We start from the raw sequence: 53,963 nt of genomic DNA on the forward strand, positions 1-53,963 counted from the left end.
CGTGCCAAGCTGCGCAACGCGCTCGCCAGCATCCGCAGCAGCGACCTGGGTGGCCTGTCCATCGACTACGCCAGCGGTGCACCCTATGTGGGCTCGCGCTTTCTGGACCTGGGGGTGATGGGCGCCAACGGGAAATTTGTGGGCTGAGGCTAGGAGCCTGTCGGACTTGGAGCGTCGATAGCGAGAATCGGCCCCAGCGAGGACAGTTTTTGCCGGATTTGCAGACCCATAGCCCGGCTATGGGGCAAAAAGACGGTAAAAAATGGACCGCTGCGGCCGATTTGCAGCCGACGACTTCCAAGTCCGACAGGCTCCTAGGCACCTGCGGCACAGGGCGGGGCCACGGGCATTGGCACAATCAGCGGCTTGCACTGACTTGGCCCAGCCGCCCCTTGAACACCATGCCCATCTGGAAAAAACCCATCGACCTGGCCCTGCTGAAGGCCGCCAACCGCAACACCGCCGTAGAGCACCTGGGCATTGAGTTTGTCGAGGTGGGTGACGATTTTCTGCGCGCCCGGGTGCCGGTAGACCATCGCACCACCCAGCCTTTCGGACTGCTGCACGGCGGGGTCAGCGTGGTGTTGGCCGAGTCGCTGGGCTCCACCGGCGCCTACTACACCCTGCCCGAGGGCTACCGCGCCGTGGGCCTGGACATCAACGCCAACCACCTGCGCTCTGCGACCAGCGGCTGGGTGACCGGGACCGCAAAGCCCGTGCACATTGGCCGCACCACGCATGTGTGGCACATCGATTTGCACAACGAAGCGGGTGAGCTGACCTGTGTGTCGCGGCTGACGATGGCGATCCTCGCACCCCGGTAGAGGACTTCCCCCTGAGGCACTTCGTGCCTTCCCCCTTCTCTCGAATCGCTGGCGCGATTCGGGAAGGGGGACGATGCCCTCGCTGCGGGGCGGCCCTTGCTCGGCATCCCTGGCCTGGGGCGCGCCGGTTTCAAAGGCGGTTGGAAATTCAAGGCAAATAGGCCGTTACCGCGCGACCATCATGCCTTGATAGCTATCTATTCAGTAGCATTCTGCTGCGCCAGTCGCTCGCTTTTCCAGTACACGTCATCCCCGCCATCCATGCGGTTTAGCACACGGGCCAGCACGAACATCAGGTCGGAGAGGCGGTTGAGGTACTGGCGCGGCGCGTCGTTCAAGGCCTCTTCGGTGCCCAGCGCCACCACGGCGCGTTCGGCACGGCGGGCCACGGTGCGGCACACGTGGGCCTGTGACGCGGCGCGCGTTCCTGCGGGCAGGATGAATTCCTGCAGGCGCGGCAGCGCGGCGTTGTGGTGGGCCAGGGCTTCGTCCAGTGCCAGCACGGCTTCGGCCTTGAGCAGCTCAAAACCCGGGATCGACAACTCGCCACCCAGGTTGAACAACTGATGCTGCACCTCGACCAGCAGGGTGCGCACTTCGGCGGGCAGCGGCTCGCACAGCAGCAGGCCGATGTGGGAGTTGAGTTCATCCACATCACCCATGGCGTGGATGCGCAGGCTGTTCTTGGAGACGCGCTGGTTGTTGCCCAGGCCGGTGGTGCCCGCGTCGCCGGTGCGCGTGGCGATTTCTGTGAGTCGGTTGCCCATGGTGCTGCCTTGTGGTGGGTGGGTCAGAGGAGAGTCGATGGCACATCGATCCATCGCGCAAGGCCAATGGGTCGAACTGCGGTGGTGTTGCCAGCGCCTTGGCACCGGCCAGCGCGCGATTGTCCGCCAGCGGCCTTGTGCGTGTCACCTTGTGCGTATTCGCCCCCGGCGCGTATGGAGGACGGTGCGGAGTGCGAAGAACGCACACGTCTTGCTACATCCAAGGTACATACCCATACAAACCAGCCCTGCAGCGTTACACCACGCTGGCAAATGTTGAGTGAGGCAACAGCAGGCAAGAGTGCTGGCGTTACCCGCCTTGCTGCGGTGCAATGAAAGTCTGTTCAACTTCAAAGGAGCCAGGCTCACCATGAAAGCACAGCAACGACGCAACTACTCGTTCGACACACGCAGCGTGATGCTCTTCGCCGCCCTCTCTCTGGGGGGTGTGGGTGCCTTGCAGGCACAAACCTCTTCACCAGGAAAAACCGCCTCCCCGTCAGAAGTCCCATACTCGTACGGCCCAGGCACTGGCAATCCCTCCAAGGCGGCGACCACCGCATTCCAGCGCGCAGACGCCGACAAGGACGGCAAGCTCAGCGAAAAGGAAGCCGCCCAATTGCCAGCCATCAGCCAACGATTCAAGGACCTGGACGCCGACCACAATGGCACCCTCTCGCCCACCGAGTTCGAGAAAGGTCTACTGTCCTGACACACAGTCCCCAGGTTGCGGCTTTGGTATTCAAACCCATCAGCCAAATGGTTTGACATAGCCGCCTATTGACCCCGCTCCCGCCTGTACTGGAACCCTCCAGACCACAGGCGGGATTTTTGTCCTGTCGGTCAGTCGTGCAGCGAGGACAAAAACTGCTGCAGCTCCGGCGTCTGCGGGCTGCCAAACAGCTGGGCAGGTGTGCCCTGCTCGTGCACCCGCCCCTGGTGCATGAAGATCACGCGGTCGCTCACCTTGCGGGCGAACGCCATCTCGTGCGTGACCATCATCAGCGTCATGCCTTCTTGCGCCAGCGACTCGACCACGCGCAGCACCTCGCCCACCAGTTCGGGGTCGAGCGCCGAGGTGATCTCGTCGCACAGCAGCACCTGCGGCTCCATGGCCAGCGCGCGCGCAATGGCCACGCGCTGCTGCTGTCCGCCCGAGAGCTGGTCGGGCATGGCGTCAAACTTTTCGCCCAACCCCACGCGCGCCAAAAGCTGGCGCGCCTGCGCCTCGGCGGTTTTGGCATCGCGCGCCTTCACCAGCGTGGGCGCCAGCATGATGTTGCGGCCCACAGAGAGGTGCGGAAACAGGTTGAAGCTCTGGAAGATCATGCCCACCTGCTGGCGCAGCGCGCGCATGGCGGCGGGGCTGTCGTGCAGCAGCTTCTGGCCGTTGACGCTGAGCGCGCCTTCCTGGAACTCCTCCAGCCCATTCACGCAGCGCAGCAACGTGCTCTTGCCCGAGCCGCTCTTGCCGATGATGGCGATGACCTCGCCGCGCTGCACTTTCAGGTCAATGCCCTTGAGCACTTCGTTGCTGCCGTAGGACTTGCGCAGCGCGGTGATGTCCACAATGGGCGGCTCGCCCACCACGATGCCGTCGTGCGCAGGGGCGGGTTTGGTTGCGGCGGCTTCAGCGGCGATTGCCATGGAGTTTCCTTTCAAGGGACTGCGCCACCAGGCTCACCGGGAAGCACAAAACAAAATACAGCAGCGCCACGCAGGCGTAGACGAGGAAGGGCTTGTAGGTGGCGTTGGAGATCATGCTGCCCGCCTTGGTCAGCTCCACAAAGCCGATGACCGAAGCCAGCGCCGTGCCCTTGATGACCTGCACCAGAAAGCCCACCGTGGGCGGCACCGCAATGCGCAGCGCCTGCGGCAGCACCACATGGCGCAGCTGCTCGCCAAAGTTGAGCGCCAGGCTCTGCGCCGCCTCCCACTGCCCCTTGGGGATGGAGGCCACACAGCCGCGCCAGATCTCTGTGAGGTAGGCACTGGTGTAGAGCGTGAGCGCCACCGCAGCAGCCGTCCACGGCGAGGTCTTGATACCGAACAGCGCAATGCCGAAGTAGGCCAGGAACAGCTGCATCAGCAGCGGTGTGCCCTGAAACACCTGCACATAGGTGCTCACCGCGCGGTCCACGCCACGCACTTTGGACAGGCGCAGCACCAGCAGCACCAGGCCCACCAGACCGCCTCCGACAAAGGCGATGAGGGACAGGGACACCGTCCAGCGCGCTGCCAACAGCAGGTTGCGCAGGATGTCCCACAGAGAGAACTCGACCATGGCGGCTTACCTCCCGACCAAGAAACGTGCGCCCACCCACATCAGCAGGCGGCGGGTGAGCATGGACAGCACCAGGTACACGGCAGTGGCCAGAATGAAGGCCTCGAACGCGCGGAAGGTGTTGCTGGAGATGAGGTTGGCGGCGTAGCTCAGCTCGGGCGTGGAGATCTGCCCGCACACGGCCGAGCCCAGCATCACGATGATGATCTGGCTGACCATGGCGGGCCACACCTTTTGCAGCGCAGGCGGCAGCACCACACGGCGGAAGGTCTGGCCCGGCGTGAGTGCCAGGCTGTGCGCCGCCTCGATCTGCCCACGCGGCGTGGCCTCAATGCCTGCACGGATGATCTCGGCCGAATACGCGCCCAGGTTGATCACCATGGCCAGCACCGATGCGAACTCGGGCGAGAGCTTGAGCCCCAGTGCGGGCAGGCCAAAGAACAGAAAGAACAACTGCACGATGAAGGGCGTGTTGCGCACCAGCTCCACATAGCTGGCCACGGCCCAGCGCAGCGCGGTGGGCCGGTGGCCCAGGTTGCGCGCACGCGCCCAGGCGCAGGCCGTGCCCAGCAGCAGGCCCAGCACGGTGCCCACGATGGTGAGGGCTATGGTCCAGGCCACGCCGCGCACCAGCAAAGGCCACGACGCGAAGACGGCAGAAAAATCGAGCGCAATCAGCATGCTTGTGCCCTGCGCCGCTTGTCGCGCCGCAGGCCCTTGGGTTTCAGCAGTTCATCCTGTGCGCAGCATCACAGGGGCAGGTCGCCCGCAGGGCGGCCCAGCCACTTGCTGGACAGCTTGTCGATGTCGCCCGACTTGCGGGCCTCGGCAATGATTTCGTTCACGCGCAGGCGCAGCTTGTCCTCGCCTTTGGCCACACCGATGAAGTTCGGGCTGTCCTTGAGGAGCAGCTTGTATTCGGTGGCCAGGTTGGGGTTCTTGACCATGATGGTGCCCGCCGTCGATGCGCTGGTCGCAATGGCCTGCGTCTGGCCCGACACAAAGGCCGCAATGCTGGCGGCGTGGTCTTCAAAGCGCTTCACGTCCACACCGGGGGGCGCGACTTTGGCCAGCTCCTGGTCTTCCATGGCGCCGCGCGTCACGGCCACGCTCTTGCCAGCCAGATCGGCAAAGCTCTTGATGTTCAGGCTCTTGCTCGCAAACACGGCCTGGAAGAACGGTGCGTAGGCGGCCGTGAAGTCGATCACTTTCTCGCGCTCGGGGTTCTTGCCCAAGGTGGAGATCACGAGGTCGGCCTTCTGCGTTTGCAGGTAGGGGATGCGGTTGGCGCTGGTCACGGGGATCAGCTCGACCTTCACGCCCAGCTTGGCGCCGATGTAGTTGGCCATCTCCACGTCCAGGCCCTGGGGCTTGAGGTCGGTGCCGACAAAACCGTAGGGCGGGTAGTCGGTGGGGATGGCGATCTTGATTTCCTTGGCCTTGAGGACGTTGTCCAGCGCGTTTTGCGCGTAGGCGGCAGGCGCCATCAGGGCCGCTGCGAGGCCTGTGGCGGCAAGCACGCCCAGGGTCAGGCGGCGGGTGGACGAAGTGACGGTGCGGACGGTGGTCATAGCAGGGCTCCTAGGTAGGTGGATGCGTCGGCGGGTGCGTCTGGGTCAGACGCTGGGGGGATGGAACTCTTGGTGGCAGCCCGGGGCTTGCGCGGGCGGGCCGGTGGTGTGGCTTGTGCAGGGCTCTTGCGCACGGGCGCCAGCGCATCGCGCAGCCCGGCCAGCGGGTCACTGCTGGCCTGCAGGCGCAGGGCCGACTGCACGGTGCCGATGTGCTCGGACATCAGCGCCTCGGCGCGGGCGATGTCGCCCGCCTCCAGCGCATCGACGATGCGCACGTGGTCGGCACAGCTCTGCGCTGCATCGTGCGACGACTGGTAGAGCATGGCGATCAGCGTGGTGCGCGCCGTGAAGTCGCGCAGTGTGTCGGCCAGCAAGCCGTTGCCCAGGCATTCGGCCAGGCACACATGGAAGTCACCGAGCAGAAAGCTGCGCATGCCCACATCGGAGCCCGCCAGCGCCGCCTTTTCGCGCTGCAGGTGGCTCTTGAGCTGGCGCAGCGCGGCCTTGTCCACCACCTTGAGCTGGTGCAGCAGGCCCAGTTCGATCACACGGCGCGCCTCAAAGGCCTCGCGCGCTTCGTCCTGCGACGGCTCGATCACATACCAGCCGCGCCGCGCACTGACGGTGACGATGCCGCGCGTGGCCAGCCGTGTGAGCGCCTCGCGCACGATGGTGCGGCTGCAGTCAAACAGCATGGCCAGCTGCTGCTCGCCCAGGCGGGAGCCGGGCGCAAGCTTTTGCGCCATCACGGCTTCGATGATGCGGTTGCTGATCTCGGTGGCGGTGGTCATTGCCTGCGGTATCGCAGGTTCCGTGCCAACTGGTATACAAGTTGAATGCACCAGCCTGGCGCACGGAGGCTGTGCACCAACGGGGTCGCTTGCCCCGCAACGATGCACGCCGTTGCGGGGCACCCGCCAAAGAGGCCGAGGTGCCTGCATGTGGTGCAGGCGTTGGCGGGCCGTCCGCTGTACAGGTCGCCCGGATAGCCGCAAAAGGCCGCCACCCAACAAAAGAGGGAAATACAAAAGCCCCACAGGGCCCGGCAAGCCGCTACACCAGCCCGGCCAGGCGCGAGAGCCAGGACACCACCAGACCGCCGCCCACGGCAGTCCAAACCGCTGGGTGCCACCACGGCCAGCGCGCCACGCGGCGGCGGCCCTGGGCGCCTTCGACCACAGCCTGGCCTGCCAGCAGCGCCAGCCACAGCAGCAGCACCAGCGCGCCCGGGTTGGCGGCCCAGGCGGTGGCCCAATCGCCCTGGACCAGGGCCGCACACGCATGGGTGCCACCACACAGCGGGCAGGGCACGCCCGTCAGCGCGCGAAACCCACAGCCCAGGCCGAGCCCGCCCTGCCCCAGCCACCACGGCGTGGCGGCCATGGCCAGCGGCCAGCCCAGGCCGAGCGCCAGCCGCAGCTGCCGCGCGTCTCGGTCCAGCGGCTGCCAGGCGGGCATGCGGCCCACAGGCGCCACCGTGGGGCCGGGCTCAGAGGGGAGGAAGGGCCACCGGCTCATCGCCCACCAACTGGCGTGCCATGTAGTAGGAGCCGATGGTGGACAGCGGCAGTGTCAGCAGCGCGCCCACCCAGCACAGCAGGAAACCCAGCGAGCCCACGATGCCCAGCACCAGCGAGCAGAAAAACGCCGCGCCCAGGTTCTTGGTCACGATGCTCCAGGCTTGGTTGAAAGCAGCCACGCCATCGCGCTCGCCGCGCGCCACGAGGAACAGTGCCACCGGGGGCAGCGCCATGACCAGCAGGCCGGGGATGAAACACAGCATGAAGCCCAGCGACACAACCAGCGAGCTGATGAGCCCGGCCACAAAGGCGGGCACAAAATCATCAAAGCCCCGGAAGACATCGCCGATCTGCACCGTCTCGCCGCGCGTCTCACGCTCGATCATGCGCATGTAGCCCACCATCATGGGCCCGGCCAGCAGGCCAGCGCTGATGCCAGCGACCACTATCACCAGCAAGGTGCACACCACGTGGGTGATGGCGTTTTTCTTGAAGGTGCCCCAGGCACCCGACAGGCAATCTCCCACATTGGCTGAAGCCATGGCAATCCCTCTCTCGGTAGTTGGTCAGTCGCGGACAAACGCCGGGTCAGTGTAGCGAGCCCTCGGCTGCTGCGGTACCCCGGGGCGCGGCTGCTGGGAGCAGAGCCCTAGAGGATGCCATTCCACAGCGCAAACCGCGCAGGCTGTTGGTGGGGTGCGCAATACGGCGACGCCCCGAAGTGCTGGACCGGCGGCTGCGCGCCCGCATACGGCGCCCATCCGGGGTCGCCACCCTGGGCAAACGCCACCCAGTGCTGCTGCAGGGCCTCGGCCAACGCAACGGGCGGCATCGGCCCCGCGAGTTCGTGCCCCGTCGGGGTGTGCAGATTGCCGAACACAAACGGCAGCTCCACCCCGTGCGCAGCGCCCAAGCGCCCCCACCACTGGGGCGAGGGCCAGGCAAATTCATAGCCATGGGCGCTGCGGGCCCACTGGCTGGCCAGCGTGGCAATGCGCAGGGCGGGCACCCGGTAGTAGAAGTCGGACTGCAGCGCACACAGCAGCTCTCCGGGCGTTTGCTGCGCGGGCGGCAGCATCATGCGCAAGGCCTCTACGGCACTTGCGTCCAGGCCCACATCCTGCGCAAAGGCATGCACTTGCGTCTCTGTCACCCGGTCAATGGCACCGCCGGGCACGTGGTACAGGCGCATCTCCTGCGAATTGCTGCCCACCAACACCTGCAGGTCTGGCGGCTGGTCTGCCCACTGCTGCGCGAGCGCCTGCAGCGGCGGCGCTGTCAGAACCTGACCATCCACCACGGGCCGCAAGGGAAAGAAGTTGCGCCCGCCCAGTCCGTACTGCTGCCGCAGGGCGGGCTCAGACGCCAGCCGGTGCACGGCGTGCAGCACAGCAGCCTGCGGCGCCGCGCCCAATGCAGCCAGGGTGGGCTCCACACCCGCCAGCACGGCCACGGCGCAGCGTGCGGCAGCAGCCTCCTGCAAGCTCTGACACGCCACGCTGGGGCTTTGCAGGATGGTGCGCTGAAACAGCCCGCGCGACGCGGGCATACCCAGCAGGCAAGCCAAGGCCCCAGCACCGGCCGACTGGCCGAACACCGTGGTGCGCGACACATCGCCGCCCCAGGCATGGACGTGGTCGCGCACCCACTGCAATGCCATCAGCAAGTCCAACAAGCCGCGATTGGCGGGCGCAGCCTGCTCCTCGCCCTCGAAGTGCAAAAACCCGTCAATGCCCAGCCGGTACTCCACCGACACCAGGACTACGCCCCGCCGCGCCAGCGCCGCCCCGTCGTACAGCGGCTCACTGGCCGCACCGCGAAAGAAGCCGCCGCCATGCACCCACACCATGACGGGCAGATGCGCGCCGGGTTCGGCGGGCGGTGCCCACACATTGACGGCCAGACAATCCTCGCCCCCCAGCATGGGCGCTTCGGCACGCGCGGTGCGGGCCAGCTGCGGCGCCATGGGCGCGAACGTAGTGGCATCGCGCACGCCGGACCATGGCGAGGCCGGCACCGGCGCCGCAAAGCGCAGCGCGCCGCGTGGCGCCTGCGCGTAATGCATGCCACGGAACACGCGCACGCCCTGGTCCCACAGGCCACGCAACTGGCCGCCGTGAGGCAGCGTGACTTGTGGTGCCGCTGTGCTCTTCGTCATTCCGTGGCCAGGCCCAGTTTGTCGATCAGCGGGCGCCACACAGCGGCATCACGCGCCGCCCAGGCGCGGGCATCGCCGGGTGCTGTGGCAGTGAGCGTGACGTTCATGGCTTCGAGGCGGGACTTGTACTGTGCATCGCCGCCCCGGCATTTCTCCGTGACAGCATTGAGCCGGTTCAGCAGCTCGGGCGGTGTACCGGCCTTGGCCACCACGGCAATCCATGCGGGCCGCGCCAGGTCGCTGGCGGCGGGCATGGCTTCGGCAATGGTGGGCACATCGGGCAGCAACGGCGAGCGCTGCGCACCAAACAGCGCCAGCGGCACCAGCTTGCCCGCCTTGACCTGCGCTGCAGCTGTGCCAATGACCAACGTCATCGCATGGATCTGCTGGCCCATGAGCGCGGTAAGGCCCGCGCCCTCACCCACAAAAGGCACATGGGTGCCGGGCACGCCCAGCTTGTCCACCAACGCCGACGTGAGCAGGTGCGCTGGGCTGCCCTTGCCCGGCGATCCGAAGTTGATACCTCCTGGCGTGGAACGGGCCAGCTTTTGCAACTCGGCCAGGGAGCCGATGCCCTGCCCCGCTGGCACCGCCAGCACCAGCGGCGATGTGCCCAGCACGGCCACGCCGTCAAAGTCGCGCAGCGGATCGTAGGGTGGCTGCTTGTAGACATACGGCGTGATGGTCATCTGCGACATGCCAATGCTCAGCAGGTTGTAGCCATCCGCAGGCTGGACCTTGAGGTAGTTGACGGCCAGGATGCCGTTAGCACCGGGCTTGTTCTGCACCACGACGGGCTGACCCAGCTCGCGCGCGGCGCAGTCGGCCCACACCCGGGTCATCGCGTCCGAGCCGCTGCCGGGCGGCTGCTGGGCGATGAGCTGGATGGGTTTGGCCGGGTAGGCTGCGGGCTGCTGTGCCAGGGCGCTGCCAGCAGCGCAGGCCAGTGCGGCGAGCGCGAGGAGGCGCGGAGCGCGCGTAGGGGCTGAGTTCATGGTGTGTCTCCTGTTGATGTTTTCTGCGGGGGGCGCCCGGGTTGAGTAACGTGCAGGCGGGAGATGCCGCACACCCCACGGGCAGACTAAGAGGGGCCTCAGCGCCGGCGTGTGCGCGCCTTTGGCGGCACAGCAGCGGCTTCGCACCGGGTGGCGATCCAGTCGGCCAGGCAGTCCAGTTGCGCCTGCTGGGCAGCATCGGGCACGGTGGGCGGTGCGGGGGCAAACAACTGCAGCAGCCCCAGCCCGCGCAGCGACGACAGCACTAGGCCCAGCAGGCCATCGCGGTCGGGCTCTGCCGCCAGTTCGGGGAAGGCGCCGAAGAAGCCTTCGTGCATGCGCGCCTGCACGCTCTGGCGCAGCTCCGCAATGTGGCCCAGCACTTCGGGCTGGTTGCGGCAACCCAGGTAGATGTTCCAGGCCACGATGAAGCGCGGCTGCGCATAGACCAGGCTCCACACCGCCTGCACAAACTTCGCGGCCCGCTCGCGCGCTGGCTGCGCAGGGCTGGGCCAGAGTTCGCCCGAGCGCACGGTGGACTCGATCAGCTCGCTGAGCACATTCATCATCAGCACCGCTTTCGACTCGAAGTGGTGCTGCACCGCGCCCGACGTCATGCCCGCCGACTTGGCCAGCTCGTGGATGGACATCTCCTCCAGACTGCGGTGCTGAATCACGTCGATGGCCGTGGCGATGAGGTGCTGGCGCGTGGCGGCACTGCGCTCGGCATGCGTGCGGCGCACTCCGGCCTTCGGGGAAACACGGTGGTTCATGGCACCTTCACAATATACATTTCAAACGTAATGTATTTATGCAAACACGGACCATCAAGCCCGTGAATACCCTCCCCCCAGGCGGGCCCGTTGCCAGTTGCCCAGCGCCCGGCAACAGGGCCGAATCTAGAATGCTTCTCACTGACCGCCCTCACCGGAGACACACACCATGAACGCACCCACCGCCGCCGCTCACCTGCTGCCTGAAATCCAACTGCGCGACGTGCCCCAGGCACTCATTGATGCGCTGCAGGCCCGCTTTGGTGCGCAGTGTTCGCTGGCCCAGGCCGTGCGCGAGCAGCACGGGCGCGACGAAGGCTCGCTGCAGGCCCCCCCGCCCAGCGCCGTGGTGTTTGCCGAAAGCACGCAGGACGTGGCAGACGCCGTCAAGCTCGCCAGCGATCACAACGTGCCTGTGATTGCCTACGGCGCAGGCTCGTCGCTCGAAGGCCATCTGCTGGCCGTGCAGGGCGGCATCAGCATCGACGTGAGCCGCATGAATCGCGTGCTGAGCATCAACGCTGAAGACCTCACGGTGACGGTGCAGCCGGGCATCACGCGCAAGCAACTGAACGAAGCCATCAAGGACACGGGCCTGTTCTTCCCCATCGACCCCGGTGCCGACGCCAGCATTGGCGGCATGAGCGCCACGCGCGCCAGCGGCACTAATGCCGTGCGCTACGGCACCATGCGCGAGAACGTGCTGGCGCTGGAGGTGGTGACCGCCAGCGGCGAAGTCATCCACACCGGCACCCGCGCCAAAAAGAGCAGCGCGGGCTACGACCTCACCCGCCTGATGGTGGGCAGCGAAGGCACCCTGGGCATCATGACCGAGATCACCGTGCGCCTGTACCCCCTGCCCGAGGCCGTGAGCGCCGCCATCTGCTCCTTCCCCAGCATCGAAGCGGCCGTGCGCACCACCATCCAGACCATCCAGATCGGCGTGCCGATTGCCCGCGTGGAACTGATCGACCACCACACCGTGCGCATGGTGAACGCGCACAGCAAGCTGACCCTGCGCGAAGAGCCCATGCTACTGATGGAGTTCCACGGCTCGCCCGCCAGCGTGAAGGAACAGGCCGAGATGGTGCAAGACATCGCCAGCGAGTTCGGCGGCCAGGCCTTTGAGTGGGCCAGCACGCCCGAAGAACGCACCCGCCTGTGGACCGCCCGGCACAACGCCTACTTTGCCGCCGTGCAAAGCCGCCCCGGCTGCCGCGCCATCAGCACCGACACCTGCGTGCCCATCAGCCGCCTGGCCGACTGCCTGCTCGAATCGGTAGACGAAGTGGAAGCCAGCGGCATCCCCTACTTCCTCGTCGGCCACGTGGGCGACGGCAACTTCCACTTCGGCTACCTCATCGACCCGAACAGCGCCGAAGAACGCACCAAGGCCGAAGCCATGAACCACACCCTGGTCGCCCGCGCCCTCTCCATGGGCGGCACCTGCACGGGCGAGCATGGCGTGGGCATCCACAAGATGGGCTTCTTGCTGGACGAAACCGGCACCGGCGCGGTGGACATGATGCGCGCCATCAAGCGGGCGCTGGACCCGAAGAACATCCTGAATCCGGGGAAGATCTTCGCCCTGTAATTGCTATTTTATTTATAGCAAAAAGCACAATACCGTCGGGCGCAAACGGCGAATTTTCTAAAATTCTGGTAGCACACTGGGGTCGCAGGGCGCTCAGGCTCACCTCGCCCGTTCCAGTGGCCGTGGGTTCGGCCCATGCAGGGACACACCATGACCACACCCGAAGCCGTCATTGCTTCGTACCTGGACCACATTCAGGACGAGGCCTATATCGAGGCAGCCCTGGTGCGCCACGGGGCTGCTGCGCTTGTCGCTACCGCCGTCCGCCTCGTGCGCAGCCTGGAGACAGAGAGCTTCGATGACGCCGTCCTGTTCATTCGTGACGTCTCCATCGGTCTCTTGCGGCAAGAGATCACGCGCGCATTCCGCGCACAGCTGCCGGGCTCAGGCCTGTTCGACGCACTCGACCTGTGCCTGCGTGCGCCGGTTTTTCATCTCCGCACCCAGGCGGCCTACACCTTCGGAAAACTGTGCTACCCCGACAGCGCGGATCGCCTCATCCGCGTCCTGGAGGAACGGCGCGACACAGACCCACTGCTGACACCCCACCTCCTGTTCGAGATCCGCTGGTTGAGGTGGGACGATGGTGCCCATTGGCGACGCATCCAGTGGCTCGCCGAAGCACCCGAGGGCGTCTGCCGATGGGCGGCGCTGCAAGCGATCGAGGACACGGCCCCCTGCCCACCCGGAACCCCCGTCGACGACCTGTTGAACACTCTGCAGCACGACCGTTTTGACTACATCCGGGCTGAGGCCACCTGCCTGCGAAACACGTTGAACCGGCAAACCCTTACACCCCAAGAACCAATGGCCGCTGAGCACCAGCAAACGCGGGTACCCGGCAATGGACAGGCGGTGCAAGCCGCTGCCAACAACACGCCTATGGCGTTCCGCGACCTCTCCATCCGCTTCTGGCACCACCACTCCGCCGCAGACTACACCCCCGCCGACCTGCTGGCCTTTTTGGCACGGTCGGCGCTATCGCGGGGCAGGAGCACGGCCTGACCACTGAAGCAACGATCCTGGAGAACAGCGCCCCCGATCCAAAAACGGCTTGTCTTCCCTGCTGCCACCCCGTTGTCAGCAACTTCGCCTACGCTGCGCCCTATCTGCAGCTCTCACACACGCCCTATGGCCAACCGTTCTGTTCCCGCGTTGCTTGAAGACATCCGCTTCCTCGGTGAAACCCAGTACGCCATGGTTCAAGCCGTGCGCGCCCTGGTGCTGCAGCCGCCTTTTGAGGCGCCCACGGAGGAGGTGAAGTACGGCGGCATCCTGTTTGCTTCGCAGGGGGTGTCGTTCTGCGGTGTGTTCGCGTACCAGGGGCATGTGTCGGTGGAGTTTGGGCAAGGCGCGCGCATCAACGACCCCTTTGGCCTTCTGGAAGGCGCGGGCAAGGGGCGCAGGCACCTGAAGTTGCGGTCCGTCGACGACCTGACGCACAAGCGGCTGGCGCAGTACCTGCTGCTGGCGCTGGAGGCCGCGCGGCAAAACACCTAGGACGACGCCGCTTCGCGCGTCATCCGTGCGCCGCGCGCGCATCCGGCGGCACCTGCGCGCGCTCGTGCAGGCCGTAGTCCCGCACAACGGCCGCCACGCGCAGGCGGTAGTCCGCAAAGATGCCTGCGCGTCCTTCATGCTGGGCCGCGCGGTGCGCCTCTTGCTGGCGCCAGAGGGCCACGGCGTCTTCATCACGCCAGAACGAGAGCGACAGCAGCTTGCCGGGCTCGCTCAGGCTTTGAAAGCGCTCGATGGAAATGAATCCGTCCATCTGTTCCAGCACAGGACGCAGCGCGGCGGCCGCGTCCAGGTAGGCGTCCTTCTGGCCGGGGGCGGGCACCACCTCGAAGATCACGGCCATCATGCGGCAGGCTCCAGGCGGTGGGCGGGCAGACCCAGCGTGCCTTCCACGCCCTGTGTGAAGGTGCGCTCCTCGCGCAGGATGAAGCGCTTGTCCTGCGCCATCGCAAAATTGGCACGGCCTTCGGGGTCTGTGCGCAGCCGTGCACGGTAGGCCTCGTAGGCGGCCAGAGATTCAAAGCCGATCAATCCCCAGGCCTCGTAGTTGCTGCCCTCGTGCGGCAAGAAGTACCCCAGCAAGTGGCCGCCGCAGCGCGGAATGATCTGGCCCCAACGACGCGCATAGTCGGCAAACAGGTCACGCTGGAAGGGGTCGATTTCGTAGCGGATGAAACAGGTGATCATGGTGAGTGACGCGGTTGCGTAGTGCGCAATGCATATGGGTTGAACAAGGCTTCAACGATAGGCGCTTGACGCTCGTTGATGGTTCGCCCAAGATCGAACCATGAAAGACGGACCTCACATCGCGCGCATTGCCGCGCTCATCGGTGACAGCGCGCGCGCCGAAGTGCTGACTGCACTGATGACCGACCGCGCCCTCACCGCCACCGAGCTCGCCGACATTGCGGGCGTGACCAAGCAGACCACCAGTGCCCACCTGGCCAAGTTGCTGGATGCAGGCCTGCTGACCGTCGAACACCAGGGCCGCCACCGTTACTTCCGGCTGGCGGACCGCGACGTGGCGCACTTGCTCGAATCGCTGATGAACGTGGCCTTCCGGGCGGGCGCCGTGCGCCTGCGCTCCAGCCCGCGCGAGCCGGCCCTGCGCCGCGCGCGCATGTGCTACGACCACCTGGCCGGCGAAGTGGGCGTGCAGTTCTACGAGGCACTGGTACGCCAGGGACTGCTACAGGCCACGCCCCAGGGTGCGGCCGTAACGCCCGCCGGTGCGCAGTGGTTTGCCCAGGTGGGGATCGACACCTCCACGCTGGCGCTGCAGCGGCGCATGCTGTGCCGCCCTTGCCTGGACTGGAGCGAACGCCGTCACCACTTGGGTGGCGCGCTGGGTGCTGCGCTGCTGCAGCGCCTGTTTGAGGGAGGCTGGGCACACCGCGCGCAAGGTTCGCGCGTGGTGCACTTCACGCCCAAGGGCGAGCTTGCGCTGCGCCAGTGGCTGGCCACCTACCCAGCCGCCCCGAGCGACACAGCCACACAGCCACACAGCCCCCCGCGCCATGCTGAACACGCTGCTGCTTTTTGTCGCCACGGCCCTCGCAGAAATCGTGGGTTGCTACCTTCCCTGGCTGTGGCTCAGACAAGGCAAGCCCATGTGGCTGCTGTTGCCTGCGGCGCTGAGCCTGGCGCTGTTCGCGTGGCTGTTGACGCTGCATGACACTGCCGGCGCAGGCCGCGTGTACGCCGCCTACGGCGGTGTCTACATCGGCGTGGCACTGGCCTGGCTGTGGGCGGTGGATGGCGTCCGTCCCACGCCCTGGGATGTGGCGGGCGTGCTGATGGCGCTTGCGGGCATGGCGATCATCATGCTGCAGCCCGCGCGCTGAGGAAGGAACAGCTCTGCCGTGCTGTGCAAGCACCGCCCTCGGCCTCCGCAGCTGGAGCAACCCAAGCGAGTGCCCCAAGCAAGGGCCGCCAAGCCGCGTACGCGGCGCTTCGCTTGCTGCGTGCGAGGGGGTGGCAGAAAGGTGCGCAGCGGCTCGGAGGGGCCGTCCAATTTTTATCAACCTCCGGGCAATCCGGTGGTCTGGCCGCGGGTGAGGACGGCTGCGCAATCGCTGCGCCTGCAATATGCGCCGCCATCTCGTCCCCGCGTGTCAGGGCTACTGTGGCACGACCAGCGGATACCGCGCCGCCGCCGCATCCGTGCCCACTTGCAACAAGTTGATCACCCCCATCACATCGTCCACCAGCCACACGGCCTTCTCCAGCGCGTCGGACTGCGCCTGCGACTGCACACAGCCCTTGAGCGTGACCAGGCGCCGCTCGCCCAGCACCCATACGCTGGTGTCGTCAAAGCGGCCGTCTTGCTGGATATAGCGCAACACGCGCGGAATGATTTCAGCGTCGTACAGGTACGAGTTGGGCAGGCGGCAACGCCCTACGCGGTGGCAGCTGCCGCCGTGCTGCGAGCGCACATGCGCCAGTTCGCGCACCTCGGCCTCGGTGTACAGCGGGCCTTCTGGCACGGGGCATTGCGGGATGGCAGAGGTGACCTGAACGAAGGGATCGTTGAAGGCGTTGGTGCGGTGGGAGCGCGGGGCCGGGCTGCCTGCAGCCTGGGCAAACGCCAGCGACGAAACCATGGCGGCGGCGGCCACCAGCGACGTCATGAAGCACAGACGGAACCGACGGAACACGCAAACACGGCACATGAACTGCTCCTTTCTAACTGCGGCGGGTGCGCGCAGGAGGATGGGATTGAGACGACGTGCAGTCGCGCTGCAGGGCGGCGATCAACGATTCGCTCACATTTTCATAGCTGCTAGCGCATTCAGGATAAGCGCCAGCGGCCATTTTTACTAAAAATTGAGGGCAACCCGCCCTCCCGCAATCCCCGGCCTGCTACCCGGCGTTGGCCTGCCGCCCACGAGGTCTGACCATGCCCAGCATGGCGCTTCATGGCGCTTTCGGAGTGACAGCACGCCAGCACCAACCCGGCCAAACCGCTCACGGCAGAGGGGTAATACCACCCTTTTTATGAAAAAAAGTGCCCTGAGCTTATGATAATTTTGCATTGTGAGATTCGATTGCAAAAACAGTGGGCGCAGACAGCCCCGAGCAAGGAGAATCAGAGAGCATCCGCGTTTGGCCCCGCTGCGACGCAGCCGGGGGCACCTACCTACTCTGTTTCGTGAGACAAGCCATGACGACCCAGCAACCTTCCATCATCTACACCCTGACCGACGAAGCACCCCGTCTGGCCACGGCTTCCTTCCTGCCCATCATTCGCACGTTTGCGGCACCGGTGGGCATCAACGTGCTGGAGAGCGACATCTCGGTGGCAGCACGCGTCCTGGGTGAGTTCTCTGACTACCTGACCGAAGAACAGCGCGTGCCCAACAACCTGGCCGAGCTGGGCAAGAAGACGCTGCAGCCCGATGCCAACATCATCAAGCTGCCCAACATCAGCGCCTCGGTGTCCCAGCTCAAGGCGGCCATTGCCGAGCTGCAGGCCAAGGGCTACGCCCTGCCCGACTACCCGGATCAGCCCAAGGACGACAAGGAAAAGGAAATCAAGGCCCGCTACAACAAGTGCACCGGCTCGGCAGTGAACCCCGTGCTGCGCGAAGGCAACTCCGACCGCCGCGCCCCCAAGGCCGTGAAGGAATACGCGCGCAAGAACCCGCACAGCATGGCCGAGTGGAGCCAGGCATCGCGTTCGCACGTGTCGCACATGCACGCGGGCGACTTCTACCACGGTGAAAAGTCCATGACGCTGGACCGCGCCCGTGATGTGAAGATGGAACTGATCACCAAGAGCGGCAAGGCCATCGTCCTCAAGCCCAAGGTCAGCCTGCTCGACCGCGAAGTGATCGACAGCATGTTCATGAGCAAGAAGGCGCTGCTGGAGTTCTACGAGAAGGAAATTGAAGACGCCCGCAAGACCGGCGTGATGTTCTCGCTGCACGTGAAGGCCACGATGATGAAGGTGTCGCACCCCATCGTGTTCGGGCACTGCGTGAAGATCTTCTACAAGGACGCGTTCGCCAAACACGCCAAGACCTTTGAAGAGCTGGGCGTGAACGTGAACAACGGCATGGTCGATCTGTACAGCAAGATCGAAACCCTGCCCCAAAGCCAGCGCGACGAGATCAAGCGCGACCTGCACGCCTGCCACGAGCACCGCCCCGAACTGGCCATGGTCGATTCGGCCAAGGGCATCACCAACTTCCACTCGCCCAACGACATCATCGTGGACGCGTCCATGCCCGCCATGATCCGCAACGGCGGCAAGATGTGGGACGCCAACGGCCGCCTGAAGGACGTGAAGGCCGTGATGCCCGAATCGACCTTTGCCCGCATTTACCAGGAGATCATCAACTTCTGCAAATGGCACGGCGCGTTCGACCCCAAGACCATGGGCACGGTGCCCAACGTGGGCCTGATGGCCCAGCAGGCCGAGGAATACGGCTCGCACGACAAGACCTTCGAGATCCCTGAAGACGGCGTGGCCAACATCACCGACCTGGCCACGGGCGAAGTGCTGCTGTCCCAGGACGTGGAAGCCGGCGACATCTGGCGCATGTGCCAGGTCAAAGACGCCGCGATCCGCGACTGGGTGAAGCTGGCCGTCAACCGCGCCCGCAACTCCGGCATGCCCGTGGTGTTCTGGCTCGACTCGTACCGCCCGCACGAAAAGGAACTCATCACCAAGGTGAAGATGTACCTGCACGAGCACAACACCGTCGGCCTCGATATCCAGATCATGAGCCAGGTGCGTGCGATGCGCTACACGCTGGAGCGCGTGATCCGTGGCCTGGACACCATCAGCGCCACCGGCAACATCCTGCGCGACTACCTGACTGACCTGTTCCCCATCATGGAACTGGGCACCTCGGCCAAGATGCTGTCCATCGTGCCGCTGATGGCCGGTGGCGGCATGTACGAAACGGGCGCGGGCGGCTCTGCGCCCAAGCATGTGCAGCAGCTGGTGGAAGAAAACCACCTGCGCTGGGATTCGCTGGGCGAGTTCCTGGCGCTGGCCGTGTCGCTGGAAGACCTGGGCCTGAAAACCGGCAACACCAAGGCCAAAGTGCTGGCCCAGACGCTGGACGCCGCCACGGGCACGCTGCTGGGCAATAACAAGAACCCCTCGCCCAAGACCGGCCAGCTCGACAACCGTGGCAGCCAGTTCTACCTGGCCCTGTACTGGGCGCAAGAGCTGGTCGCGCAGACGGACGACGCCGAACTGGCCCAACTGTTCGCCCCGCTGGCCAAGCAACTGGCCGACAACGAGCAGACCATCGTGGCCGAGCTGGCGGCCGTGCAGGGCGCACCCGCTGACATCGGCGGCTACTACCTGCCCGACACCGCCAAGCTGGACGCCGTGATGCGCCCCAGCAAGACGCTGAACGAAGCCCTCAAGGCTGTGGCCGCCTGAATCAGACCCCAGCCGCTGCGGCCCTGAGTCGCAGTAGCACAAAAAAAGGCCCCGCTCTGCGGGGCCTTTTTTCATGGCGGGGCGGAAACTCCCGTACAAGCCAAACTACGGCCGCTCGCGGTCGGCTACACGGGTGTTCAGCGCAGCCGGCACATAGCCCGGCATGAAGGCGCAGCCCTTGCCAAACGGTGCCTCCATGCCTGCGCACTGCCGCGCAATGCCCTCGGGCGTGGGCTTGTCGCCCCCGTCCACCCAGCGCAGCAGCGCCGTCATGAGCGTGGGGTAGGTCGGGTCGCTCAGGTAGCTGTGGGTGTTGTGCTGGGTAAAGGTTTGCACCAGGCGCTCCGCGCTGCCGCCTTGCGCCATGGTGACCTTGAAGGCCGCGTCCAGTTCAACGAAGGCCGTAGGGTCGTTCACGCCTTTGACGGTGAGCACGGGCACGGGGATGCGGCCGGTCAGGTCCGTGTCCTGCGCGAAGCGGGCTACGGCAGCGGGGTCGGCGCGGTAGCGCAACACTGCGGCGTTCAGGGCTGCATCGTCGGGCGAGCCCCGATACAACACACCCCGGTTGCCAAACGGGCTGACGCCGCCCGTGCGGTGCTGCACCACGTCGCGGAAGTGGAAGGTGGCCCAGTTCATGTGGCCCTGGATAGAGCTGGCCGGGATATGGAGCACGTCCACCAGGGTCTGGACCTTGCGCTGCTGCTCGGGCGTACGTTCTGCCACAGGCTTGTTCAGGGCCAGGCATTCGTTCAAACGCAAGGCCAGGTCGGCCTGCATCATCACGGCATCGCTTGGCAGCCCGATGTGGAGTGGGTAGGCCGCCTCGGTGGGACGGGGGTGGTTGTGGCACAGGTACTGGTAGACCACGCGCAGGTCGGTGCGAAAGTCGTACGAGCGTGTGCCACCTGCCAACACGCCGCTGGTCAGCAGCACGGCGTCGTAGGGCCGTTTTCCGTCGGCGGTGGTCTGGAACATCTCGGCCCCCTTGGCCGCCACGCTGGCGCCCCACGACTGGCCGTGCAGCACAGTGCGCTGCGGCTGCGCCACGTGCTGCACGAAGATCTGCCGCAAGCGTTCGGTGTCCTCAGCCGCTGCGCGCACTTCCACCCCGCCCTGGCGGAAGGTGCTGCCCGCCCAGGCATACCCGGCACGCACCATGATGGACCAACGCCCCAGGTCCTCTACCGAGCGCTCCATCTTGGGCGCGCCCAGCGCCGGGCCGCCGTGGACATGCAGCACCAGGTGGCCGTTCCACTGCTGCGGCATGGCGATGAGGTAGTAAGCGCCTGCAGAGTCCTTGCCCGACAAGCAGCGGGCAATGGGCGCCAAATCCTGGGGGCAAGGCGTTGCGGTGGGTGCTGCCTCTGCCACCGCGCGCGGTTGGGTGGCAACCGGGGCACAAGCGGCAAGAACGGCCGCCGCCAGGGTGGCCGGTACGGCCACGGTCCAGCGCGGCCAGGCGCAAATCTGCAGCAAAGCAGTCATGGGAAAAGTCTCCGTTGAAATGATCGTGGTTATAGAAAGCTCCCGCGCATCGTAGAAACGGGGTTTCGATACGTCAAATAGGACCATCGACCATCTCCGATACGATTTGCATATGAAGCCAATCCCTGCGCCATCGCACCGCTGACATGGACATCCGCCAGCTCCGTTACTTTCTCGCGGTCGCAGAGGCCGGGCACATGACCCGGGCCGCCGAGCAACTGGGCATGGCCCAGCCACCGCTGAGCCAGCAGATCAAGGCGCTCGAAAACACGGTAGGCATGACTTTGTTCAAACGCCATGCCAAGGGCGTGACGCTGACCGAAGCGGGCCGCGCGCTGCAAGCCGATGCCACACGACTGGTGCACGACTTCGATGCCTTGCACAGCCGCATGCGGTTGCTGGCCGAGGGCAAGACTGGGCGGCTGGCCATTGCGTTCACGAGTTCGGCCGCGGCCCACGAGTTCACACCGTTTGCACTGCGAGCGTGCCGCGCCCGCCACCCGGGCCTGATGCTGGAGATTGGCGAGAACAATGCCGCCGAGATCACCGAGGCCGTGGCCGATGGCCGCCTGCACTGTGGCTTGCTGCGGGTGCCGGTGGCACAGCCTGCGGGCCTGGTGTTCGACACGCTGCAGCACGAGCCCGCCATGGTGGCGCTGCCCATCGACCATCCGCTGGCACAGCGCCAGCGGCGCGGAAAGCCACTGCCCATTCGGATCACTGACCTGGAGGGTGAGCCCTTGATCCTCGTGCGCCGTCCGGGCGCGCCGGGTTTGTACGCCAACCTGCTGGCGCTGTGTGCCGAACACGGCGTGCGCCCCCGCGTGGTGGCAGAGGTGGCACGCATGCTCACCAACCTCAACCTTGTGGCCGCTGGCAACGGGCTTTCGGTGGTGCCATCCTCCATGCTGGGGGTGCACCCTCACGCGATTGCCTATCGGCCCCTGGTGGACAGCGGGCGGCTGGACGTACCGCTCACGCTGGTCTACCGCGCAGACGACAACGTGGGTGCCACGGCCACATTCACCGCTCTGCTCCACACGCTCGCCAAAGAGCGCGGGGACGGCGGCGGCTAGTGGCCCTGCAGCGCCGCAGCTGCGACGAATCGGGTGCTCAGTATTGCCCCATGTAGTCGCGTTTGCCCAGTTCCACACCGTTGTGGCGCGCAATGGCGTAGGTCGCGTTCACGTGGAAGAAGAACTGGGGCAGGCCGTAGTGCAGCAGGTAGTGTTCGCCCACAAACTGCTTTTCGCGCGGTGTGCCTGGCTGGATGGTGATCTGGCGCGTGGCGGCATCAGCAAACGCAGCCTGCGGCAGGCCCTCGATGAACGCCAGCACCGTGCTGATGCGTTCGTTCAGGTCGGCAAAACCGGGGCGCTCAGCGTCGGGGAAGGATGGCACCTCCACCCCGGCCAGGCGCGCGGCCACGCCCTTGGCAAAGTCGCAGGCAATCAGCACCTGGCGCGCCAGGGGGAACATGTCGGGGAACAGCCGCGCCTGCAGCAGCGCGTCCGGCTCGATCTTGCGGGCCGTGGCATGGGCCTCGGTCTTGGCGAGCACGTCTTTCAGGGAGCCCAGCATTTGGCGGAAGACGGGAATGCTGGCGTTGTAGATGGGGTGGGTCATGGGGTGTCCTGGAAATGGTGTGAGGCAGCAGCAGGGGCCCCTTGTTGCCCCATCGCCGGGCCGCATTGCAACACACCCCACCCAGGCTTGCAGCTGAAAGGTCAAGCAGGCCGCGACTGGGCCAGTGCAATGGCCGCCTGAATCGCTGCGCGGGCCTGGGGGCTGTTCTTCCAGCAGGTGGAGCCCACCATGGCCGAGGCCGTGGAAACAATGTCCAGGGCATTGGCCTTGCCCAGATGCGCCAGCGATTCATAGCCCATCTGCTCAAGCCGGGCGACGACGGTTGGCCCCACGCCCTTCACATTGAGCAGGGCACGGCGTTCTTCGATAGGAAATGGCATGGTCCGAGTATGCAGGGGACAGGCCAACCCGGCGGGCGTGCCCGTCAAACGTCCAGCGTCCTTCAGGCCGCCGTCGCCAAGGGCCTGGCAGCCCGTGCCGCAACCCCCACCCCCACGAGCGCCGCCGACACCACGCTCAAGCCCAGGGTCAAGGCCGAGCCGTAGAAGATGCCCGCCGTCATGCCGTGGTCCAGCATGGCGCCGAACACCGGGGCCGCCAGGCAAAAGCCCAGGTCCAGCCCCGAATACACCGTGCCATACACCCGGCCCGTGGCGCCGGGGGGGGCGGCACGCTTGATCAGCATGTCACGCGATGGGCCAGCCAGGCCCGTGCCCAACCCAGCCACCGAGGCCACCACCAGCGCCGCCATGCCTGGCAGCAGCCCGGACGCCACCACCACCAGCAGCGCGGCCGAGCCGAGCAGGCACACCGAAATGATCTTCTCCAGCCGCTGCACACGCCCCACCAGAAAACCGCCCACCAGCATGCCCGCCGCGCCGCACAGCATGTAGCCCGTGACCACCATGGCCGTCACGCTGAGCGGCAGGCCGTACATGGACTGCAACGCCGGGCTGGCAAAGCTCTGGATGGCGCTGAGCGCGCAGGTGCTCCAGAAGAAGAACGAGAAGCACAGCCACACCGACGGCAGCTTGAGGAAGGCCATGGGGTGCTCGGGCTTCGCCGCCGCGGCGCCGCCCTTGACCTGATGCGCCCAGGCGCCTTGGCGGTCGTCAATAGCGTCACGGTTCCACACCATGATGGCCAGCACCGCGAGGGCCAGCACCGCACCACACAGACAGGCCGTGCGCCACGAGCCCGTGGCCGTGGCAATGCCCGCCATGAACACCGGCGCCGTGGCCCAGCCCAGGTTGCCGCTGATGCCATGCACCGAAAAGCCGTGCCCCAGGCGCTGTGGCGACACGCGTTTGTTCAAGATGGTGAAGTCCACTGGGTGGAACGGCGCGTTGCCCAGCCCGGCCAGTGCCGCTGCCAGCAGCAGGCCCGTGTAGCCCTGCGCGGTGCCCGCCGCCAAGCCTGCGGCCGCAAAACTAGACAGCGCAAAAAACATCACCGGCCGCGCGCCCACACGGTCCACCAGAAAGCCCGACAGCGCCTGGCCCACACCCGAGATCACGAAGAACACCGACACCAGCAGGCCCAGCTCGGAATAGCTGAAGCCGAACTCACCGATCAGCCACGGAAACAGCGGCGGCAGCAGCATGTGAAAGAAGTGCGAGCTGCCGTGGGCCAGGCCGATGAGGCCGATGGTGCGAGCGTCCTGCCGCAGGGGGACGGGGTTGGCAGTGGTGGCGGCGCTGGCGCCGGAGGTGGAAGCAGTCATGGGCTTGATCTTAGGCAGCATGCCCTCGGCAGGTTTACGATAGACGGCCAATTTCTATCGCAAACATGCCAAACCCGCCCGCCAGGCCCTCCACGCCTGCCTCACACCCCTCGCCCCCCGAACCGGCGGCGGAACAACACTTTGCCGCCGAGGTGGTGCCGCGCCCCAAGCCCGGAAGGTCGCGCGAGCTGTCGTACGTGGACTCGCTCACGCCCGAGCTGTTTGTGCCCACCACCGCCCGCCCGGTGCGCGCCAAGCTGCGCTGGCTGGCCGCCGACACGCAGGTGATGCCCCACAGCCACCCCTGGGCGCAGGTGGCGATCTCGACCACGGGCGTGATCCGGCTCACGGTGAACCACGGCACCTACATCGTGCCGCCCTCGCGCGCGCTGTGGATTCCGCCCGGCGTGGAGCATGCCGTGACCATGGTGGAAGACGCCGACCTGCGCACGCTGTACTTTCACCAGCCCCGGGGGCGCTGCGGCCCCGGCGTGCCGCGCGATCAGGAAGACGCCTGGCGCCAGTGCCGCGTGCTGGAGGTGTCCGACCTGCTGCGCGCCCTGGTGCGCGAAATGCCCACCGCGCCCGATGGCGGCCAGGCCCCCACGACCGCAGACCTGCGGCGTGAGCAGCACCTGAGCGCCCTGGTGCGCGACGAACTGGCCCGCGCCGCCGCCGTGAAGCTGGGCGTGGACCTGCCGCAGGACAAGCGCCTGCGCCACCTGTGCGAAGCCGTGCTGGCCGACCCCACGCGCCACGAAACCCTGACCGACTGGGCGCAGGACACCGGCGCCAGCCCCCGCACCGTGGCCCGCCTGTTCCGCTCCGAACTGGGCAGCACCTTCACCCAGTGGCGCCAACAGGTGATCCTGGCCAAGGCCGTGTCGCTGGCCGCCGGGCGCATGCCCATGGGCCAGATCGCCGCCGAACTGGGCTACAGCCCGAGCGCGTTCAGCGCCATGGTGCGTAAGTCGGTGGGGCAGCCGCCGGGGCGGTTTCTGGGGCAGCAGCAACCGGCGCAGGGCATTGCCTGAATTGCCGTGGGATGTCGATGCCCTGCGCGCCGCACCGGGCCATTGCACTGAGCCCGTTTCGGTAGAGATTTGAACGAAATTGGGCCCTGACGCTTGATGGTATTGCGCAAACAGCTATAAAAATAGTAGCAATCTGATGCCCAAGTGCCTGCAATGCCCTCGCAGTGCCGCTAAGGTGGCGGCACATCTCCCCGCGCCGCATACACCCATGACCACCACCCCACCCCCTCGCACCCTCCACAGCTACGAGCCCCGCCAGGGCCACGGCCTGCCGCACGACCCGTTCAACGCCATCGTGGGGCCGCGCCCCATCGGCTGGATTGCCACACAAAGCGCCGCGGGCGCGACCAACCTGGCGCCCTACAGTTTCTTCAACGCCTTCAACTACGTGCCGCCCATCGTGGGCTTTGCCAGCATTGGCTACAAGGACACGGTGCGCAACGTGCAGGAGACCGGCGAGTTTGTGTGGAACCTGGCCACGCGCGACCTAGCCGAGGTGATGAACCAGAGCTGCGCCGCCGTGCCACCCGAAGTGAGCGAGTTCGACCTGACCGGCCTCACGCCCCTGCCCTCCACCCGCGTGCGCCCGCCGCGCGTGGCCGAAAGCCCGGTCACCTTTGAATGCCGCAGCACGCAAATCCTGCAGCTGCAGGGCGTGGATGGCGCCAAGGTGGACACCTGGCTGGTGCTGGGCGAGGTGGTGGCCGTGCACATCGACCAGGCGCTGCTCAAAAACGGCGTGTACGACACGGCGAACGCAGGCCACATCCTGCGCGGCGGGGGCCCGGCCGATTACTTCACCGTGGGGCCGGAGCAGCTGTTCAAGATGTACCGGCCCCGGTAGCCCGTGCCGCTGCTCAGCCTGCAGCGGTGTTCTGCACCAGATCCATCGCAAACCGACCGTGGCCCACGGACCAGTCGGAATAGTCGTTCTCGTGCATGAAGATGAACACGTCGGCAGGAGCCACGTCCGCCGTGGCCTGCAGGTTGCGCGCGATGGCGGCGTAGAGGGCGCGCTTCATCGCATCGCTGCGTCCGCGCCGCAGCGTGATCTCGACCACCACCACGCGGTCGGAGCGCGCCACGCCGTTGAAAGTGCGGCTGCAGGCAAATTCGCCAGGGGCGTAGCCCGCCACCATGTTGAACAGCTCGTCCGGCGGCATACCAATGGCGTCCACCAGCGCTTGGTGGATGCCTTGCACGATGGCATCGCGCGTGGCGGCGGGGGTGTCCTGCGGAACGTTGGTGCGGATAAATGGCATGGGTTCGTCCTATGTTCTCTTGAATCAAATAGAAAAATTGAAATGAACAGCGGCTGGCTTTCAAGTGATTCAAGCCTTATCGCCCATCAATCAACCGATTGTTGCTATCAACTTGGTCTCTGAAAAGCGATGATTTGGCTGTTTTTATGTGCTCTAAAATCACATAAATGAGTCACCGCTTGCCCCCACTGAGTGCCCTGCGTGCGTTCGAGGCTGCCGCCCGGCTGGGCCGCATGACGGCGGCGGCGGACGAGTTGTCGGTCACGCCCGGCGCCATCAGTCGGCAAGTGCGCCAACTGGAGCAGCACCTGGGTGTTGCCCTGTTTGACGGCAGCAAGGCGCGCCCCACCCTCACCCCGGCAGCGCACGTGCTGCAGCCGGTGCTGACCAACGCCTTTGCCCACATCGCCGATGCCGTGCGCGAGGTCAGCGACCCCAGCCGGGGGCCGCTGGACGTGGCCTGCTTCAGCACCTTCACCGTGAAGTGGCTGATCCCCCGGCTGTTCGACTTCCAGGCGCAGCACCCGGGCATCGAAGTGCGCCTGCGCACCACCGACGCCGACACCGGTGCGGGCCGCATGCACGGCGACCTGGCCATCACCGCCGAAGAGGCGACCGGAGCGCGGGATGCGAACAAGGAACGGCTGTTCCCCGAGCACCTCGGCCCGGTGCTGAGCCCCGAACTGGCGCAGCGGCTGGCGCTGCACCAGCCCGCCGATCTGGCCGCCCCGGCCCTCGCGCCCCTGCGCCTGCACACCCGCACGCGGCGCAACGCCTGGACCATGTGGGGGGCTGCGACGGGTACTACCGTGCCCCTGCCCCCGCCTTCACAGACGGGGCCCGAGTTTGAGCACTACTACTTCACGCTGGAGGCCGCCGTGCGCGGGCTGGGCATTGCCGTGTCCCCCTGGCATTTGGTGATGGACGACGTACAGGCGGGCCGGCTGGTGGCACCGCTGGGTTTTGTGGCCTCTGGGTATGACTACGTGGTGCGCCGCCGCACCAGCGGTCCGCTGCCCCGGCTGGATGTGTTTTGCGACTGGCTGCTGGCGCAGGCTGCAGCGACACCGGCACCACCTGGTTGGCAGCAGTTGGACTGATGCCAGGTTGGCCGCTGCGTTCGCCATGGCGCTGTATAGCTTGATGGCGACCCGAGGTTATGCCATCAAGGACTTGCTCATGTAGACGGTGACGCCACCCATGAAAGGTTCCTCGCGATCCACCACGAACCCTTGTCGGAGGTACAGACCGACATTCGACTCAAACAGCTTGTTGGTGAAAAGCCGAACCCCTTTGAGTCGCAGCCCCAACGCCGTGTTCTGCGCGTGATCCAACAGAATACGGGCACAGCCACAGCCCTGAAAAGATGGTGCGACTGCAACGTTTTCAATGAGCAACCATTCTGGCTCCGGGATCATCTCAATCAGCGCTGCAAGGCTGCCCTCCATCTCCAGCAGATCAATCAAGTGCTCTCTGACGGCCAATTCGTAATTGGCCTTCATGGGAAGCGGCTCGCGCCCGATCACCGGAATCCACTTCGCATAGGCGGCGTGAGTCAGCGATCTCACGGCCACCGCGTCCTTCTCTGCCGCTCGCCTGAATTGGAAGTTCATAGTGCAAAGTCTATGGCAGTCAACGAGCAGCCCACGGTCGATAACACTTGCGTGCGCACCCCGGCAAGTCGATCGCGCGTTTGCTGAGCGCCCACCATACGGTTTGTGCAAGCTCTGGCCGAACGGTAGCGGGATTCATCACGGAACCGGATGAGGCGCGACGACAGGCGTCGGGAACCGAGCCTTACCGTACGGACATCACGGCGACCGCAACAGCGGCCCGCACAGGCCAGAGGCGGGCGCTCGTGCCCACTGCTCGGTCCAGGCCCACAGCTGCTGCACGCCATCCACACCGGGGCGCTGCAGGCCGTGGTCGGCACCGTCGATGCGCCGTGCGCAATAGGGCACGGTGCGCAAGGAGGCCAGCTCTGCAAAACGCTCGTAGGCAGCAAGGGGCACCAGCGCATCGTCGGCGCCCCACACCTGCATCAGCGGCCAGGGGCTTCGCAGCAGCGGCAGGGTCAACGGCCAGTTGCGCAGGTCACGCCAGTAGCCCAGGCTGCGCCCCTGCACCACCACAGTGTCGGGCGGAGCCCCCGCCACGATCTGCGACAACGCGGCCCAGTCGGCCTCCGCGCCCAGGCGGTGGGCCTGCAGCGCGCCTGCCTCCTGCGGGTCGATCCCGCTGGAGCCGATGAGCACCAGGCCCGCCAGGTGCGGCACCTCGGGGGCCAGGGCGGGCAGCAGCTCCGCACCTTCGGAGATCCCCACAAGCAACTGCGGCACCGCCGGTTGCCCCTGGTGCTGCTGGGCATCGGCGCGCAGCGCGGCGCGTGCGTGTGCGAGCCAGGTGGAGTGGCGGTCTTGCAGCACAAACCGGTGGGGGCAGTCGGCAGGCTTCGTCTGTGACTGGGGGGCCACCCCTGGCTTGTGCAGCACCAGCACCTGGGCGTGCAGCAGGCCCGCAAAATAGCGGCCCGCAATCGGTCCCATGCCCGCGCAGCCCGAGCCGGGGATAACGATCACGCGGTAGCGCAGCGGTGCGGTGCGTTCGCCACGCTGCAGGGCCTGGAGGGTGGCGCCGCCAACGCCGGGCAAGGTCTGCAGTACAAAACCTGCTGTGTCCTGCACCGTGGCGGGCGCCTCTGGGTCTGCCGATACGAAAGGGATGGCCTCACCCGCGACCGGTTGCGCGGCCGAGCACCCGGCCAACACAAAGGCCAAGATGCCAGACGCAAAAAAGGCCAGCAGAACGCTGGCCTTGGAGAGGGGCCGCATCGCGCAAGCGATGGCCCGCAAGGGCTGGTGGTGCACAGCGATGCGCACTGCGGCTTACTTGAGGATCAGCACCTGCTCGGGCTGCTGCGGCTGCGGCACAGGCATGGGCTGGCCGCCCTGCTGGTACACCACGGGTGGACGCACGCCGCGCGCCAGGTTGGCGTCGGTGTAGCCCAGCTGCACGGCGAGCTGCTGGTACACGTCCTGTGCCAGCGACAGCGAGGTTTCACGCATCACCTTGGCCCGGTTGGGGGGCGCAATATCGCCACGGATCGACAGGATCTTGGTGTCGTTGCCCTCGCCCTGGGCGGAGAACGCGGCCTTGATCTCGTAGGTCTTGGTGTTGATGAGCGAGAAGTCGGTCAGCAGCTGCAGGCCATACTGGCGCGTGGCACTGGTGGTGCCTTGCAGGGGCGAGAGCGCATCGGTGAACTCGATGCTGGACACCACGCCAAACAGCACGTAGTCGGCGCCGTTGAACTCACCCTTCTTGATGCGGGTGATCACGTCGTTGACCTGGGGCTGCGCCTGGGGCGTGGCCATCTTGCCGCCCTGCACCTGGTTGAGCACCTGCTCGGCCTTGGAGGGCTGGGGCTTGCCCGCATCAAAGCCCTTGCCCTGCACCAAGCGGAAGTACGTGCCCTGCAGGATGGCGCCCTTGATGTCGTTGGTGTAGCCACCCAGCTCGCGCTGCTCGATGTAGCTGTAACGACCCGCCACGTAGGTGCCGCTAGCCTGCTCTGACGCCTGCATGGACTGCTGGCCCGAGTACGAGCCCCCGCCGCCATACATACCGTGGCTGTGGCTACCGCCCTGGCTGCCCTGCGCGCTCATCTGGCTGCTGCGCTGGTAGGTACCGGCCAGGAAGTATTCGGACACGCGCTGGGCGTAGGCCAGGTCGGTCACGGCGATCTTGGGCGCCGCGCCGGGCTGCTGCGCCTGGGCGCCCGTGCCCCAGGCCATGGTGGTGGCGGCGATCACGGCCAGGGCCGTGTGGAGGGTGATTCTGCGTTGCATGGTGTGCTCCTTGGAAAAGATCAGCGCTTGCTGGTCTTCCGGATTTCCTTTTCGTCCTGCCACTCGATCGTGCCTTCCTGCACATCAAACAGCTTGAGCGTGAACTTGTAGTACACGTCCTTGGTCGCATTGTTCTGCTTGACGATGCTGGTCAGCTCGCCTTCCATGCTGTACTTGGCGGCCGTCATCTGGCCGACCTTGGCGGTGGTGCCTTGCTTGTACAGACCGCTCTGGTTCTGGCGCTGCAGCTCATCCACCCCGGCCTGCATCTCATTGATGGAGCGCACGAAACGCACCTTGCCCGACTTGACCAGCGAGGTCTGGATCGAGTTCATCACGTTGGTGGTGTCGATGTACTCGCTGGTCTTGTTTTTCACGGTGGAGATCGTCACCGTGGGGCGGCCCTGGAAGATGCCGGTTTCGAGCAAGCCGCCGGTCATCTTCTCGGCAATCATCTGCAGGTCGGTGGAGCCGAACTCGTTGGTCACCAGCTCGACCGCCTTGGCGTCGCCGTAGTTGACCTGGCGGTCAAAACGCACGGTGGGCGAAGACAGGTTCTGGCAGGCCGACAGAGCCAGGGTGCTGGCTGCGAAGGCCAGGATGAGCGCGCTGCGCTGGATGGTGTGCTTGGTCATAGTTTTCAACTCCTCACTCAACAATTTCGAGGGGGCGGCGCCGTTCAGCGCGGCTCCACGTTCATTTCCAGGCGCAGATCGACAGCGGCACTGGTGGGCGCGACGCTCTTGACGGTCTGCTGGCCCAGGCCGAGCACGCTCATCTGCTTCCAGGACTCGCCATCGCCCACCTGGTTGCCCACGTTGTCCAGCCACTTGAAGCGGTAGAACACGGTACGGTCGGTGCGGCCCATGTTGGCCATGTCGGCCTGCACCACCAGGATGTCGTTCTTGCGCACGATGCGCATCTCGCGCACGGCGATGCTGTTGGCTTCGCCACGCAGCGCCACCTTGGAGGCCACGGCCAGCGGGGTGGCGGGGTCGTGCAGCTGGGCGCGGGCAGCGGTGGCCAGGGTCATCGCGAGGACCGCGCACGCAACGGCGGGTGCGGCGGCGGCAAGGGCAAAACGGGTTCTCATGCCAGAGGCTCCTTGAAAATGGGACATGTTCGGTTTCAGTTCTTGGCGGCAGGCGTGGCCGAGGTGGACTTGACCGCCGACTTGGGCACCGAGCGCGTGCGGGTGGTGGTGGTCGTCGTCGTCGTGCGCACGGTGGTGGCAGGCTCTGCGGCGGGCTGCGGTGCCGCCGCCACGGTGGGCAGCTGGCCCAGCATGGCCACATCGCCGATCAGCACGCTGTTGTCATACATGCGCAGAGGCACCAGGGCGTACTGGCCGTCGATCTTGATCGGCTGGGGCAACTGGCGGCCATTGATGGTGACGGTGTGCTCGCCAGGGGGCAGGTAGCCACGGGCCACATACACGCGGCCCGGCAGCATGCGCCACAAGCGGTCGTCCGCCTGCTCGGTGGCCACCGAGGCGGCAGCACCAATCAGGCCGCCAATCAGGCCGCCACGCTTTTGCAGCTCGTTTTGCAGCACGCCCTTGGCCACGGCGCGGGTGAAGCCACGCAGCACCATGCCGGGCATTTCGTCCTTGAGCGCACGGCGGGCCATCACGTTCACATCCACCACGTTTTCCAACTTGAGGTCGGTGCCAGCCGCCGAGACCACCGTCAGGGGGGCGTCCTTGGAGGGATCGATCACCGGGTAGGAGATGCTGGCGGTGACCAGACCACGGCCGGTGGGCACAGGGATGGTGAAAGCCTTGGGCTTGCGTGCGGGGGCGTCACCCGCTTCGACGATAAAGAGCACGTCGGTCATGCGCTGGCGGCGCTTCCAGGTGAAGCCGGTGCGGTTGTCCAGGCCGCGCAGGCCTTCTTCCAGCACCGGGGTATCAGGCTTGAGCTCGATGGCCTTGCGGTAGCCGGGTGCAGCCAGGCCAGGCTCATTGAGCATTTCGTACAGAAAGCCGGCCAGGTAGTGGCTCAGGGCGTTGGAGTAGCCGTTCTTGAGGGCCAGCACCTCGGGGTCGTTGAGCGTCTCGACGGGGTAGCCGTTGAGTTCCTTGCCGCCGGACGTGGCGCCCTTGGACTTGGCTTCTTCTTCAGCCGCCAGGGTTTCCTTGGCGCGGAACTCGGCAATGATGGCTTCGCGCTCATGCGTGCGCTTGATGTCCACGCGGGCGTTTTCAAAATCACCCACAGCCATGCGGTTGAGCGCCAGGCGCGTGGTCAGCCACACCTTTTCATAGTCCTGGCCTTCATAGGTCTTGAGGCGTTCGCTGATGAGCGCAGCACCCACGGTGCCCATAAGCTTGGAAGGGTTGGTCTTGGCGGTTTCCTCCCATTCCTTGACCTTGTTGTCGGCCAACAGGAAGGCATTGGTGCTGTCGGGGTAGCGGCGGTCCATGCGCAGCAATTCGCCGCGTTCCATGTTGTAGAGCAGCGCCGTTTTTTCTTCTTCGGTCTTGGCCGTGCTCTCCAGGCTGGCCAGCGCGGCAGGGATGCCGCCACTGCGCCCAGCAGTTTGCATGTCGGTGGCCAGCTTGTCGTGGCTCTGCATGGTGGCGCAGCCGGTGAGGGCTGCGCTCAGCGCCAGGGCCCACAGCAGGCGCGGACGGAAACGGGTTGGGTGGGCGGTCATGGATGCTCCTTGCAGATCGGTCAATTGCTCACCAGAAACACCCCGCGCTCCCCGCGCGCAGCCGCGCAGCGGCCACCCTGAGGGTGGCGCGCTACAGATACGGCGTGCGTGGTGGAAATCCGGTCAAGGCGGGTGCTGGCAGCCCGTGCGCCCCCTCCCGGTGCGCATACGTGCTGTGTGCGGCCCCCTCTGGCTGTGAGTTTCTTGGTTGTTGTGTATGGGGTTGTAGCCAGCCGCGCAATGTAGCAAAAGCTTGTATCTTTTCTGTAACCGTGTGGGGCCCGCGACACGGACGGATACATGGACCCGCGCACTGAATGCATGGTGTGCATGTCATTTCTCCTGCTGCTGCGGCATGCGGTACAGCCACACAACCCTCCCACCGGGGGGTCGTAGCTGGGCGCTGGGCAGCCAGCCGGGCACCGCAAACTCCAGGCTCACCAGCCAGGCGCCGGGGGCCAGTTCGGCCTGGGCCTTGGCGGCCGCGCGGGCCATGCTCTCGGGCCGCTGGAACAGGTACACCATCTGGTAGGCGCTCCAGTCGGCCTTCCACATATCGGCGCGCCGCACCTGGGCCCAGGGGCAGCGCGAGGCGCACAGCAGGCGCAGCGGCCAGCTCCATTCCAGCCCGTTGAGCTGGGCTGCGGGGTAGGCAAGGCGCAGGGCCTTGAGGCCATCGCCCAGGCCACACCCGGCGTCCAGCACCCGTGCGCCCAGGGGCAAAGGCGCCTGCACCGCCAGGGCCTGCAGCGCATGGCGCGGTGTGGGAAACAGCGGCGCATCGCGCCACGCATTGAGCGGATAGACCAGCAACAGCAATACCAAGGGCACCAGCCACGCCCAGGTGGGCAAGCTGGCCGCACCGAGCAGTGCCAGCGACAGCGGAAAGCCCGCCGCAATCAGCCCGCGCCGCCACCAGCTGTCGCCCAGCACACTGGCCGCCGTACCCAGCAGGCAGGCGACCAGCAAGGCGGCCACAGGCGAGACCGCGCGCTGCAGCGCCACGAAGATCAGCCACGCGCACGCCCACGCAACCAGCGCGGGCAGGGGCCAGGGCATACGCAGGGCCAGCATGGGGGGTTCTCAACGGCCCAAAATGCCGCGCAGCAGATTGACGGGGTTGACTACGTTGCCTGCGTCCGTGCCACCGTCGCCAGCAGGCGGCTGGCCTGCGGGCGCACCGCCCATGCCGCTGGAATAAGCGCCTGTGCCGCCCGATGGTGCGCCGGGTGCCGCGCCCATGCTGCCACGGCGCCCTTGCATCTCCTCGCCCAACATGGCCATGGTGTGCGACTTGACGCGCACGCGCACGGCCCATTCGGGCTCCCACGCGGCCTTGGGGTCAGCTGGACGGGGCGGGTACACGATGTGGCTTTCGCCGCCGTAGGCCATCATGCGCAACATGGGCGTGGCATCGCGCCCACCGCCCGCAAAGATGCCCTGTGGAATGGCGCACTGCGTGGTCTCGGGCTGCAGCAGCACACGCTCCTTGAGCCAGCGGTCGATGGTGGCGGGCGACAGGTAGTCGAACAGGCCCATGCCCGTGTCGGGCGTCTCGGCGCTGGACCACATGATGAGGTCGTCCCCGCTTTGCGACATGGCATGCAGGTAGTAGGCGCGCGCATTGCGCACGGGCTGCCAGCTGGTGCCCATGCTGTCCTGCGGCTTGCCGGTGGTGCGCAGGTCGATGGCAGGCATGAGGTCTTGTGCCGCACCCAGCGTGAACTTCATGGACGCGGGCACGCCGTCGCCGCGCACCTGGTGTTCGCCCACCAGCGAGGCGTCACGCGACAGGCTCACCTGGTTGCGTTCGTTGGGGTACAGCGCGTAGGCCGGGCCCACGCGCGGCCCCCGGTCGGGCACGGCGCGGCCTGCAAAGGCCTGGGCATAGTCCGTGGACTTGGCGCGCGCCAGGTCGATCACGCGGGGCTGGCCCGCACGCACCGAGGCGCCACAACCCCAGTACAGCAGGATGCGGCCCTTGGGCTGGTGCTGCTGGTATTCCTGGGGCACCTCGCCCGGCTCAGTCTGGGTGGGCTGGGCACGGGGCGGGATCAGCGGAAGGGATTCACCCATGCGCATGCCAGGCGGTATGGCCTGGCTGGCTTCGACGCCAGGGCGCAGGCTGTTGTGCAAGGCGATGTCGATGACACGCGGAGGCATGATGGACATGGCACGGGCGTTGCCGTACGACGTATTGCCACTGCCCGCCCTGCCCTGCGCGCCGCCGCCCATGAGACCGCCGAGCATGCCGCCGCCACCGGGCAGGCTGTCCATCTCGGGCATACCCGCCATGGTGCCGGTGGAAACATCCATCCACAGCTGGACTTTTGGGGCTTTGGTGGTTTGGGCCTGGGCGCCCAGGCTGGCGATGCTCAGGCCAACGGCCAGGCAGGCGGGGGTCAGGACGAAGCGCAAAGAGGTCATGAGGGTCTGCTCCAGGAGATACATGGATCACCCGGCAAACCATCGTGGGCCACAAAGCGGCATCGTCGCCGCCCTGTGAAAAGGCCTTGCGGTCAACCCGGGTGTGTTGAACGCAGCGCAGTGTAGGCCCCGCAACGACGCATTTTGCCCGCGCAAGTTACTTGTGGAAACCGTTTGTGTGCGCTATTTCACGCAGTCTTGCGCGGCGACAGAACCGCACCCCGGACCAACGACCGGTCAGCCCCGTAGGCGATCGATCAAGCCGTTGAGCGCCTCCAGCGAACCAAACTGAATCGCCAGCTCGCCCATGTCCTCCACCCGGCCATGGCGTTTGACGCGTTTTTTGACGCGCACCTCGACCTCGGCCATGAGCAGGTCCGACAGTTCTTCTTCCACGCGCTTCAAGTCGCGCGACTTTTCCTTCTGGGGCTTTTGTGGCACCAGGCTGAACTCAGCGCCGATCTTCTTGACCAGCGCCTCGGCCTCGCGCACCGACAGCTTCTTGGCCGCGATCTGGTTGCCCGCCGTGATCTGCGCGGCGCGGTCCAGCGACAGCAGCGCGCGTGCGTGGCCCATGTCGATGTCGCCCGCCATCAGCATGGTCTGCACCGGCTCGGCCAGGTTCAACAGGCGCAGCAGGTTGCTGGCGGCGCTGCGCGAGCGGCCCACGGCCTGCGCGGCCAGCTCGTGCGTCAGGCCAAACTCCTTGACCAGGCGCTGCAGGCCATGGGCTTCTTCCAGCGGGTTGAGGTCTTCGCGCTGGATGTTTTCGATGAGCGCCATGGCGGCCGCCGACTCGTCGGGCACGTCGCGCACCAGCACCGGCACCTCGGCCAGGCCCGCCAGGCGCGAGGCCCGAAAGCGCCGCTCGCCCGCGATGATTTCGTACTTGCCCGCGTGCTCACCGCCCGTGAGGCGCCGCACCAGGATGGGCTGCATGATGCCCTGGGCCTTGATGCTTTCGGCCAGCTCGTACAGCGCGCCTTCGTCCATGCGCGTGCGGGGCTGGTACACGCCGGGCACCAGTTCGGACAGCGGCAGGCTGCTGGGCAGCCCGGCTTCGGCCGCCTGGGCCTGCTCCACTTTTTCTTCGACCTTGGGGCCCAGCAGGGCTTCGAGGCCTCGGCCGAGGCCCTTGGGTTTTTTGGTGACCATGAAATGCGTCTCGCGAAAGGGAAAAAGGAATGGGAAGAATCAGCGGTCGATGATGACCAGCGTGCCATGGCTGCCAGGCGCTACGGCGTGGGGGACACCTGCGGGCACGATGAACGCCTCGCCCGCCTGCACCTCGGTGACTTGTCCTTGCAGGTCCAGGCGCATGCAGCCGTCCAGCACCAGCAGCGCTTCGTCAAAGTCGTGCGATTCGTCGGGGTAGGCGGCGTCGTCCATGCGCAGCACCTTGACGTTGGCGCCCGCCGCCTGACCCACCACCGTGGAGTTCCAGGCGCGGGGCAGTTGGTCGGCGATGCTGGACAGCTTGATTTTTGACATGGGTCGGATCACTCAAGAGAAAGGGAGTGGGCGGCAATGGCCTAGCGGTTCACGCCGGTGGTGCCAGCCGCATCAACCAGCCATGCCCCTCGTCCCAATCGCCCAGGCCCGACTCGGCATTGATGTGGCCGCGCTCGCCGTAGTCGACAAAACGCGCACCCCAGGCCTGCGCCAGACCTTCGGCGCGCTCCAGGCTGCAATACGGATCGTTGCGGCTGCCCACCAGCACGGCAGGGAACGGCAGCAGCTGGCGCGCAATGGGTGCCCAGCCGTGGATCTGCGCGGCCAGGTCGGGGCGCTCCACATCGCCCGGCGCTACCAGCAGCGCCCCCACCACGCGGTGCGCGTTGGCCGAGTGCGCGGCCCACCAGGCGGTGAGGACACAGCCCAGGCTGTGGGCCACCAGCACCACGGGGCCGTCGGCATCGACCACGGTTTCCTCCAGCCGCGCGGACCAGTCGCCGCGCAGCGGGCGCATCCAGTCGTGCTGCTCCACGCGGTGGTAGCCGTGGCGGGCCTCCCACAGGCTTTGCCAGTGGCCGGGGCCGGAGTTCTGCCAGCCGGGTAGCAGCAGGGTGTTGGAAGCATTCATCACTATCAATTTAATAGCTATCAGCGCTTATATATCAAGCGCCAGGGGTCATTTTGGCCATGGAAGATGCTGCCGCAGGCATGGTTTGCACGCGCTCGACCATCTCCTGCGCAAACTCCACAAACGCCTGGCTGCCCTTGGCGGCCGGGTCGAACACCACACCGGGCAACCCGTAGCTGGGCGCCTCGGCCAAGCGCACGTTGCGCGGGATCACGCTGTTGAACACCTTGTCGCCGAAGTGGCCCTTGAGCTGGTCGCTCACCTGCTGCTGCAGGGTGATGCGCGGGTCGAACATCACACGCAGCAGACCGATGATCTGCAGGTCGGTATTGAGGTTGGCATGCACCTGCTTGATGGTGTTGACCAAGTCGGTCAGGCCTTCGAGCGCGAAGTATTCGCACTGCATGGGAACGATCACCCCGTGCGCGCTGCACAGGCCGTTGAGCGTGAGCATGGACAGCGACGGCGGGCAGTCGATGAGCACGAAGTCGTAGTCGCCATCGGCCTCGGCCAGCGCGGCCTTCAGGCGCTTTTCGCGGTGCTCCAGCGCCACCAGCTCCACCTCGGCGCCCGCCAGTTCGCGGTTGGCGCCCAACACCCAGTAGCCACACTTTTCAGACAACACGGCAGCCTCTTTGACCGAGGCGGACTCGAGCAGCACGTCGTACACCGTGAGGTCGAGGCTGCGCTTGTCCACACCCGAGCCCATGGTGGCATTGCCCTGCGGGTCCAGGTCCACCATCAGCACGCGCTGACCGATCTTGGCCAGCCCGGCGGCGAGGTTGACGGTGGTGGTGGTCTTGCCAACGCCACCCTTCTGGTTGGCAACGCAAAAGATCTTGGCCATGTGGGTGCTGCAGTTCGTGTAGTTTTATTTAGAGATGGCGAGCTTGATGCCAAAGCCGATCAGGAAGACGCCTGCGGTCTTTTCCAGCACGCGGCCGATGCGCGGGTTGGCGCGCATGCGCTCGGCCAGGTGGTGCGTGAGCAGCACGGCGGTCAGGCCATAGAGAAACGTCAATGCCGCCACGGTGGCCGCCATCACACCAAAGGTCAACAGGCCCTGGTGGCGCGCAGGATCGACAAACAGCGGAAAGAACGCCATGTAGAACACGATGGCCTTGGGGTTGAGCAAGGTGATGAGCCCCGCCTGCTTGAAGTAGTGGCGCGGCTGGATGTTGAGGATGGGTTGTGCCCCTGGCTTGGCAGTGAGCATCTTGAAGCCCAGCCACGCCAGGTAGGCCGCGCCCAGCCACTGCACCGCATGGAAGGCCGTGGGGTAGGTAGCCAGCAACGCCGCCACACCGGCCACTGCTGCCCACATCAACACCTGGTCACCCGCAATCACGCCCATGGTGGCCGCCATGCCGCCGCGAATGCCGCCCTTGCTGGTGGATGTGATGAGTGCCAGATTGCCGGGGCCTGGAATGAGCAGGAACAACACGATGGCGGCAACAAAGGCGCCGTAGTCTGCGATGCCGAACATGAACTCTCCCGGTGTGCTGGATGGGTGCAATGAGGGACGCACCCGAAGTGAGGAGCCGAGTTTACGCGAGCCCCCCGCCCCGCCCGCTGAAAAGTCGGTGCCCAGGGGTCAGGCGGGCTTCATCCAAATGATGCAGCGCTCGGCGTCGAGGCTGGGCACGGCAAGCTGTTCCACGTGAAACACCGAGACATCGGCAGGCAAGGCCGCGATTTCTTCCTCGGGGTGTTTGCCCTTCATCGCCAACCAGACCCCGTGCGGGACCACCAGCGCAGCGCGCGACCAGGTCACAAAGTCTGGCAGCGAGGCAAACGCACGGCAGCTGATGATGTCGAACGGGGTAGCCAACGTCTCGACCCGCGCATGCACGCCATGCAGGTTGCGCAGCTTCAGCGCCACCGCCGCCTGCTGGATGAAGGCCGCCTTCTTGCCCACCGTATCCACACAGCTCACATCCACCTCCGGGCAGCAGATGGCGAACACCACGCCGGGCAAGCCGCCGCCCGATCCGACATCGAGCAGCTTCACCGCTGCCACTCCACGCTCCTGCAGCAAGCCCGCCACGTGCCGACGCAGCGGCGCCACGGCGGCCAGACTGTCCAGCAAGTGGTGCGACATCATCTCCTGCGGGTCGCGCACGGCGGTCAGGTTGTAGACCTTGTTCCACTTTTGCAGCAGCGCCAGAAAGTCCATCAATTGGGTGATCTGTGCGTCGCTCAAGCCCAAGGCCAGGGCGTCCGCACCAGCCTGCAGCTGTTGGCGCAAGGTATCGTTGTTCACTGCCGCCATCACGCTGCCACTTCGCCTTCTGCCTTGGCAGGCAAAACCGGTGCCACGGCAAACTCCCTGAACCCACCCTTTTTCAAATGCACCATCAGCAGCGAGATCGATGCGGGTGTGATGCCCGTGATGCGCGAGGCATGGCCCAGAGTTTCGGGCCGGTGGCGGCTGAGCACCTGGCGTGCCTCGATGCTCAAGGCCGTGACCTGCATGTAGTCCAGGTCGGGTGGCAAGCGCAGTTTTTCAAAATGTGCGGCGCGTTCCACCTCGTCCTTCTGACGGTCGATGTAGCCCGAATACTTGGCCGCAATCTCCACCTGCTCCACCACAGGCTCGCTCAAGGGCCCCAGCGTTTCACGTGAAACATCATTGGACGCGTATTTACCGTCATCCATGGACATCAGGTTGGCGTAGCTCACATCCGGGCGGCGCAGCAACTCGAACAGGTTGTATTCGTGCTCGATGCTCTTGCCCAACACCCGCTCGGACTCCGCCGCAGGCAGGCTGCGCGGATTCACCCAGGTAGCTTTCAGGCGTTCTGTTTCACGTGAAACCGCATCGCGTTTGCGGCTGAAGGCGTCCCAGCGCGCATCGTCCACCAACCCCATGCGGCGCCCTGCTTCGGTCAGGCGCATGTCGGCATTGTCCTCGCGCAGCTGCAGGCGGAACTCCGCCCGGCTGGTGAACATGCGGTAGGGCTCGGTCACGCCCTTGGTGATCAGGTCGTCCACCAGCACGCCCAGGTAGGCCTCGTCGCGGCCCGGCAGCCACGCGGCTTCGCCACGGCATTGCAGCGCAGCGTTGATACCCGCGAACAGGCCCTGGGCCGCTGCCTCTTCATAGCCCGTGGTTCCGTTGATCTGCCCAGCAAAGAACAGGCCCTGGATCTGCCGCGTCTCAAAGCTGCTCTTGAGCGAGCGGGGGTCAAAGTAGTCGTATTCAATGGCGTAGCCGGGGCGCAGGATGTGCGCGTTCTCCAGCCCAGGCATGCTGCGCACCAGGTCGTACTGGATGTCGAACGGCAGGCTGGTGCTGATGCCATTGGGGTAGAACTCGTGCGTGGTCAGCCCTTCGGGTTCCAGAAAGATCTGGTGGCTGTCCTTGTCCGCAAAGCGGTTGATCTTGTCTTCCACACTCGGGCAGTAGCGCGGCCCCACGCCTTCGATCTTGCCGGTGAACATGGGGCTGCGGTCAAATCCGCTGCGGATGATCTCGTGCGTGCGCTCGTTGGTGTGGGTGATCCAGCAGGGCATTTGTTTCGGGTGCATGGCCGCCCCTCCGTACGCATGCGCCATGAAGCTGAACACCGGCACCGTGCCCTCGTTCACACCACCGGGCATGCCGTCGCCGGGCTGCTCGGTGCACTTGGAGAAGTCGATACTCCGCCCGTCCAGCCGGGGTGGCGTGCCGGTTTTCAGGCGTCCCTGGGGCAGCTTCAGCTCCTTCAGGCGCGCCGATAACGACACGGCGGGCGGGTCCCCTGCCCGGCCTGCGGCGTAGTTGTTCAGCCCCACATGGATCTTGCCATCCAGGAAGGTCCCGGCCGTCAGCACCACCGTACGGCTGCGAAAGCGGATGCCAACCTGCGTGACGGCGCCCACCACACGGTCCCCCTCCACCATCAGGTCGTCCACCGCCTGCTGGAACAGCCACAGGTTGGGCTGGTTCTCCAGCATGCGGCGGATGGCGGCCTTGTACAAAATGCGGTCGGCCTGCGCCCGCGTAGCGCGCACCGCAGGGCCTTTGGAGCTGTTGAGAATGCGGAACTGGATACCGCCCTCGTCCGTGGCCAGCGCCATGGCACCACCCAGTGCATCCACCTCTTTCACCAGGTGGCCCTTGCCAATGCCGCCGATGCTGGGGTTGCAGCTCATCTGCCCCAGCGTCTCGATGTTGTGGGTCAGCAGCAGCGTTTTGCTGCCCATGCGCGCAGCGGCCAGCGCGGCCTCGGTGCCTGCATGGCCACCGCCGACAACGATCACATCAAATTCCTGGGGGTACAACATGGGGTGCTCCGGGGCCGCGCGGGCCCGACATTCAAAACCGTCCGCCACCCTGCGATGGCCAGAGGATGGCCAGCCGCACGGGAGCGGGCTGCACCACCACCGGTCAAGCGAAGTGGCAGGGGTGCAAGGGAAAACCCACGATTTTCCCACCTTTGCATGCTTTTTGTGCAAAGCCCTGCCCGCAGCGCAACCGCCTCCTCCCTGCCCCGGCATCTGTTCCACGTGAAACAAACACCCGCCAATGCACAAGGAGGCGGCGGCAGCTTGCAGTATTCCTGCCCCGGCTTTGTGCTTCAATGGCCCGCATGACCCAACTCCTCATCTTTGCGGGCAGCACCCGCCAGCAGTCCTTCAACCGCAAACTGGCCCACGCCACCGCCGCCATCGCGCGCGACGCGGGCGCACAGGTCACGCTGCTGGAGCTGTCCGACTTCAACATCCCGCTGTACAACGCCGACCTCGAAGCCCAGGGCACACCGGCCGACGTGATCCGGCTCAAGGAGGTACTGTGGCAGCACCCGGCCTGGATCATCTGCTCGCCCGAGTACAACGGCAGCTACACCGCCCTGCTCAAGAACACCATCGACTGGGCCTCCAGCCCCGTCAAGGGCAACCCCGACTGGCAGGACGGTGGCAAGAGCTTTCGCGGCAAGGTCGTGGGCATGCTGAGTGCCTCGCCCGGCGCCCTGGGCGGCCTGCGCTCGCAAAGCCACCTGGCCCCCCTGCTCATCAACGCCGAATGCTGGCTGGCACCCAAGGCGTTTGCGCTGGGCTCGGCCGGCAGCGCGTTTGACGACAACGGCGCCCTCCTCCAGCAAACCCACAGCGACCGCGTGCGCGCCGTGGTGGACCAGGTGCTATGGGCGGCCAGCCGCCTGCAGCCCGCTGCCGGTCAATAAGTAAGGCGGCCTGCCCATGGACTGCCGCCCCGGCTGCGGCGCCTGCTGCACCGCCCCCTCGATCAGCTCGCCCATTCCGGGCATGCCGCTGGGCAAACCTGCGGGGGTGCGGTGCATCCAACTGGGGGACGATGCGCGCTGCCGCATCTTTGGGCAGCCGGAGCGCCCAGCGGTGTGTGGGGGGCTGATGCCGTCTGCCGAGATGTGCGGCACGAGCAACGCACATGCCATGCAGTATCTGGCGCGGCTGGAGTGGCTCACACAGCCAGGACCCAGCCTGTAGCCTGTCATGCGGGGGCGCACCTGCGCTGCACGCCAGGCACCGGCCGGGGCTCTCCAGCCTCGGCGGCCCCACGGCGAAAACGGTGGGCGCCCGTCGACACCCTTCACCCCCTTTCACCTGGCCCCAGCGTGAGTCCCGGGAGCATTGCAGGTGCTTCAAGGCACAAATAGGCCTCTAGCGCTAGTGCAACATGCGCCAGCAGCTATCAAAATAGTAGTCTGCAAGCAAGAGCGCTGTCACAAACCGCAGGCGTGCGCCGTCTGTGCTTCACTGAAAGCACTCCACCGCCTCCACCACCATGACAACCACTGCCGCCGACCCTTTCACCACCCTGCGCCCCCGCCTCTTCGGCATTGCCTACCGCATGCTGGGCGTGCGGGCCGATGCCGAGGACGTGCTGCAGGACGCCTGGCTGCGCTGGAGCCGCACCGACATCAACGCCCTACAGTCGGCCGAGGCCTGGCTGGTGACCATCGTCACGCGCCTGTCCATCGACCGGCTGCGCGCGCTCAAGGCCGAGCGCGAGGCCTATGTGGGCTGGTGGCTGCCCGAGCCGCTGGTGGAGCTGGATACGCAAACGCCCGAGTCGGCGGCCGAGCTGGCGGGTGAGCTGTCGGTGGCCTTCCTGTACGTGCTGGAGCGGCTGGGGCCCGAAGAGCGCGCGGCCTTTTTGCTGCGCCAGGTGTTTGACTATGACTACCCCGACATCGCCGCGCAGCTGGGCAAAACGGAGGCTAGCTGCCGCCAGATGGTGCACCGCGCCAGCGAGCGCGTGCAGCAGGCGCGCACGCGCTTTGAGGTGCCGCAGGCAGTGCACCACCAGCTGCTGCAACGCTTCATGAACGCCGCCCAGAGCGGCGACCGCTACGCCATCCAGGCCCTGCTGAGCGAAGACGCCCAGCTCATCGGCGACGGCGGCGGCATCGTGCCCTCGTTCCCCAAGCCGCTGGTGGGGCCGTTTCGCATCACCAACCTGTACTGGGCGCTGTTCCGCCGCCTGGGTGCGCAGGTGGTGTACCGCATGGTGCTCATCAACGGCGAGCCGGGCCTGCTGCGCTACGTGGACGGGCGCATCGAGTCGGCCCAGGCGTTTGTGACGGATGGCGAGCACATCGTGGCCATCTACACCGTACGCAACCCGGACAAGCTGGCGAGCATCCCGGCCACGCTGTCGCAATGACTGAATGGCGCCGCTCGCCCAAGCCACCGCGCGCGGGCGGCTGAAAAAACACAGGCGCCCTGTCACAACCCGGCAGGGCGCGGCGTCTTGAAGGGTAGGAAGACGGCAACACACGCACGCCGTCTTTCACACCCGTGTTCAACCCATTGCCATGACCCAGGAGTTCTCCATGTCACAACACAGCGCCCGCCTGCCCTACCACCAGCTCTCGTCCAAGGCCTTCATGGGCCTGGTCAACGTCTCTGAAACCATCAAGAAAGGCCCCCTGGGCACACGCCTGGCCGAGCTGGTCTTCTTGCGCGTCTCGCAGATCAACGGCTGCGCCTATTGCATGGACATGCATTGGAGCGCGCTCGTCAAGGACGGCGCCGACCCACGCCACCTCAATGCCGTGGCCGGCTGGCGCGAGGCACCGTTCTTCAGCGAGCGCGAACGCGCCGCCTTCCGCTGGGCCGAGATCATCACCGCCACGCCCCACAGCGATGCGAGCGATGACGAGTACACCAAGCTGAAGGCCCTGTTCTCCGACGCGGAAATTTCCGACCTGGGATTTGCCATTGCGGTGATCAACGCCTGGAACCTGCTGAACGCGGGCATGCGCGCACCGATTCCGCAGGCCGGTTGACCGCTGGCGGGCACGGGCCGATGAAGGACACGTCGGCCCGTGGGTCCGGCCACAGGGGGTGGCATCACAAAATTAAGTAAAAATGGCCGGTTTCTCCCATGGGTTATGCCTTTATTGCTATCAATATAGAAGCAACAAACACCCCACACCAGGCCCCAGGTGTAGCCTGCCTGACAGACCCGGCGGCGGCCCCACCCTACAGTGGTGTCTTCCCACCCCACAACAACGGAGACACCACCATGCTCAACATCCCCTCGCTGCAGGGCAGCGTCAGCCCCGAAGAATGGCAGCTGCGCTGCGACCTGGCCGCGTGCTACCGGCTCGTCGCGCTGTACGGCTGGAGCGACTTGGTCTTCACCCACATCAGCGCCAAGCTGCCCGAATCGGTGTCGGGGCCGGGTGAGCACCATTTCCTCATCAACCCCTACGGCCTCATGTTCGACGAGATCACGGCGTCGAGCCTGATCAAGGTGGACATGGCGTGCAACAAGCTGCATGACTCGCCCTTCCCGGTGAACCCGGCGGGCTTCGTCATCCACAGCGCCGTGCACGAGGCACGGCCCGAGGCAGGCTGCGTGCTGCACACCCACACGCGTGCCGGTGTGGCCGTCAGCGCGCAAAAGGGCGGCGTGCAGCCCATCAGCCAGCAAAGCACCTTTGTGTTGGGCTCGCTGGCGTACCACGAGTACGAGGGCGTGGCCTTCCGCGACGAAGAAAAGCCGCGCCTGCAGGCCGACCTGGGCGAGGCCAACTTCCTCATGCTTCGCAACCATGGGCTTCTCACCGTGGGCAAGACCATTGCCGACGCCTTCCTGTCCATGTACACCTTCGAGAACACCTGCCGCATCCAGATCGACGCGCAGGCCGGTGGCGAACTCACCCAGGTCAACCCCCAGATCGTGAGCGGCGTGGCCCAGGCCATGCGCGTGCAGACCGGCGGCCTGGGCGGTGCGTTTGCCTGGCCTGCGCTGCTGCGCAAGGTGCAGCGCGACCTGCCAGGCTACGACAGCTAACGCGGCACATCCACGCGGCACCACACAGCGGACGCCGGGGTGGTGCCCCGGCGCCTGCAAGAACCCGGTACAGCGCATAGCATCGGCGGTTTTCGACCGTTTTCAAGGACCGACCCATGAAGCTCTACTACTCCCCCGGCGCTTGCTCCCTGTCTCCCCACATCGCCCTGCAAGAGGCCGGCCTGGCCTACACCCCCGTGCTGGCCAGCACCAAGAGCCACAAGCTGCAGGACGGCACCGACTACTACACCATCAATGCGCTGGGCTACGTGCCCGTGCTGGAGCTGGACAACGGCGAGCGCCTGCGCGAAGGCCCGGCCATCGTGCAATACATTGCCGACCAGGTGCCCGACAAGCAACTGGCCCCCGCCAACGGCACCCTGGCACGCTACCGCCTGCAGGAGTGGCTGACCTTCATCGGCACCGAGCTGCACAAGGGCTTCAGCCCCCTGTTCAACCCCGCCACGCCTGAGGACTACAAGCCGCTGGTGCGCGAGCGGCTGCTGCAGCGCCTGCAGTGGGTGGATGGCCAGCTCGCCGGCAAGCAGTACCTGATGGGCGACCCGTTCACCGTGGCCGACGGCTACCTGTTCACCGTGACCAACTGGACCAAGCCCACTAACCTGGACATCTCAGGCCTGGCGAATCTGGCGGCCTACCGCGAGCGTGTAGGTGCGCGCCCTGCGGTGCAGGCGGCCATGAAGGCCGAAGGCCTGCTGAAGTAAGGCTACAGCGGCTTCTGCCGCCACGCCACCAGCGCCCCCACCCACAACGCGCAGGCCGAGAACACCAGCCCGCGCGCCAAGCCGCCAGGGCCATCGGCGATCCAGCCAACCACCGTGGGCCCCACGATCTGCCCGGCCGCAAACACGATGGTGAACGCACTGATGCCGCTGGCCCACAGCGCCAGCGGCAGGTTGTGCCGCACCAGCGCCGTGGTGGAGGCCACCACCGACAGGAACACCCCGCCAAACAGCAGCCCCGAGGCCAGCACCACCGGCCAGGCCCCCGTGATAGCTGGCAGGATAGTGGCCACGCCCAGCAGCGCATTGAGCCGCGCCAGCGCCTCGCCGCCCCGGCTGCGGTCCAACAGCCCGGCCCAGATGCGCGACGACAGCACCACGGCCAGCCCCAGCAGGGCATAGAACAGCGTCACCTCGCCCGCACCACGGCCCTGCTCGCGCAGCAGCGCCACCACAAACGTCATGTAGCCGATGTAGCCCACCCCAAACAGGCCATAACCCAACAGCGCAGGGGCAAGGGCCTGCCAGCGCACCCGTTCGGGCACTGCAGCCGCCGGTGTGGTCCCGGATGCGGCGGCCACAGGCGCAGCCAACCCGTTCAACACCCGCGCGGGCCACAGCAGCGCCGCCGTGGCCGCCACGCAGGCCAGCGCCAGCGCCCACCAGGCCCAGGTCCAACTGTGGGGCGCTGGTGCTACCGCCAGCACCGCAGGCACCAGCAAGGCCGACAGGCTGATGCCCCAGCCCGTGCCGCCGTAGTACAGGCCCAGCAGCAAACCACTGCGCCCCGGCACCTGGGCGCCCAGCCGCGCCGCCAGCAGGCCACCCGCAATGAACACCAGTGCACTGGCCCCACCGGCCAGCAAGCGTTGCACCAGCAGGGGCGCCGCCTGCGTGAAAAAGCCGCTCAGGCCCATGAACACCGTGGCCATCACCGCGCCAGCCACCAGCACCGCCCCCGGTGCCACACGCCGCAACAGCAAGGGCGTGGCCAGAGCCCCCAGCAGATAGCCCAGCGCGTTCACCGTGTTCATGCCGCCCGCCAGCGTGTACGACCAGCCCAGGTCTTCACGCATGGGTGGCAGCAGCAAGGCATACGCAAACCGTGTGATGCCCAACGAGATGGCCGCGCCCATCGACAAGGCCACGGCCAGCCACAGGCTGCGCAAAGGGGAGACGGGGTGCGGGGCGACAGGTGGTGGCGAAGGCATGGCGGTCCATTCTCGTGCAACCCGCGCCGAGCCGTCGCACACACCATGAGCTAACACAAAACCTTAGCCTTTGTAGACGCGGGTGTGCTGCACGTTTTGCGCCGCAGCATTAAGCTGGAAGGCTGCTTTGTTTGCACGTACCTCTTCAGGACACCCTCACCATGACCTCTTTGTTTGAAACCACCCGCGCGGGCGACCTCCAGCTGGCCAACCGCATCGCCATGGCACCGCTCACGCGCAACCGCTCGCCCGAGGCCATCCCCACCGACCTGGTCGCCACCTACTACGCGCAGCGCGCCAGCGCCGGTCTCATCATCTCCGAGGCCACGGCCATCAGCCCGCAAGCCCAGGGCTATGCCGACGTGCCCGGCCTGTACGGCACCGAACAACTCGACGGCTGGAAGAAAGTGACCCACGCCGTGCATGCAGAGGGCGGCAAGATCGTGGTGCAGCTGTGGCACGTGGGCCGCGTGTCGCACACCGACCTGCAGCCGGGCAACGCCCACCCCGTGGCCCCCTCGGCCATCCGCGCCCACACCAAGACCGTGCTGATCAAGGACGGCGTGCCCACGTTCACCGAGACCTCGCAGCCGCGCGCGCTCGACGCCGAAGAGATCCCCGGCATCGTGCAGGACTACCGCCACGCCGCGCGCAATGCCATTGCCTCGGGCTTTGACGGTGTGGAGATCCACGCCGCCAACGGCTACCTGATCGACCAGTTCCTCAAGACCGGAGCCAACCAGCGCACCGACGACTACGGCGGCAGCATTGCCAACCGCGCCCGCCTGCTGCTGGAAGTGACCCGCGCCATCGTCGAAGAAATCGGCGGCGGCCGCACCGGCATCCGCCTGTCGCCCGTCACGCCCGCCAACGACATCGTGGACACCGACCCCCAGCCGCTGTTTGACCACGTGGTGCGCCAGCTCGCGCCCCTGGGCCTGGCCTACATCCACGTCATCGAAGGCGCCACCGGCGGCCCGCGCGAAGTCGAAGGCCGCCCGTTTGACTACGCCGCCCTCAAGGCCGCCTACCGCGCAGCCGGTGGCAAGGGCGCGTGGATGGTCAACAACGCCTACACCCGCGAACTGGCCGATGCGGCCCTGGCCAACGGCGCCGACATCGTGGCCTTTGGCCGCCCCTTCATCGCCAACCCCGACCTGGTGGCGCGCCTGAAAGCCAACGCCCCGCTCAACGAAGTGAACCGGGCCACGCTGTACGGCGGCGGTGCGGAGGGGTACACGGACTACCCGGCGCTGCAGGCGAGCTGAACACCCCCCCGCTGCGGATCTGCTCCACAACGGTGGATACCGGCGCGCCCCAGGCCAGGGCCGCCGCGCTGGCGGCGTCCCACTTCCCGAATCGCGCAGCGATTCGAGAGAAGGGGGAAGGCGCGCAGCGCCTCAGGGGGTTGTCAACCGAGCCCGATCGGGCTCGGCGCCCGCATCACGATGCGGGTGAACAAACGGTCATACGCCGCATCGCGCGGCTTGCCAGGGGCCAGTGGGTTGGTATTGCTGGCAAACGCCGCGTCGATGGCAGCCCAGTCGTCTGGCAGCAGGGTCTCCTGGGCGGCGGGCAGCACCACGGTTTCTTCCAGGCGCATGTGCTCCAGGTAAAAGCGGATGTAGCGCTCCAGCGCCAATGCAAACGCTTCGCGGCGCGCATCGCCCATCAGCTCCCAGCCCAGCAGCAGGTGCTGCAACTCGCGCACTGCTGCTTCGCCACCATCATGGTCGCGATCCAGCTGCGCGATGACTTCGGCCGCCTGGGATGAACGCTCGGCCACCTTGGGGAACAGCCACTGCGACTCCTTGGGGTGGTGCTGGCGCTCAGGAAACTCGTCGATGTAGAACAGCATGGCCCGCATCACATCAAAGAACGCAGCGGGCTCGTCGCCCGGGCCCTGGTCCAGCATCAGGCGCAGCGAGTGCAGCACCGCCGCGAGTGACGCATGCTCCTCGCGAATGGTTCGCAGACAGATCGACGGCATGGCGCACTCCCCAGGGTGATACGGGGTTCCAAGATTGCCACGATGTGCGCCTATACGGCCTGACACAGATCAAGAGATACAAGGGCTACCCACGCCCCGAGCCACAAGACGCCTCACTCACCTGAACTCACTCACCTGAAGCCAGGATCATCCGACCTATCAGCGGCGGCCCGGATACTCGGTCCCTCAAAGGCTGCTGCGCAGCTGGATGATGGCAGCCCCGACCGCGCTGGATGCCTGCGAGAACGGGGTGTTGCCAGCCAATGCCTGCTCGGCGTCCGCATAATTTCCCCGGTTAATGGTTTGAGCAATAGCGCCCGCCACTTCGTGGAACTCGCGATGCTTGTCCACCAGCGACTGGAAGGCTGGCACAGCGCCATAAGACCCCTGTCCCTTGCCATGCAGCCAACGGCCCAGCTCGCAGCAGTCATCGCGCCTGATCGTGTCGGCATCAAGCTGCTGATGCTTCTTGGCGGCGTCGCGCAACTTGGTGCGCCACTGCGCATGGGCCTTGATGGCCGAATCAAGGTCGACACCCTGGATAGATGGAGCAGCCAGCGCCATGGATGTACCGTGCTGCAGGGCGACCGTCTGCCGCACGCCGACGGCATGCTGATCGTTGGCCAACCGGAACTGCTGCACCACCTGCGACAAGCGCGCGGCCTGCTCGCGCAGCGACTCGGCCGCAGCGGCGGACTCTTCCACCAGCGCGGCGTTCTGCTGCGTCATGCGGTCGATCTCGCCCACCGAGCTGTTCACCTGGCCAATGCCGGCCGACTGCTCGGAGGCTGCCGCCGTGATCTCACCAATGATGTCGCCCACGCGCTGCACGCTGCTCACGATGTCCTTCATGGCCGTGCCCGCTTCTTCCACATGGCGCACGCCGCCGTCCACCGCCGTCACGCTGCTCTGAATCAGGCCCTTGATGTCGCTAGCCGCCGCCGCGCTACGCTGCGCCAGGCTGCGCACCTCGCTCGCCACCACGGCAAAGCCCCGGCCCTGTTCGCCCGCGCGGGCCGCTTCCACGGCCGCGTTCAGCGCCAGGATGTTGGTCTGGAAGGCGATGGAGTCGATCAGGCCAATGATGTCGCCGATCTTGCGGCTCGATGTCGAGATCTCGTGCATGCTGGCCACGGCCTGCTGCACCACGCCACCGCCGTGCGTGGCCATCTGCGACGCCGACGCCGCCAGCTGGTTGGCCATCTGCGAGGACGATGCCGTCTGCTGCACGGTGGATGTGAGCTGCGACAGCGAAGACACGGCCTCCTGCGCATTGCTGGCCGTCTGCTCGGTGCGGTGCGACAGGTCCTGGTTGCCCGTGGCGATCTCCTGGCTGGCCGTGGCGATGTTGCCGCTGGCATCACGCACCTGCGCCACCAGCGAGCCCAGGCCTTGCTGCATGTCGCGCAATGCGCGCTGCAGGTCGGCCACTTCGTCCTTGCCCTCGGCGGCAATGTGCTGCGACAGGTCGCCCCCGGCAATGGCCTGCGCCATCTTGCGTGCATCTTCCAGCGGGCGGCAGATAGAGTTCATGTTCATCAGCGTGGTGGGCACCACCACCACCACCGTGATCAGCACGGCCAGCACAAACAGCCACTTGGTCTGGTCGGACACCAGGCCCTGCTGCTCCACCGACTTGGCGACCTCGGCATGCAACACGCTGTCCAGTTCAGTCATCAGCTTGTCGGCCTCGGCAAACTCGGCCACGGCCTTGCCGCTCATGCGGTTGGCAATGGTGGCCGTGTCGTAACCACTGGCCTCCAGCTGGCGCGCCACGTGCGCAAACAGCTCGCGGTAGCTGTCCAGGCGCTTGACGATGTTGCGCACCACGGGGTTGTCAGAGTCTTCTTCACCGTCCAGAAACTTGTTTGCCGTCTTCTTGGCCTTGTCCTGGCTCTCCAGCCATTTGGCATGTGCGGCCTTCACGGCTTCGGGCTTCTCGTAACCGATGATCATGTCCTTCTCGAACTGGCGGATGGCGCCCATCTCGCCCCGCAACTCGGCCATGTAGCCCACCTTGGCAAACGAGTGGTCCATGAAGTCCTGGCTCATCGCATGGATGCGGAACATGCCCAGCATGCCCGCGCCCCCCAGCAGCCCCAGCAGTCCCAGCACCACGCCAATGGCACCCAGCATGCGCAAACGTATGGTGAACTGCCGCATGAGCGAGAAAAGATTCATGATCTGTCGTCCTTGGTATAACTATGCCGATGCGGTCACCGCACCTCCCCCGAGGCCACGGATTCGCAACAAATCGTTGCAGTTTGCCAGACATCGATGACCGAGCCGTACGTATTTATCACATGCGCCACCGCTTGAGTAAGAGGGCGTTCGCCATCACGCTGACCGAACTGAGCGCCATCGCCGCCCCCGCCACCACGGGGCTCAGAAAGCCCAGGGCCGCCAGCGGGATACCCGCCACGTTGTACGCAAATGCCCAGAACAGGTTTTGGCGGATCTTCATCACCGTGCGGCGCGAAATATCCAGCGCCGCCGCCACCAGCATCGGGTCGCCCCGCATCAGCGTGATGCCAGCCGCGTGCATGGCCACGTCCGTGCCGTTGCCCATGGCCATGCCCACATCCGCCGCCGCGAGCGCGGGGGCATCGTTAACGCCGTCGCCCACCATCGCCACTTGATGGCGCTTGCCGTCCGGCCCCTGTTGCAACGCAGCCACCTTGGCGGCCTTGTCACCCGGCAATACCTCGGCCATCACCTCGCCTGCGTCGGAGTCCAGCCCCAGGCGCCGGGCCATGGCCTCGGCAGCGCCCCGGTTGTCGCCCGAGATCATCACGGTGCGGATGCCACGCGCCTTCAGCGCCGCCAGCGCCTCGCGCGCGCCGGGCTTGGGTTCGTCGCCAAAGGCCATCAGCGCGCGCAGCGCCAGCCCTTCAGTGACACGCTGAGCCACGGCCGACACGGTGGCGCCTTCACGTTGCAAAGCATCGGCACGCTCGGCCAGCGGGCCCAGGGGCACACCCAGCTCCTGCATCCAGCGCAGGCTACCCACCAGGTAGCTCTGGCCGTCCACCTCCCCCTCGGTGCCGCGCCCGGGCACGGCGCGCACGTCCTGTGCGGTGGCCACGCTGATCTGCCGCTCGCCCGCCGCCGCCACCACCGCGCGGGCCAGCGGGTGTTCGCTGCCGCTTTGCACCGCCGCCACGGCCGCCATCACGGCGGCTTCATGAAGGCCGGGCACCACCTCGAACGCGGTCAGCCGGGGCTGGCCCACGGTCAGCGTGCCGGTCTTGTCAAAGGCCACCGTGTCCACCTTGTGGGCCAGCTCCAGCGCCTGCACGTCCTTGATCAAGATGCCGTTCTTGGCCGCCACGCCCGTGCCCGCCATGATGGCCGCCGGTGTGGCCAGGCCCAGCGCACAGGGGCAGGCAATCACCATCACCGCCACGGCGTGAATCAGTGCGGCCTCCATGCCCACGCCCATCCACAGCCAACCCAGCAGCGTGACCACCGCCACCACCAGCACCACGGGCACAAAGACGGCCGACACCTGGTCCACCAGCCGCTGGATGGGCGCCTTGGCCGCCTGCGCGTCTTCCACCAGCCGGATGATCTGGGCCAGCACCGTCTCGGCCCCCACGGCCGTCACGGCCATCACAATGCGGCCGTCACCGTTGATTGAGCCGCCCGTCAGCGCCGCGCCCACATCGCGGGCCACCGGCAAGGGCTCGCCCGTCAGCATGGATTCATCCACCTGCGTGTGGCCCTCGTGCACCGTGCCATCCACCGGAATGCGCTCGCCGGGCCGCACCACCAGCTGGTCGCCCACCAGCACCTCAGACACCGGCACATCCACCTCGCCAGACTTGGAGAGCAAATGCACCACATCCGGCCGCAGCGCATGCAGCGCGCGGATGGCTGCCGTGGTCTGCCGCTTGGCCCGCGCCTCCAGCCACTTGCCCAGCAGCACCAGCGTGACCACCACGGCCGACGCCTCAAAGTACAGATGCGGCGCGTGTCCTTCGTGCGCGGTCAGCCACAGCCACATCGACAGGCCCCAACCTGCACTCGTGCCCATGGAAACCAGTAAATCCATGTTGCCCGACAGCGCCTTGAGCGCGTGCCAGCCCGCCTTGTAAAAGCGCGCACCCAGGATGAATTGCACCGGCGTGGCCAACACAAACTGCACCCAGGCCGGCAGCATCCAGTGTTGGCCAAACAGGTCACCGATCATCGGCAGCACCAGCGGCGCCGACAGCAGCAGGCCAATGCCC

At 66.2% G+C, this 53,963-nt stretch carries 57 protein-coding genes and 2 pseudogenes (2 of these 59 running past the window's edge); 20 read left to right on the top strand and 39 right to left on the bottom strand.

What is annotated here, in order from left to right; translation table 11 throughout:
• Together OIN59_RS01035 and OIN59_RS01040 are read left to right on the top strand one after the other, a co-directional pair.
• Positions 1–147, top strand: the 3' portion of a protein-coding gene (locus OIN59_RS01035; RefSeq protein WP_274106241.1) for an ABC transporter substrate-binding protein. 1,005 nt of this gene lie to the left of the window's left edge; 147 of the gene's 1,152 nt are visible here — the last part of the coding sequence; the start codon falls outside the window, past its left edge; its stop codon occupies positions 145–147.
• A 254-nt stretch (positions 148–401) separates the two neighbouring features.
• A complete protein-coding gene (locus OIN59_RS01040; RefSeq protein WP_274106243.1) occupies positions 402–824 on the top strand; it encodes a hotdog fold thioesterase in 423 nt (140 codons plus the stop codon).
• 197 nt (positions 825–1,021) lie between these two features.
• On the opposite strand, the gene OIN59_RS01045 is transcribed toward OIN59_RS01040, so the two are convergent.
• Positions 1,022–1,591: a cob(I)yrinic acid a,c-diamide adenosyltransferase gene (locus OIN59_RS01045; RefSeq protein ID WP_274106245.1), complete on the bottom strand. Its 570-nt coding sequence runs from the start codon at positions 1,589–1,591 to the stop codon at positions 1,022–1,024.
• Between the two features lie 370 nt (positions 1,592–1,961).
• Between OIN59_RS01045 and OIN59_RS01050 the strand changes: the two genes are divergently transcribed.
• Entirely contained in the window at positions 1,962–2,303 is a 342-nt protein-coding gene (locus OIN59_RS01050) for an EF-hand domain-containing protein (protein WP_274106247.1), read from the top strand.
• 131 nt (positions 2,304–2,434) lie between these two features.
• Here the strand turns inward: OIN59_RS01050 and OIN59_RS01055 are convergent, their stop codons facing one another.
• The 10 genes from OIN59_RS01055 to OIN59_RS01100 form a co-directional block, all read right to left on the bottom strand.
• A complete protein-coding gene (locus OIN59_RS01055; RefSeq protein ID WP_274106249.1) occupies positions 2,435–3,238 on the bottom strand; it encodes an amino acid ABC transporter ATP-binding protein in 804 nt (267 codons plus the stop codon).
• Complete coding sequence (locus OIN59_RS01060) at positions 3,222–3,875, bottom strand: amino acid ABC transporter permease (RefSeq protein ID WP_274106251.1); 654 nt, start codon at positions 3,873–3,875, stop codon at positions 3,222–3,224. Before OIN59_RS01060 ends, OIN59_RS01055 begins: the two co-directional genes overlap by 17 nt.
• Before the next feature lie 6 nt (positions 3,876–3,881).
• On the bottom strand, positions 3,882–4,556 hold the full coding sequence (locus tag OIN59_RS01065) for an amino acid ABC transporter permease (protein WP_274106253.1): 675 nt from the start codon (positions 4,554–4,556) through the stop codon (positions 3,882–3,884).
• Between the two features lie 68 nt (positions 4,557–4,624).
• On the bottom strand, positions 4,625–5,446 hold the full coding sequence (locus tag OIN59_RS01070; protein ID WP_274106255.1) for a transporter substrate-binding domain-containing protein: 822 nt from the start codon (positions 5,444–5,446) through the stop codon (positions 4,625–4,627).
• Complete coding sequence (locus OIN59_RS01075) at positions 5,443–6,240, bottom strand: GntR family transcriptional regulator (protein ID WP_274106257.1); 798 nt, start codon at positions 6,238–6,240, stop codon at positions 5,443–5,445. Before OIN59_RS01075 ends, OIN59_RS01070 begins: the two co-directional genes overlap by 4 nt.
• 262 nt (positions 6,241–6,502) lie before the next feature.
• Positions 6,503–6,967 (bottom strand): DUF2752 domain-containing protein, encoded by a 465-nt coding sequence (locus tag OIN59_RS01080; RefSeq protein WP_274106259.1) that lies wholly within the window; start codon positions 6,965–6,967, stop codon positions 6,503–6,505.
• Complete coding sequence (locus OIN59_RS01085) at positions 6,939–7,511, bottom strand: hypothetical protein (RefSeq protein WP_274106261.1); 573 nt, start codon at positions 7,509–7,511, stop codon at positions 6,939–6,941. The genes OIN59_RS01080 and OIN59_RS01085 overlap by 29 nt, the downstream gene beginning before the upstream one ends.
• A gap of 107 nt (positions 7,512–7,618) precedes the next feature.
• Positions 7,619–9,127, bottom strand: a complete 1,509-nt coding sequence (locus OIN59_RS01090; protein WP_274106262.1) for a carboxylesterase/lipase family protein — start codon at positions 9,125–9,127, stop codon at positions 7,619–7,621.
• Positions 9,124–10,122: a Bug family tripartite tricarboxylate transporter substrate binding protein gene (locus tag OIN59_RS01095; protein ID WP_274106263.1), complete on the bottom strand. Its 999-nt coding sequence runs from the start codon at positions 10,120–10,122 to the stop codon at positions 9,124–9,126. The genes OIN59_RS01090 and OIN59_RS01095 overlap by 4 nt, the downstream gene beginning before the upstream one ends.
• Positions 10,123–10,220: 98 nt before the next feature.
• On the bottom strand, positions 10,221–10,895 hold the full coding sequence (locus OIN59_RS01100; protein WP_274106264.1) for a TetR family transcriptional regulator: 675 nt from the start codon (positions 10,893–10,895) through the stop codon (positions 10,221–10,223).
• Between the two features lie 169 nt (positions 10,896–11,064).
• Between OIN59_RS01100 and OIN59_RS01105 the strand changes: the two genes are divergently transcribed.
• From OIN59_RS01105 to OIN59_RS01115, 3 genes are all read left to right on the top strand, one after another.
• On the top strand, positions 11,065–12,489 hold the full coding sequence (locus tag OIN59_RS01105) for an FAD-binding oxidoreductase (protein WP_274106265.1): 1,425 nt from the start codon (positions 11,065–11,067) through the stop codon (positions 12,487–12,489).
• Between the two features lie 150 nt (positions 12,490–12,639).
• Positions 12,640–13,494 carry a hypothetical protein gene (locus tag OIN59_RS01110; RefSeq protein ID WP_274106266.1) on the top strand — a complete coding sequence of 285 codons (855 nt, stop codon included), beginning with the start codon at positions 12,640–12,642 and terminating at the stop codon, positions 13,492–13,494.
• Between the two features lie 126 nt (positions 13,495–13,620).
• Entirely contained in the window at positions 13,621–13,989 is a 369-nt protein-coding gene (locus OIN59_RS01115) for a DUF1801 domain-containing protein (RefSeq protein WP_274106267.1), read from the top strand.
• Between the two features lie 19 nt (positions 13,990–14,008).
• On the opposite strand, the gene OIN59_RS01120 is transcribed toward OIN59_RS01115, so the two are convergent.
• Together OIN59_RS01120 and OIN59_RS01125 are read right to left on the bottom strand one after the other, a co-directional pair.
• Positions 14,009–14,353, bottom strand: coding sequence for an antibiotic biosynthesis monooxygenase family protein (locus tag OIN59_RS01120; protein ID WP_274106268.1), 345 nt, complete (start codon positions 14,351–14,353; stop codon positions 14,009–14,011).
• Complete coding sequence (locus tag OIN59_RS01125) at positions 14,350–14,694, bottom strand: NIPSNAP family protein (protein ID WP_274106269.1); 345 nt, start codon at positions 14,692–14,694, stop codon at positions 14,350–14,352. Before OIN59_RS01125 ends, OIN59_RS01120 begins: the two co-directional genes overlap by 4 nt.
• A 100-nt stretch (positions 14,695–14,794) precedes the next feature.
• Here OIN59_RS01125 and OIN59_RS01130 point away from each other — a divergent pair.
• A pseudogene (locus tag OIN59_RS01130) lies at positions 14,795–15,517 on the top strand (ArsR/SmtB family transcription factor); the annotation flags it as partial.
• A 10-nt stretch (positions 15,518–15,527) separates the two neighbouring features.
• Positions 15,528–15,851, top strand: coding sequence for a YnfA family protein (locus OIN59_RS01135; RefSeq protein WP_407655048.1), 324 nt, complete (start codon positions 15,528–15,530; stop codon positions 15,849–15,851).
• A 276-nt stretch (positions 15,852–16,127) separates the two neighbouring features.
• On the opposite strand, the gene OIN59_RS01140 is transcribed toward OIN59_RS01135, so the two are convergent.
• Positions 16,128–16,610, bottom strand: coding sequence for a BON domain-containing protein (locus tag OIN59_RS01140; protein WP_274107149.1), 483 nt, complete (start codon positions 16,608–16,610; stop codon positions 16,128–16,130).
• 560 nt (positions 16,611–17,170) lie between these two features.
• On the opposite strand from OIN59_RS01140, the gene OIN59_RS01145 reads away from it, so the two are divergent.
• The gene (locus OIN59_RS01145; protein WP_274106272.1) at positions 17,171–19,408 is read left to right on the top strand and encodes an NADP-dependent isocitrate dehydrogenase; all 2,238 of its coding nucleotides are present in this window, start codon (positions 17,171–17,173) and stop codon (positions 19,406–19,408) included.
• Positions 19,409–19,513: 105 nt separating this feature from the next.
• Here OIN59_RS01145 and OIN59_RS01150 read toward each other — a convergent pair whose 3' ends face one another.
• Positions 19,514–20,896 (bottom strand): alpha/beta hydrolase, encoded by a 1,383-nt coding sequence (locus OIN59_RS01150; protein ID WP_274106273.1) that lies wholly within the window; start codon positions 20,894–20,896, stop codon positions 19,514–19,516.
• Between the two features lie 146 nt (positions 20,897–21,042).
• Here OIN59_RS01150 and OIN59_RS01155 point away from each other — a divergent pair, with 146 nt between their 5' ends.
• Positions 21,043–21,972, top strand: coding sequence for a LysR family transcriptional regulator (locus OIN59_RS01155; protein WP_274106274.1), 930 nt, complete (start codon positions 21,043–21,045; stop codon positions 21,970–21,972).
• A 37-nt stretch (positions 21,973–22,009) separates the two neighbouring features.
• Here OIN59_RS01155 and OIN59_RS01160 read toward each other — a convergent pair whose 3' ends face one another.
• From OIN59_RS01160 to OIN59_RS01170, 3 genes are all read right to left on the bottom strand, one after another.
• On the bottom strand, positions 22,010–22,522 hold the full coding sequence (locus OIN59_RS01160; RefSeq protein WP_274106275.1) for a DUF1993 domain-containing protein: 513 nt from the start codon (positions 22,520–22,522) through the stop codon (positions 22,010–22,012).
• A gap of 101 nt (positions 22,523–22,623) precedes the next feature.
• Positions 22,624–22,863, bottom strand: coding sequence for a helix-hairpin-helix domain-containing protein (locus OIN59_RS01165; RefSeq protein ID WP_274106276.1), 240 nt, complete (start codon positions 22,861–22,863; stop codon positions 22,624–22,626).
• A 62-nt stretch (positions 22,864–22,925) separates the two neighbouring features.
• Positions 22,926–24,206, bottom strand: a complete 1,281-nt coding sequence (locus OIN59_RS01170) for an MFS transporter (protein WP_274106277.1) — start codon at positions 24,204–24,206, stop codon at positions 22,926–22,928.
• A gap of 65 nt (positions 24,207–24,271) precedes the next feature.
• Here OIN59_RS01170 and OIN59_RS01175 point away from each other — a divergent pair, with 65 nt between their 5' ends.
• A complete protein-coding gene (locus OIN59_RS01175) occupies positions 24,272–25,240 on the top strand; it encodes an AraC family transcriptional regulator (RefSeq protein WP_274106278.1) in 969 nt (322 codons plus the stop codon).
• 208 nt (positions 25,241–25,448) lie between these two features.
• Positions 25,449–26,084, top strand: a complete 636-nt coding sequence (locus OIN59_RS01180) for a flavin reductase family protein (protein ID WP_274106279.1) — start codon at positions 25,449–25,451, stop codon at positions 26,082–26,084.
• Between the two features lie 13 nt (positions 26,085–26,097).
• On the opposite strand, the gene OIN59_RS01185 is transcribed toward OIN59_RS01180, so the two are convergent.
• Complete coding sequence (locus OIN59_RS01185) at positions 26,098–26,502, bottom strand: tautomerase family protein (RefSeq protein WP_274106280.1); 405 nt, start codon at positions 26,500–26,502, stop codon at positions 26,098–26,100.
• A gap of 167 nt (positions 26,503–26,669) precedes the next feature.
• Here OIN59_RS01185 and OIN59_RS01190 point away from each other — a divergent pair, with 167 nt between their 5' ends.
• Positions 26,670–27,602, top strand: a complete 933-nt coding sequence (locus OIN59_RS01190) for a LysR substrate-binding domain-containing protein (RefSeq protein WP_274106281.1) — start codon at positions 26,670–26,672, stop codon at positions 27,600–27,602.
• Positions 27,603–27,659: 57 nt separating this feature from the next.
• Here OIN59_RS01190 and OIN59_RS01195 read toward each other — a convergent pair whose 3' ends face one another.
• The 15 genes from OIN59_RS01195 to mnmG form a co-directional block, all read right to left on the bottom strand.
• Positions 27,660–28,115 carry a GNAT family N-acetyltransferase gene (locus OIN59_RS01195; RefSeq protein WP_274106283.1) on the bottom strand — a complete coding sequence of 152 codons (456 nt, stop codon included), beginning with the start codon at positions 28,113–28,115 and terminating at the stop codon, positions 27,660–27,662.
• Between the two features lie 198 nt (positions 28,116–28,313).
• The gene (locus tag OIN59_RS01200) at positions 28,314–29,381 is read right to left on the bottom strand and encodes an alpha/beta hydrolase (protein WP_274106285.1); all 1,068 of its coding nucleotides are present in this window, start codon (positions 29,379–29,381) and stop codon (positions 28,314–28,316) included.
• A gap of 6 nt (positions 29,382–29,387) precedes the next feature.
• Complete coding sequence (locus OIN59_RS01205) at positions 29,388–30,350, bottom strand: hypothetical protein (RefSeq protein ID WP_274106287.1); 963 nt, start codon at positions 30,348–30,350, stop codon at positions 29,388–29,390.
• Positions 30,351–30,370: 20 nt separating this feature from the next.
• On the bottom strand, positions 30,371–30,985 hold the full coding sequence (lpoB, locus tag OIN59_RS01210; protein WP_274106289.1) for a penicillin-binding protein activator LpoB: 615 nt from the start codon (positions 30,983–30,985) through the stop codon (positions 30,371–30,373).
• Positions 30,986–31,029: 44 nt separating this feature from the next.
• Positions 31,030–31,443, bottom strand: a complete 414-nt coding sequence (locus tag OIN59_RS01215) for a YcfL family protein (protein ID WP_055395763.1) — start codon at positions 31,441–31,443, stop codon at positions 31,030–31,032.
• A gap of 35 nt (positions 31,444–31,478) precedes the next feature.
• Positions 31,479–33,008, bottom strand: a complete 1,530-nt coding sequence (locus tag OIN59_RS01220) for a COG3014 family protein (RefSeq protein ID WP_274106294.1) — start codon at positions 33,006–33,008, stop codon at positions 31,479–31,481.
• A gap of 333 nt (positions 33,009–33,341) precedes the next feature.
• Positions 33,342–34,082, bottom strand: a complete 741-nt coding sequence (locus OIN59_RS01225; RefSeq protein WP_274106296.1) for a methyltransferase domain-containing protein — start codon at positions 34,080–34,082, stop codon at positions 33,342–33,344.
• Between the two features lie 9 nt (positions 34,083–34,091).
• On the bottom strand, positions 34,092–35,435 hold the full coding sequence (locus tag OIN59_RS01230) for a hypothetical protein (protein WP_274106298.1): 1,344 nt from the start codon (positions 35,433–35,435) through the stop codon (positions 34,092–34,094).
• A 237-nt stretch (positions 35,436–35,672) separates the two neighbouring features.
• Positions 35,673–36,590: a ParB/RepB/Spo0J family partition protein gene (locus tag OIN59_RS01235; protein ID WP_274106300.1), complete on the bottom strand. Its 918-nt coding sequence runs from the start codon at positions 36,588–36,590 to the stop codon at positions 35,673–35,675.
• Positions 36,591–36,629: 39 nt separating this feature from the next.
• Entirely contained in the window at positions 36,630–36,926 is a 297-nt protein-coding gene (locus OIN59_RS01240; RefSeq protein WP_274106302.1) for a cupin domain-containing protein, read from the bottom strand.
• 49 nt (positions 36,927–36,975) lie between these two features.
• On the bottom strand, positions 36,976–37,518 hold the full coding sequence (locus OIN59_RS01245; RefSeq protein ID WP_274106304.1) for an RBBP9/YdeN family alpha/beta hydrolase: 543 nt from the start codon (positions 37,516–37,518) through the stop codon (positions 36,976–36,978).
• Positions 37,519–37,552: 34 nt separating this feature from the next.
• A complete protein-coding gene (locus tag OIN59_RS01250) occupies positions 37,553–38,365 on the bottom strand; it encodes a ParA family protein (RefSeq protein WP_274106306.1) in 813 nt (270 codons plus the stop codon).
• Positions 38,366–38,389: 24 nt separating this feature from the next.
• Positions 38,390–39,004 carry a LysE family transporter gene (locus OIN59_RS01255; protein WP_274106308.1) on the bottom strand — a complete coding sequence of 205 codons (615 nt, stop codon included), beginning with the start codon at positions 39,002–39,004 and terminating at the stop codon, positions 38,390–38,392.
• Positions 39,005–39,112: 108 nt separating this feature from the next.
• Entirely contained in the window at positions 39,113–39,790 is a 678-nt protein-coding gene (gene rsmG / locus OIN59_RS01260) for a 16S rRNA (guanine(527)-N(7))-methyltransferase RsmG (protein WP_274106310.1), read from the bottom strand.
• The gene (gene mnmG / locus OIN59_RS01265; protein WP_274106312.1) at positions 39,790–41,787 is read right to left on the bottom strand and encodes a tRNA uridine-5-carboxymethylaminomethyl(34) synthesis enzyme MnmG; all 1,998 of its coding nucleotides are present in this window, start codon (positions 41,785–41,787) and stop codon (positions 39,790–39,792) included. Before mnmG ends, rsmG begins: the two co-directional genes overlap by 1 nt.
• 305 nt (positions 41,788–42,092) lie before the next feature.
• Here mnmG and OIN59_RS01270 point away from each other — a divergent pair, with 305 nt between their 5' ends.
• The 6 genes from OIN59_RS01270 to gstA all read left to right on the top strand — a co-directional run bounded on the left by OIN59_RS01270 (position 42,093) and on the right by gstA (position 46,512).
• Positions 42,093–42,686: an NADPH-dependent FMN reductase gene (locus tag OIN59_RS01270; protein ID WP_274106314.1), complete on the top strand. Its 594-nt coding sequence runs from the start codon at positions 42,093–42,095 to the stop codon at positions 42,684–42,686.
• A 16-nt stretch (positions 42,687–42,702) separates the two neighbouring features.
• Positions 42,703–42,969: a YkgJ family cysteine cluster protein gene (locus tag OIN59_RS01275; protein WP_274106316.1), complete on the top strand. Its 267-nt coding sequence runs from the start codon at positions 42,703–42,705 to the stop codon at positions 42,967–42,969.
• 298 nt (positions 42,970–43,267) lie between these two features.
• Entirely contained in the window at positions 43,268–44,149 is an 882-nt protein-coding gene (locus OIN59_RS01280; RefSeq protein ID WP_274106318.1) for an RNA polymerase sigma-70 factor, read from the top strand.
• Positions 44,150–44,318: 169 nt separating this feature from the next.
• Complete coding sequence (locus OIN59_RS01285; protein ID WP_274106320.1) at positions 44,319–44,774, top strand: carboxymuconolactone decarboxylase family protein; 456 nt, start codon at positions 44,319–44,321, stop codon at positions 44,772–44,774.
• A 239-nt stretch (positions 44,775–45,013) separates the two neighbouring features.
• Positions 45,014–45,787 carry a class II aldolase/adducin family protein gene (locus OIN59_RS01290; RefSeq protein WP_274106322.1) on the top strand — a complete coding sequence of 258 codons (774 nt, stop codon included), beginning with the start codon at positions 45,014–45,016 and terminating at the stop codon, positions 45,785–45,787.
• Between the two features lie 116 nt (positions 45,788–45,903).
• The gene (gene gstA / locus OIN59_RS01295; protein ID WP_274106324.1) at positions 45,904–46,512 is read left to right on the top strand and encodes a glutathione transferase GstA; all 609 of its coding nucleotides are present in this window, start codon (positions 45,904–45,906) and stop codon (positions 46,510–46,512) included.
• 2 nt (positions 46,513–46,514) lie between these two features.
• Here the strand turns inward: gstA and OIN59_RS01300 are convergent, their stop codons facing one another.
• On the bottom strand, positions 46,515–47,741 hold the full coding sequence (locus OIN59_RS01300; protein WP_274106326.1) for a YbfB/YjiJ family MFS transporter: 1,227 nt from the start codon (positions 47,739–47,741) through the stop codon (positions 46,515–46,517).
• 161 nt (positions 47,742–47,902) lie between these two features.
• Here OIN59_RS01300 and OIN59_RS01305 point away from each other — a divergent pair, with 161 nt between their 5' ends.
• Positions 47,903–49,009 (top strand): alkene reductase, encoded by a 1,107-nt coding sequence (locus OIN59_RS01305; protein WP_274106328.1) that lies wholly within the window; start codon positions 47,903–47,905, stop codon positions 49,007–49,009.
• 143 nt (positions 49,010–49,152) lie between these two features.
• Here OIN59_RS01305 and OIN59_RS01310 read toward each other — a convergent pair whose 3' ends face one another.
• The 4 genes and pseudogenes from OIN59_RS01310 to OIN59_RS01325 all read right to left on the bottom strand — a co-directional run.
• On the bottom strand, positions 49,153–49,731 hold the full coding sequence (locus OIN59_RS01310) for a hemerythrin domain-containing protein (protein ID WP_274106330.1): 579 nt from the start codon (positions 49,729–49,731) through the stop codon (positions 49,153–49,155).
• A 186-nt stretch (positions 49,732–49,917) separates the two neighbouring features.
• Positions 49,918–50,295, bottom strand: coding sequence for a CZB domain-containing protein (locus tag OIN59_RS01315; protein WP_274107151.1), 378 nt, complete (start codon positions 50,293–50,295; stop codon positions 49,918–49,920).
• A 54-nt stretch (positions 50,296–50,349) separates the two neighbouring features.
• Positions 50,350–51,912: pseudogene (locus OIN59_RS01320) on the bottom strand (methyl-accepting chemotaxis protein); the annotation flags it as partial.
• Positions 51,913–52,030: 118 nt separating this feature from the next.
• Positions 52,031–53,963, bottom strand: the 3' portion of a protein-coding gene (locus OIN59_RS01325) for a heavy metal translocating P-type ATPase (RefSeq protein WP_274106332.1). 320 nt of this gene lie beyond the right edge of the window; the window shows 1,933 of its 2,253 coding nt (coding positions 321–2,253); the start codon falls outside the window, past its right edge; it ends in the stop codon at positions 52,031–52,033.

The sequence above is a fragment of the Acidovorax benzenivorans genome, from assembly GCF_028680575.1.
Lineage (GTDB): Bacteria > Pseudomonadota > Gammaproteobacteria > Burkholderiales > Burkholderiaceae_C > Acidovorax > Acidovorax benzenivorans.

What these genes read in the sequence shown, in the direction of transcription:
- OIN59_RS01040 (WP_274106243.1), top strand. Translation starts at nt 402, where the DNA reads ATGCCCATCTGGAAAAAACCCATCGACCTGGCCCTGCTGAAGGCCGCC.
- OIN59_RS01045 (WP_274106245.1), bottom strand. Translation starts at nt 1,591, where the DNA reads ATGGGCAACCGACTCACAGAAATCGCCACGCGCACCGGCGACGCGGGC.
- OIN59_RS01050 (WP_274106247.1), top strand. Translation starts at nt 1,962, where the DNA reads ATGAAAGCACAGCAACGACGCAACTACTCGTTCGACACACGCAGCGTG.
- OIN59_RS01055 (WP_274106249.1), bottom strand. Translation starts at nt 3,238, where the DNA reads ATGGCAATCGCCGCTGAAGCCGCCGCAACCAAACCCGCCCCTGCGCAC.
- OIN59_RS01060 (WP_274106251.1), bottom strand. Translation starts at nt 3,875, where the DNA reads ATGGTCGAGTTCTCTCTGTGGGACATCCTGCGCAACCTGCTGTTGGCA.
- OIN59_RS01065 (WP_274106253.1), bottom strand. Translation starts at nt 4,556, where the DNA reads ATGCTGATTGCGCTCGATTTTTCTGCCGTCTTCGCGTCGTGGCCTTTG.
- OIN59_RS01070 (WP_274106255.1), bottom strand. Translation starts at nt 5,446, where the DNA reads ATGACCACCGTCCGCACCGTCACTTCGTCCACCCGCCGCCTGACCCTG.
- OIN59_RS01075 (WP_274106257.1), bottom strand. Translation starts at nt 6,240, where the DNA reads ATGACCACCGCCACCGAGATCAGCAACCGCATCATCGAAGCCGTGATG.
- OIN59_RS01080 (WP_274106259.1), bottom strand. Translation starts at nt 6,967, where the DNA reads ATGAGCCGGTGGCCCTTCCTCCCCTCTGAGCCCGGCCCCACGGTGGCG.
- OIN59_RS01085 (WP_274106261.1), bottom strand. Translation starts at nt 7,511, where the DNA reads ATGGCTTCAGCCAATGTGGGAGATTGCCTGTCGGGTGCCTGGGGCACC.
- OIN59_RS01090 (WP_274106262.1), bottom strand. Translation starts at nt 9,127, where the DNA reads ATGACGAAGAGCACAGCGGCACCACAAGTCACGCTGCCTCACGGCGGC.
- OIN59_RS01095 (WP_274106263.1), bottom strand. Translation starts at nt 10,122, where the DNA reads ATGAACTCAGCCCCTACGCGCGCTCCGCGCCTCCTCGCGCTCGCCGCA.
- OIN59_RS01100 (WP_274106264.1), bottom strand. Translation starts at nt 10,895, where the DNA reads ATGAACCACCGTGTTTCCCCGAAGGCCGGAGTGCGCCGCACGCATGCC.
- OIN59_RS01105 (WP_274106265.1), top strand. Translation starts at nt 11,065, where the DNA reads ATGAACGCACCCACCGCCGCCGCTCACCTGCTGCCTGAAATCCAACTG.
- OIN59_RS01110 (WP_274106266.1), top strand. Translation starts at nt 12,640, where the DNA reads ATGACCACACCCGAAGCCGTCATTGCTTCGTACCTGGACCACATTCAG.
- OIN59_RS01115 (WP_274106267.1), top strand. Translation starts at nt 13,621, where the DNA reads ATGGCCAACCGTTCTGTTCCCGCGTTGCTTGAAGACATCCGCTTCCTC.
- OIN59_RS01120 (WP_274106268.1), bottom strand. Translation starts at nt 14,353, where the DNA reads ATGATGGCCGTGATCTTCGAGGTGGTGCCCGCCCCCGGCCAGAAGGAC.
- OIN59_RS01125 (WP_274106269.1), bottom strand. Translation starts at nt 14,694, where the DNA reads ATGATCACCTGTTTCATCCGCTACGAAATCGACCCCTTCCAGCGTGAC.
- OIN59_RS01140 (WP_274107149.1), bottom strand. Translation starts at nt 16,610, where the DNA reads ATGGTTTCGTCGCTGGCGTTTGCCCAGGCTGCAGGCAGCCCGGCCCCG.
- OIN59_RS01145 (WP_274106272.1), top strand. Translation starts at nt 17,171, where the DNA reads ATGACGACCCAGCAACCTTCCATCATCTACACCCTGACCGACGAAGCA.
- OIN59_RS01150 (WP_274106273.1), bottom strand. Translation starts at nt 20,896, where the DNA reads ATGACTGCTTTGCTGCAGATTTGCGCCTGGCCGCGCTGGACCGTGGCC.
- OIN59_RS01155 (WP_274106274.1), top strand. Translation starts at nt 21,043, where the DNA reads ATGGACATCCGCCAGCTCCGTTACTTTCTCGCGGTCGCAGAGGCCGGG.
- OIN59_RS01160 (WP_274106275.1), bottom strand. Translation starts at nt 22,522, where the DNA reads ATGACCCACCCCATCTACAACGCCAGCATTCCCGTCTTCCGCCAAATG.
- OIN59_RS01165 (WP_274106276.1), bottom strand. Translation starts at nt 22,863, where the DNA reads ATGCCATTTCCTATCGAAGAACGCCGTGCCCTGCTCAATGTGAAGGGC.
- OIN59_RS01170 (WP_274106277.1), bottom strand. Translation starts at nt 24,206, where the DNA reads ATGACTGCTTCCACCTCCGGCGCCAGCGCCGCCACCACTGCCAACCCC.
- OIN59_RS01175 (WP_274106278.1), top strand. Translation starts at nt 24,272, where the DNA reads ATGCCAAACCCGCCCGCCAGGCCCTCCACGCCTGCCTCACACCCCTCG.
- OIN59_RS01180 (WP_274106279.1), top strand. Translation starts at nt 25,449, where the DNA reads ATGACCACCACCCCACCCCCTCGCACCCTCCACAGCTACGAGCCCCGC.
- OIN59_RS01185 (WP_274106280.1), bottom strand. Translation starts at nt 26,502, where the DNA reads ATGCCATTTATCCGCACCAACGTTCCGCAGGACACCCCCGCCGCCACG.
- OIN59_RS01190 (WP_274106281.1), top strand. Translation starts at nt 26,670, where the DNA reads ATGAGTCACCGCTTGCCCCCACTGAGTGCCCTGCGTGCGTTCGAGGCT.
- OIN59_RS01195 (WP_274106283.1), bottom strand. Translation starts at nt 28,115, where the DNA reads ATGAACTTCCAATTCAGGCGAGCGGCAGAGAAGGACGCGGTGGCCGTG.
- OIN59_RS01205 (WP_274106287.1), bottom strand. Translation starts at nt 30,350, where the DNA reads ATGCAACGCAGAATCACCCTCCACACGGCCCTGGCCGTGATCGCCGCC.
- lpoB (WP_274106289.1), bottom strand. Translation starts at nt 30,985, where the DNA reads ATGACCAAGCACACCATCCAGCGCAGCGCGCTCATCCTGGCCTTCGCA.
- OIN59_RS01215 (WP_055395763.1), bottom strand. Translation starts at nt 31,443, where the DNA reads ATGAGAACCCGTTTTGCCCTTGCCGCCGCCGCACCCGCCGTTGCGTGC.
- OIN59_RS01220 (WP_274106294.1), bottom strand. Translation starts at nt 33,008, where the DNA reads ATGACCGCCCACCCAACCCGTTTCCGTCCGCGCCTGCTGTGGGCCCTG.
- OIN59_RS01225 (WP_274106296.1), bottom strand. Translation starts at nt 34,082, where the DNA reads ATGCTGGCCCTGCGTATGCCCTGGCCCCTGCCCGCGCTGGTTGCGTGG.
- OIN59_RS01230 (WP_274106298.1), bottom strand. Translation starts at nt 35,435, where the DNA reads ATGACCTCTTTGCGCTTCGTCCTGACCCCCGCCTGCCTGGCCGTTGGC.
- OIN59_RS01235 (WP_274106300.1), bottom strand. Translation starts at nt 36,590, where the DNA reads ATGGTCACCAAAAAACCCAAGGGCCTCGGCCGAGGCCTCGAAGCCCTG.
- OIN59_RS01240 (WP_274106302.1), bottom strand. Translation starts at nt 36,926, where the DNA reads ATGTCAAAAATCAAGCTGTCCAGCATCGCCGACCAACTGCCCCGCGCC.
- OIN59_RS01245 (WP_274106304.1), bottom strand. Translation starts at nt 37,518, where the DNA reads ATGAATGCTTCCAACACCCTGCTGCTACCCGGCTGGCAGAACTCCGGC.
- OIN59_RS01250 (WP_274106306.1), bottom strand. Translation starts at nt 38,365, where the DNA reads ATGGCCAAGATCTTTTGCGTTGCCAACCAGAAGGGTGGCGTTGGCAAG.
- OIN59_RS01255 (WP_274106308.1), bottom strand. Translation starts at nt 39,004, where the DNA reads ATGTTCGGCATCGCAGACTACGGCGCCTTTGTTGCCGCCATCGTGTTG.
- rsmG (WP_274106310.1), bottom strand. Translation starts at nt 39,790, where the DNA reads ATGGCGGCAGTGAACAACGATACCTTGCGCCAACAGCTGCAGGCTGGT.
- mnmG (WP_274106312.1), bottom strand. Translation starts at nt 41,787, where the DNA reads ATGTTGTACCCCCAGGAATTTGATGTGATCGTTGTCGGCGGTGGCCAT.
- OIN59_RS01270 (WP_274106314.1), top strand. Translation starts at nt 42,093, where the DNA reads ATGACCCAACTCCTCATCTTTGCGGGCAGCACCCGCCAGCAGTCCTTC.
- OIN59_RS01275 (WP_274106316.1), top strand. Translation starts at nt 42,703, where the DNA reads ATGGACTGCCGCCCCGGCTGCGGCGCCTGCTGCACCGCCCCCTCGATC.
- OIN59_RS01280 (WP_274106318.1), top strand. Translation starts at nt 43,268, where the DNA reads ATGACAACCACTGCCGCCGACCCTTTCACCACCCTGCGCCCCCGCCTC.
- OIN59_RS01285 (WP_274106320.1), top strand. Translation starts at nt 44,319, where the DNA reads ATGTCACAACACAGCGCCCGCCTGCCCTACCACCAGCTCTCGTCCAAG.
- OIN59_RS01290 (WP_274106322.1), top strand. Translation starts at nt 45,014, where the DNA reads ATGCTCAACATCCCCTCGCTGCAGGGCAGCGTCAGCCCCGAAGAATGG.
- gstA (WP_274106324.1), top strand. Translation starts at nt 45,904, where the DNA reads ATGAAGCTCTACTACTCCCCCGGCGCTTGCTCCCTGTCTCCCCACATC.
- OIN59_RS01300 (WP_274106326.1), bottom strand. Translation starts at nt 47,741, where the DNA reads ATGCCTTCGCCACCACCTGTCGCCCCGCACCCCGTCTCCCCTTTGCGC.
- OIN59_RS01305 (WP_274106328.1), top strand. Translation starts at nt 47,903, where the DNA reads ATGACCTCTTTGTTTGAAACCACCCGCGCGGGCGACCTCCAGCTGGCC.
- OIN59_RS01310 (WP_274106330.1), bottom strand. Translation starts at nt 49,731, where the DNA reads ATGCCGTCGATCTGTCTGCGAACCATTCGCGAGGAGCATGCGTCACTC.
- OIN59_RS01315 (WP_274107151.1), bottom strand. Translation starts at nt 50,295, where the DNA reads ATGGCGCTGGCTGCTCCATCTATCCAGGGTGTCGACCTTGATTCGGCC.